The following is a 56,709-nucleotide window of genomic DNA, read 5'->3' as shown; positions in this document are numbered from 1 at the left end:
ACGAGGACTGGCCTGCCTATGTCCAGCACCATCCCCGCTACCAGGCAGCCACGCCGGCGGCGCAGGAACTCGCGGACGCCCTCGGCGTCCCGGGACCGCAGCAGGAGCCTGAAGTGGCGGTCCAATGGGAGGAAACGCACGACGGCGTCACCACCTCCCAGCTCAGCTGGCAGTTGGGCTTCGGCCCCCGGACTACCGGCTGGCTGATCCGTCCGGCCGGCAGTTCCGGGCCGCTGCCCGGCATCCTGGCACTCCACTGCCACGGCGGAAACAAGTTCGGCGGGGCGGACCGGCTGGTGGAACTGCCGGAGCAGCACCCGTCGGCGGAGGCTGCCAAAGCCGGCCATTACGACGGCCGCGCCCTTGCCACGGACGTGGCACGGCGGGGCTTCGCAGTCCTGGCCCATGACGCCTTCGCCTGGGGCAGCCGCCGCTTCGATCTCTCCGTCCCGCCGTGGCGGACGGCCTCGGCGCTGGAGGCGAGGCAGGCACAGTGGCGGGAGGACGGCGTCGTGCCTTCCGATGCCGACGTGTACAACGCCGCCGCAGGCTTCCACGAGGACACCGTGGCCAAGACCGCCGGCCTGCTGGGCACGAGCCTTGCCGGCATGGTGGCCCACGACGACCTGGCCGCACTCGAGATCCTCGCCGGGCTGCCGGACGTGGACCAGGACAGGCTGGGCTGCATCGGATTCTCCGGCGGCGGGGGCCGTTCCCTTGCCCTCGCTGCGCTGAGTCCCCGCATCAAAAGCTATGTGGTGACCTGCATGATGACCACCTTCCAGTCGCTGCTGCCCTCCTACCTGGACGCGCACTCGTGGCTGCTGCAGACCCCCGGCCTCTGGAAGCTGGGTGACTGGCCGGACCTCACAGCCAGGTCCGGAGCGGACAGGCTGCTGGTGCAGTATGCCCTGGCGGACCAGCTCTTCCCCGAGGCCGGGATGCGTGACGCCCACCAGGTGCTGGAGTCGCTCCACAGCCCCGGGACCTACACCGGAAGCTTCTGGCCGGGCGGCCACGTGTTCACCGTCGGCATGCAGGAGGAAGCACTCGGCTTCCTGTCCGCCTCGCTCGGTGCCAATGATCCCAAAAGCCTCCCCCTCAGCTACCAAGGACCTTCCTGATGATTGATCAATCCGCCACCGCGGAACGCGAAAGCCACTCCGGGGGAAGCGCCGTCCCGGCAGCCATGCCGCGCATCGCCCTGGTGGGCGTGCACGGCTTCGGTGAACGGCACCTCGCCAACCTCGCCAGGCTCGAAGCAGCCGGCACCCTTGAACTCGCCGCCGTGGCGGATCCCAATCCCCCGGCTCCGGGACGCCTGCCGGAATCGGTAGCCGTCTTCGGCGATCTCGCCCAACTGCTGGCAGCGGACCCGGGCGTCGACGTCGTCATCCTCGCCACGCCCATCCAAACGCACGCTCCGCTGGCCCTCGCGGCGCTGGCAGCGGGCAAGGACGTGTACGTAGAGAAACCGCCGGTGGCCTCGCTGGGCCAGTTCCGGGAGGTCCTGGCCGCCGCCGAAGCCGCAGGCCGGCTGGTCCAGGTGGGATTCCAAAGCCTGGGCTCGCACGCGCTGCCGGCTATCCGGGAGCTTGTGGAATCCGGCGGGATCGGCGACGTCCTTGGCCTGAGCGCCACCGGGCAGTGGGTGCGGAACAGGGCCTACTTCAAGCGCTCACGCTGGGCCGGAAAGCGCAGCCTCGACGGCATCGACGTGGTGGACGGCGTGGCAACCAACGCCCTTGCCCATGCGGTGGCCACGGGCCTCCACCTGGCCGGCGCCCACACGATGGCCGACGTCGAATCAGTGGAGACGGACCTGTACCGGGCCCACGACACCGAAAGCGACGACACCTCCATCATCCGCGTCCGCACCAAACGCGGCCCCACCCTGCTGTGCGGGCTGACGCTGTGCGCGCCCGGGCAGCAGCGGCCTTCGGTCACGGTGCACGGCACCCGCGGCGAGGTCACGCTCTTCTACACGGAGGACGAGGTGGTCATTAGCACCCCCGACGGCGAGCGCCGCGAGACGTTCGGCCGGACCGACTTGTTGGAGAACCTGCTGGACGCCCGCTCCACGGGGGCGCCGCTGCTGTGCGCCCTGCCGGACACCGGCGCCTTCACCACGGTGCTGGAAGCTATCCGGACAGCGCCCGCGCCGCAACCCATCGACCCCGGCAACACCACGTGGGAGGGCGAGGGCGACGACGCCCATCCGGTTGTCCAGGACATCGCGGCCGTGATCGCAAGGGCAGTCAAAGCCCAGGCCACCTTTGCGGAACTTGGGGTGATGTGGGCCCGCAAACTCCCGCCCGTGCGCATTCTCACCCTGGACGGCAAGGCGGTTGCGGAGTACCAGGACGGCAGCCGGATCCGTGCAGTGTCCTCGCCGCGCCCCTACCTGCACCCCGTCCGCACCCTCGCAGGCACGGTGGTAACGGACCACCAGCCGCTGGACCACGTGTGGCACCTCGGTGCCGGCGTGGCCCTGCAGGACGTTGACGGCATCAACTTCTGGGGCGGCCGGACCTACACGCGCGAAGCCGGCCAGTATGTCTGGCGCCCGGACCACGGCAGCATCACGCTCACGGACAGCCACTTTGAAGACACGGCTGCACAATCGAACGGCCCTGAAGGCCGGCTGCAGGAAAAGTTGAGCTGGAACGGGCCCGACGGCGGCCCGGTCCTCCGCGAGGACCGCACCTGGGCCTGGTCCGGGCTCAGCTCCTCCGCCTGGCGGCTGTCCCTGGACTTCGCCCTCTCCCCCGCCGGCAGCCGACCAGTCAGCCTGGGAAGCCCCGGTTCCAACGGCCGGTTTGAAGGCGGCTACGGCGGCTTCTTCTGGCGCCTGCCCGCCTGTGCGGACGCCACCGTGTGGACGCCGTCCGGTGCCGGCGAACCGGAGGTGCACGGTTCAGTCACGCCGTGGCTGGCCTGGGCAGGAACGTTCGACGGCGGCAGTGCCACCCTCGTGTTCGTGGCCGCGGAACGGTCCACGGACCCCTGGTTCGTCCGGGTGGACGGCTACCCGGGAGTGGGCCAGTCCCTGGCCTGGGACTCCCCAGTCATCGCCGAACCGGGAACCCCCGTTCAGCGCAGCATCACCGTTTTTGTGGCCGACGGCATCCTGGGCACAACCGACATCGAAGCGCTCATCAACCAGCAGGGGAACCGTTCATGACCCAGACAACAGCCGACGCTTCCTTGCTTCCGGGCAGGGCGGCCCCCGCCTCCGTGGAGGACCGCGCCATCAAACGTCAGAGGGTGCTGGACATCCTCGACGCAAAGGCCCGGGAGTCCCTGCTGCTGACCACCCATACCGCCCTGACCTGGTACCTGGACGGCAGCCGGGTGCACATCAGCCTGGCCGGTGACCCCATTGCTGCTCTCCTGGTGGACCGCGGGGGCGACCACCTGGTCACGTTCAACAACGAGGCCGGGCGCATCGAGGCCGAGGAGTTGCCGTCCGGCGTCACCCTGCACTCCGTGCCCTGGTACGGCAACCTGCATGAAGCCGCCGCCGCCGTCGGCCTTCCCGGGACGAACGCCGTGCCGCTGGCCGAGGCGGACGTCGCCGCTGAGCTGCGCGCGGCCCGCCAGCAGCTGCTCCCCAACGAGAGCACCCGGTACGCCAGCCTCAGCGCCGAGGTTGCAGCGCTGATGACGGACGTGCTGTCCACCGCCCGGCCGGAAACCACCGAGTTTGAGCTCGTGTCCGCCCTGGCTGCCCGGGTGGTTGCAGCCGGTGCGGAGCCGCTGGTCCTGCTGTGCAACGGCAGCAGCCGGAGCGGGTTCCGGCACCCGCTGGCCACCCACTCGCCCCTGGGACGCCGCGCCATGGCAGTGGTGTGCGCCCGCAGGGACGGCATGGTTGCCAACATCACCCGCTGGGTAAGGTTCGACGCCGGCACTGCGGAAGAGCGCGACGCCGAGGCGCGCATCGCCGCGGTGGAGGCGGACATCTTCGACGCCACCGTCCCGGGCGCCCGGCTGGACCGGATCTTTGCCGAGATCAAGGCTGCCTACGCCCGCCATGGCTTCGGCGCAGACCAGTGGGAACAGCACCACCAGGGCGGGCCGGCCGGCTACGCGGGCCGGGATCCCCGCGTCACTGCCGCCGCCACCGACACCGTGGTCCTGGGCCAGGCCTTCACCTGGAATCCGTCCGGTCCCGGCGTCAAGATCGAGGACACCGTCAAGCTCACCGCGTCCGGCCTGCAGGTCCTCACCGTCGATCCCCGCTGGCCTTCCACCACCGTGAACGGCCTTGAACGGCCGGACACGCTCCAGCTCTAGGCCAGACGCTCTATCAGATCCTGCAGCTTTTCCGGCGATCCTCTCTCACCTGTCGCCCCGGTCGGGCTTCAAGTGAGGGAGCGTCCAGGCTGGACGCACGACAGCGTCACGCCAGGCAGCCTTTTGGACCTCCGCAGATGCCGCTCCCCCGCCAAACCAGGCCCGCGACGCGAAAACGCTCCACCAGTTCCGGCCAAATATCGGCAGGAGCTGAAGGAGCGTTTCGTTTAAAGCGACATCAAGTGAGAGAGCGTGTTAGGGGAGGCGGAGTTCGCCGTCCACCCGGCGCGGGATGCCCAAGGGGTTGCTTTCGTGCAGGGCCGGGTGCAGGACCGTCTCCGGCGCATCCTGGTAGGCAACCGGACGCTGGAAGCGGCGGACCGCCGTCGCGCCCACCGAGGTGAACAGCGACGTGGTGGCCGGGTACGGACCGCCGTGCTGCTGGGCCCAGTTGACGGCAACTCCGGTGGGCCAGCCGTCAAAGAGGACGCGGCCGGCGAGCTCTGACAGCTGCTCCACCAGGGCAGAGATGTCCTCGCCCGGCTGGGCGTGGACGGTGGCGGTGAGGCTGCCCGGCACCTTGGCCAGGACCTCGGCCAGCTCCTCCTGGCCCGAGTACTCGATCAGCATGGTGGTGGGGCCAAAGCATTCTTCCAGCAGTTCCTCAGGGCGCTCCAGGACCTTTGCGGCGGAAGTGGAGAAGACCACCGGCGCGGCGCCGTCGGACACCGCGTCCTGGTCCACCGTGCCGCTGACTACATCCACGCCGTCCACGGACGCGAAGCTGCGCAGGCCGTCCGGGTAGGCCTCGGCAATCCGGCTGGTGAGCATGCCCAGGGCAGGCTTGTCCTTGCTGGCAGCCGCCACTTTTGCGGCAAAGTCGGTTCCGGCCGGGATAAACACAAGGCCGGGCTTGGTGCAGAACTGGCCGGCGCCCAGGGTAAAGGACCCTGCCAGGCCCTCCGCAAGCTGCCCGGAACGCTCTGCCAGCGCGGCCCCGGTAACCACTACCGGGTTCAGGCTGCCCAGCTCCCCGTAGAACGGGATGGGATCCGGGCGGGACGTGGCCAGGTCAAATAGGGCACGGCCGCCGGGGATGGAGCCGGTGAAGCCCACCGCCTTGATGGCCGGATCCTGGACCAGCGCCGTTCCCACCTCGCGGCCGCTCACCAGCGCGAACAGGCCTTCCGGAGCACCGGCTGCGTGCAGGGCTTCGGCGACGATTTCCGCCGTCCGCTCGGAGAGGCGGAGGTGGCCCGAGTGGGCTTTGACAATGACGGAGCAACCCACGGCCAGGGCCGAGGCAGTGTCGCCGCCGGCAACCGAGAAAGCAAAGGGGAAGTTGGAGGCGGAGAACACCGCCACCGGTCCGATGGGCCGGAGGATGCGCCGCAGGTCCGGCTTGGGCGGAGTGGAGGCGGGGTCGGCGTGGTCGATCACGGCTTCGAGGTAGGAGCCCTCGGTGATGACGCGCGCGAACAGGCGCAGCTGGCCGGTTGTCCGGGCTACTTCACCGGTCAGGCGGGCTGCGCCAAGGCTGGTCTCGGAATCGGCGATCTCAACCAGCTCGGCGGCGTTCGCGTCAAGGGCGTCTGCCACGGCCGTGAGCCAGGCGGCGCGTTCAGCATCGGAAGCTGCCGCGGAAATCTTGGCTGCCTCCGTTGCGGCGGCCGTGAGCTCGGACAGGGAAAGGGTTGCAGTTCTCACGTGGATTACCTGTTCTGTGGGTATGGATTCATCGTGTCTGGATAGCTCTGCTTAGCCTGCGTCGGTGAAACGGAAGCCAAGTCCGGGCTGGTTGGTGAGCGTCACCCGGCTGTTGCTGAACCGGACCGGCGACGGCCCTGCCAGGATCCCCAGCTGCTCAAAGGATGCCTCCTCCACGTCCTCCACCAGGGTGGGCTCCGCGAGGGTCAGTGCCAACTGGCCGGAGAGTTCCGGGAGCAGGTGCGGCATGACCTTGATGCTGTTGGTCCGGGCAAGTTCCACGATGCGCCGGAAGGGGGTGATGCCGCCCACCCGGATGATGTTCGGCTGGATGATGTCCACTGCTTCCGCCTCTATGAAATCCCGGAAGCGGTAGATGGTGTGCAGGTTTTCACCGAGGGCGATCGGCACCGGTGAGTGCTTGCGGAGCCTGCGGTAGGCCCACAGGTCGTCCGCGCGGATGGGTTCTTCCAGCCATTCCAGCCCGTAGCCGGACAGCACGTCCAAAGCTTTGAGCGTGGTGGGCAGGTCCCAGCGCTGGTTGGCATCGATCATCAGTTTCCGGTCCGGTCCCAGGACGGAGCGGACAGCGGCCACCCGTTCGGCGTCCTCGCGGATGTCCGGCTTGCCCACCTTGATCTTGACCGCGTGGTGTCCGGCTGCAACCCAGCGCTCGGTCTGCGCTACAAGCTCCTCAAGGGTGTAGTGCAGGTTCACACCGGAACCGTAGACTTCGGCGGATTCCTGGCGCTGCCCCAAAAGTCCGGTGACGGAGGTCTGGACGCGCGATGCCTGGAGGTCCCACAGGGCAAGGTCCACGCCGGCCATCGCGATGGTGGTCAGTCCTCCGCCGCCGGCCTCATGCAGCCGTTTCCACACGGCGTCCCACACCGTCTCCGGGTTGGCGGGCAGCCCGGTGATAAAGGGTGCGATGTCGTAATCCAGCAAAGCCTTAACCGCCTGCGGGCCAATGGTGGGGGTCCAGGAGAAACCATGCCCCGCGCCGCCGTCGTCCGTGTGGATTTCCGTGGTGATCACATGGTTTTCCGGTGCCTCCACGCCCCAGCTGCGCCGCAGCGGAACCGTGATGAGCCGGGTGCTAAGGCCGGTGATGCGTGGTTCCGTGCGGACGGCAACAGCCGCGGGGGCGCTCATCAGCGGCCAGCCAGCTCGTAGCCCTTGGCGAGGATGGCCTTCAGCTGCACCAGCTGCTCCTCGGTGGGGTCCACCAGCGGCGGGCGCACGGAACCGACGGGGAGTCCGCCCAGCCGCAATCCGGCCTTGATCAGCGAAACGCCGAAACCGGGCGTTTGGTCGCGGAGGCGGACCAGCGGTGCGTAGAAGCCTTCCAGCAGGGCGTTGCGGCGGTCCTCGTCGCCGGCCTCGTAGGCGTCGTAGTAGGCCTTGGCGATCTCGGGGGCCATGGCGAACGCCGCCGACGAGTACAGCGGGATCCCCAGTCCGCGGTAGGCGCCCTGGGTCAGTTCGGCGGTCAGCAGGCCGTTGAAGAAGGCGAAGCCCTCCCGCCCGGTGGCACGCACCGCGGAGACGATTTCCTGGGCCAGCCCGACATCTCCCAGCCCGTCCTTGAAGCCGATGACCTTCGGGTTGGCAGCCAGCGTGGCCATTGAAGCGGCAGTGAACTTGGCGTTGCCGCGGTGATAAACGATCACCGGCAGGCTGCTGGCATTGGCCACGGCTTCGATATAGGCAACGAGGCCGTCGGTGGGGCCGGTGACCAGGTACGGCGGGAGGACCAGGAGGGCGTCGGCCCCGGCTTCCTCCGCGGCGCGGGCGGCGGCAATCGCGTGGCCCAGCGGCCCGCCGGCGCCGGCGACTACCGGGACTTTTCCGGCAACAACTTCGACGGCGGCCGCCACCACGGTGCGGACCTCCTCAATGCTGAGGGCGTGGAATTCGCCGGTGCCGCAGGCGGGGAAAACGCCGCCCGGCCCGAACGGAAGCCGGGAGCTGATGTGTTCCTTCAGCAGATCTACGTCAACAGTGCCTTCGGCCGTGAACGGGGTGACGGGAAAGAACAGTACGCCGTCGAATTTCATGGTGTCTCCTTGGCTCCGCTGCCGGCAGTGACCAGCGCGGAGTTCTCGTGGTTGAGGGGTGTGGTGGACTTGAGCTCGGTGCGCCAGCTTCGCGTGGGCTGCCAGCCCAGGAGTTCCTGGGCCTTGGCGATGGAGAAGGCGGGGCTGGTGCCGGTGAGTCCTGCGCTGAGGGCCTCGCTTCCAGGGAGGAATCCCGGCATGAGCTCCGCCAGGGGCGCGGTGGCCAGGGCGTCTGCGGCTCCCACAAAGAAGGTTTCCCCGTTGGGGATGGACGGCATTTTCTCCAGGAGCAGGTCCAGGAAGTCCGCTACGTCCCGGGCATCAACGTAGTTGAACAGGGCCGGCGCGGACAGGGCGGGATCGGCCAGCCGCTCGGCCAGGGTGTGGCCCTGCTGCGTCGGGGCGCCTTCCCATTCCTCCGGAGAAATGACGAAGCAGGGCCGGAACGCCGCGTAGCGGATCTTCTCGCCCTGGGCGGCAGCGAACGTCTGCACTGTCTGCTCTGCGATGAGTTTGGACAGCGCGTAGGCGTTCCACGGCCGCGGCGGCGTCCGCTCATCCAGCGGGAACGACGGCGGCAGCCAGCCCGCCGGCGAACCGTAGCCCAGCACCGTGGGGCTGCTGGCCGTGACGATCTTCGGCACTCCTACTTCGGTTGCCGCGCTGATCACCGCGAAGGCGAGCCGCGTGTTCGTGGCGAAAATGACGTCCTCGGGGGCACTGAACGGTACCGCTATCGCTGCAAGGTGGATGACGGCGTCGGGCGTTGTGGCCCGGATGAGGCGCAGCGCCTCGCCCGGGGCCAGGAGGTCGGCCGTTTCCTGAACGACGCCGGCGGGCAGCTGGTCCGCCGGAACGGCGTCGCGGTCCACCGAGATGACGTGATGGCCCTTTTCGGCGAGCCCCGCCACAACGCTGCGGCCCAGGCGGCCGGAGCCGCCCGTGACAAAGATCCTGCTCATGGTTATTCCTTCGGTTGGTTTCCTGGGCAGGAGTCAGTTGCCGCGGCGGAGGTCGACGCCGAGGTCCAGGTCCTCGATGCGTACGGGCAGGGATGACTCGAGGGAGCGGTTGCCGGCGATGCCCACCGAGACGGAGCGAAGCCCGTCCAGGTAGCCCGAGGGGCGGCCCAGCGGGTCCTCGCCCGGGCCGTTGAAGAGGTCGGAGAGCAGGAGCTCGTCGCCGCCGCCGTGGCCGCCTTCGCCGTTGACGATCGGCACTTCGTAGGCAGCTTCCCAGTGGCGCTGGACCACCAGGCGTTCGCCGTTGCGCCGGATGGCGTCGTCTTCCTCGATGGGGGTGGCGCTGGGGTCCACCACGGTCTTCTTGTCCGTGCTGGACGTGACGGCGGCGCGTTCCACCACCTCGAGCTCGGCGCGGCCTTCGGTGCCGTTGACCGCTACCCGGTAGCCCTCCCAGGGGCTGTGGGCGTTCAGCGAGTAGCTCAGCCGGGGCCCGCCCTGGTACTCCACCACGAGTGCGAGGTTGTCCTCGATAGTGATGCCGCCGGTGAAGACGTCCTGGTCGCGGCGGTAGCCGTCGTAGTGCTCGTTGTCCAGGAAGAGGGCCTTGAGGCGCTCGTCCTCCCGAAGGTCAAGGGTGAACGGATCTTTTTCAGCGGTGGCGGGCGCATCGGCATCTGGCGTGCCGCGCTCGGGACGGGGACCCAGGCCGCGCTCGGCGGCGTTCTTGTCTCCGTAGAACTTCAGGCCGCCGGAGGCGAAGACGCGCTCCGGGACGTCGTCAATCCACCAGTTGACCAGGTCGAAGTGGTGCGAGGCCTTGTGGATCAGCAGCCCGCCGGAATTCTTCTTTTCCCGGTGCCAGCGGCGGAAGTAGTCGGCGCCATGGACGGTGTCCAGGACCCAGCTGAAGTCGATCGAGGTGACCTTGCCGATTACGCCGCTCTGGATAATCTCCTTGAGCGCGCTGTTGCGCGGCGAGTAGCGGTAGTTGAAGGTGACCACCACGTTGCGTCCGGTCTCGTGCACGGCCTGGGTGATGCGGCGGCAGCCTTCGGCATCAATGGTGAGGGGTTTTTCGACGACGACGTCGGCACCTGCGCGCAATGCCTCCACGATGTAGTCGGCGTGGGTGTAGTCAGGGGTGGTCACCACGACGCGGTCGATGGTGTTCGCCTGGATGAAGGCGGTGAGGTCGGCGGGATCGAACGATGCGACCGGACCCGCCGCACCCAGTTCCTGGATGAGCTTCTGGTAGAACTCCACACGTCCGGGGTTCACGTCCGAGAATGCCACCAGCTCGGCGGTGTCCGCATGCTTGCCGAAAATGGCGCGGATGTACATCTCGGAACGCCCGCCGGTGCCGATCAGGGCAATGCGGGCTTTGCCGCCGTGGCGGGCGGGTGCACCTGCGACGGCTGCAGCCTCGGTGCTCGGCGCGACCTCGGACCGGGCCTCTGGGGCGGAAGTCGACTCGGCTGTGTTGACCATGAGGGGTCCCTTTCGAAGACTCAAATCCGGCCGGTATGGGCCGCTGTTCGGTGAAGATCTGGTGCTTTTTGTGCCTAGTCTGAGAAAGCGTTTTCTCAGGCTTCTATATGAGTTGTATCAATCCCATCGCTCATCCGTCAAGCATTGGCAGTGCAGGAAGAAAGCGTTTTCTGTCCATGGCAGTCCCGCGAGCGGGAAAGAACGGGAAAATTGGCCGGGAAAAGTGGGAAAAGAAGAGAAATCGCTTTCCCGTCCCGTTGTATGCTTTCACTCACTACATGCATTGACTAGTACGCCGCCAGCCGGTTCGGATCCTGCCCTGCAATGGAACGGCGCCACCACCTGCAGCAGCGGCGCGAAGGAAGGGACCACGCATGGTCAGGAAATCGGCATCGGGCCGGATCGGCATCGCGGATGTTGCCGTGAAGGCGGGCGTCTCCCACGCAACGGTTTCGCGCGTCATGAACGGCAACTTCACGGTTGACCCCGAGATTGCAGCCCGGGTCCGGGCTGCCGCGGTCGAGCTGAAGTACCAGCCCAATCCCGTGGGCCGAAGCCTGGCGCTGGGCAAAACAGACACCATCGGCATTGTTGTTCCGGACCTGGCCAACCCCACCTTCCAGGCCATTCTCCGGGGCTTGAGCCGGGCTGCCGCCCAGGACGGGTACCGCGTGCTCATCGCCGATTCCTTCGAGGTCTCCAGCGAGGAAACCATCCTGGCGGGCGAGGCACGCCGGCGGTGCGACGGTCTTGTCCTCTGCGCGCCCCGCATGAGCGACGCCGAACTGGAGGAGATTGCGCCGTCCCTCCGGCCGCTGGTCCTGATCAACCGCACCACGGCAGCCGCAGGGGTCCCCAGCCTGGTGGTCGACTATGGCCAGGGCGTGCAGGATATCGCCGAACACCTGGTGGAACTGGGCCATACCCGTCTCGCCTTCCTGGCAGGCCCTCCCCGCAGCGCCTCCAACAACCTGCGGCTGCAGGGCCTGGAGGCCTTCAAGGCGGCCCATCCGCAGGTGGAAGTCACCATGCTTGAAGGCGGCTCGGACTTCGATACCGGCCACGGCGCAGTGGACGCGGTGCTGGAAAGCGGCGCCACGGGAATCCTTGCCTTCAACGACCTGGTGGCGATGGGACTGATGAGCGGACTGCATGAACGGGGCCTGGACGTCCCGGGCGACATCTCCGTTACCGGGTTCGACGACATCCCCTTTGCCAGATACACGACGCCGACGCTCACCACGGCGGCCGTTCCCATCACCGAGCTGGGCGAGCAGGCCTGGCACCAGTTGCGGGCCCTCATCCGCAACGAGGAAAGCGATGCTCCCGGGAGCCGCTACCAGCCGAAGCTCGAGGTGCGCGCCAGCACCGGTCCCGCCAAGGCTGCCCGTACGGCAGTCCACGGCTGACCGCCAGCTTCGTTCAGGAGCTCACGGGCAGGCCCAGCCCCGCTTCCCGGTAGTACCCCTCGATGTGCGCTGCCACCAGCTTTGCTGCGCGGTCGCCGTCGTCATTCCTGATGGCGGCAAGGATCTCGCGGTGTTCCGCCTTCAGGCGCGAAGCTGTTGCCTCCCAGTCCGGAAGGTTGGACGTCAGCTGCGCGGCGTACCGCTGGATGGACTCGCGCAGGGAGCCCATCATCGCACTGACCACGGCATTCCCCGCGGCATCAGCCAGCGCCAGGTGGAACCGGACGTCCAGCGCCAGGAATTCATCAACATTCAATCCCCCGGCGGCCATCTCCTCCAGCAGCCTGCCGGCCGCCTCCAGCTCCGGAGCCCGCGGACTTGCCTTCGATGCCGCCCAGGACTCCAGCAGGACCCTGGTTTCCACGATGTCCGCCACCGGAAGGTGCTGCGTGGCAACGTGCAGGCGCAACGCTGAGCCAAGGGCCGCCGTCGGATCCGAGATGACCACCGTCCCGGCCTCCGGGCCCGAGCCCACCCCAGCCCGGACCACGCCCATGGCCTCAAGGATCCGGATGGCTTCACGAACCGATGTGCGAGAGACCTTCAGCTGTTCGGCTAGCGTCCTCTCGGCGGGCAGCCGGCCGCCTACGGTCAGCCGGCCCTCGGAAAGCTCAGCCTCGATCCAGGACAAAACAAGCTGGTGCGTACGCATAGGGCCATGGTACTTGATGTGGTCCAACCACATGGCCTACAGTGTGGTTAGACCACAGGAGGTCCCGGACGCGGACCTGCCGCCCAATGGAGGACGCCATGACCCACACCATCCAGCCCAATAATCCGGAGACAACGCGTGCCCCGGATGCCACCGATATCCCGGCAGCCGCACCCGGACCAGCCGCCGCTTCCGCAGTGCCGGCAGCCCTGAAGCGCCGGATCCCCAAGTACTCGGACCTGGCGCCGCTGATGCAGTTCAAGAAGCCCGAGTTCAGCAAGGAAGCCCGGCTCAAGCGGGCCAGCACCGTCTGGGAACTCCGCGACATCGCCAAGCGCCGCACCCCGCAGGCACCCTTTGATTACACCGACGGCGCTGCCGAAGGGGAGATCACCCTCCGCCGCGCAAGGGAGGCGTTCCTGGACATCGAGTTCCGGCCCGGCATCCTGCGCAACGTCTCGAAAATCGATCTGAGCACCGAAATCCTGGGCAAGCCCTCCCGGCTGCCCGTGGGCATCGCCCCCACTGGCTTCACCCGGATGATGCAGTCCGAAGGTGAATACGCCGGTTCCCAGGCCGCTGAAGCCGCCGGAATCCCCTACACCCTTTCCACCATGGGCACCGCGTCCATCGAGGATGTGGCGGCTGCGGCACCGAACGGCCGCAACTGGTTCCAGCTGTACCTCTGGACGGACCGCGACCGCTCGCTGGAGCTGATTGAGCGGGCCGCCAAGGCCGGCAACGACACCCTCATGGTCACCGTGGACACCGCCGTGGCCGGCGCCCGCCTCCGCGATGTCCGCAACGGCATGACCATCCCGCCGGCGCTGACCGTCAAGACCGTCCTGGACGCCTCCTACCGGCCCGCCTGGTGGTTCAACTTCCTCACGCACGAGCCGCTCACGTTCGCGTCGCTGTCCCGCTACACCGGAACCGTGGCCGACCTCATCAACTCCATGTTCGATCCCACACTGACCTTCGAGGACCTGGACTGGCTGCGCGAAACCTGGAAGGGCAAGCTGGTGGTCAAGGGCATCCAGACCGTGGAAGATGCCCGCCGCGTCGTGGACCATGGCGCCGACGGCGTGGTCCTCTCCAACCACGGCGGCCGCCAGCTGGACCGGGCACCCATCCCGTTCCACCTCCTCCCCGAGGTCAAGCAGGCCTTCACCGCGGACAACAGCGGCGCAGCTATCATGCTGGACACTGGCATCATGAGCGGCGCGGACATCGTGGCTGCCCTCGCGCTGGGGGCCGACTTCACGCTGATCGGTCGCGCCTACCTGTACGGCCTGATGGCCGGGGGCCGGGCAGGCGTTGACCGCACGCTGCAGATCCTGGAGAAGGACATGGCCCGCACCATGGCCCTGCTGGGTGTCAGCAAGGTCTCCGAGCTGACCCCGGACCACGTCCGCCTGCTCAACAAGTAAACCCCCAACCAGGTAGCAGTAAGTGTCGTTTTGAGCGCTCAGAACGACACTTGCTGCTACTTACTTTTTGCGGCCGAACTTCGGCAGGGTGGGGAGGTTCGCCAGGAGGTCGGCGGCCTTGGTGGCGGCCCGGCCCACGGTCCTGCCGATCTGCTGGGGAACGGTGTCGTCGCTCAGGGGCGCCGTGGTTCCGCCGGGAATGACGACGGCGGGACTCAGCTCGGCGCCGTCGCGTGCCAGGACGCCGGCGGACACAGCCTCCGCCGCCACTGCTCCGGCCGTGGCGGCTTCCTGGTCCGGAGCCGCCTTGCCGGCGGTGCGGGAAGCCTGTTCCTGGCTTCTGCCGGCAACGGCGGGAACGGGTGCCGAGGCAGTGGTTTCGACCGCCGGGGCCGCTGCTCCCACGTCCAGGGTTTCAAGCCAGGTGGCGATGCCCTCCAGCGGCTTGCGGTTGAGTGCGTAGTAGCGCTTCTGGCCCTGTGCCCTCATGCTCACTAGCTGGGCTTCGCGAAGGACTTTGAGGTGCTTGGAAATGGTGGGCTGGCTCGCCGCCAGTTCCTCCACCAGTTCGCCCACGGCCTTGTCTCCTGCACGGAGGGAAACCAAAATGTCACGCCGGGTCGATTCCGCTATGACGGCAAATACGTCGTCTGTCACCATGCCTCCCACCCTAGCGACATATACGCCGAAAGGCATCAACTATTTCGGCCGTACCGGACGCCATTGCCCGGGCTCTCCAGCAGTGCTAGAACGGTTCCAGGGTTGCCCCGGGTTCCCGGGAAGCGGCCGCGCGACCTGAGGAGTGGGTGGTATGGATTTCCTCCGCCAGCAACTGTTCAACATCATCGCGTTCGTTTTCCTGGGCCTCTTCGTCGCCGTCTGGGGCTCCGTGCTGCTGCGCGTGGGGTTCTGGGTGCCTGACGGCAGGACTGTGGCGCCGCCCCTCAATGGAGCCCTGGTCACCGCCGCCGGCGTCCTGGCCACCTCATTGAGTTCCCTTACCGCATCTGCCTTGGGGTTTACCATCGCCGAGGTCCGCCGTGACGAGTCAGAGCAGGACGCCCGCCGGCCATCGGGTCCCGCTGGGCAGGGAAGCTCCACGGTCATCAACCCGTCCGACGTCACCGCGAGGCTATCGGGGCGGATCGTCGCCGCCATCATCGTCTACCTCGCAGTTGGCCTGGCCGTCCTGCTGCTCTGGCTCGCCAAGGGAACCGCGTCCACGGACCTGATCGGGGCCTTCGCCCTGTCGCTGCTGGGCTGGCTGATCGGCGCAGCGGGAGTGGTCTTCCAGACGGAGAAGCGGAGTACCTGACCGGCACGGCGTCAGTCGAACCAGGGGTCCAGCCCGTGCAGCGGGAAGACGGATTTTCGCGTTGCCATCACCGTACGGTCCACGGCGTCGTTGGGGTCGAAACCGACCTCCCACGACCGCCACCACAGCTCCACGTCGTCACTCATCAGCGCCGGCGCCGAGGAGCCGAACTTGTCCTCCACATAGTCACGCCAGTCCTGCGGGACCGGCGTACGCAGCGGCACGGGCCGTCCCGCCGCGATGGCAATCAGGTGGCTCCAGGACCGCGGAACCACCTGGAGGACGTTGTAGCCGCCGCCTCCCGTGGCAATCCAGCGGTTGTCGCAGTGGCGGGCTGCAAGGTTCCCGACGGCGGACGCGGCCTCCCGCTGCCCGTCAACGCTGAGGTTGAGGTGGGTGAGGGGATCCAGCCGGTGGGAGTCGCACCCGTGCTGGCTGACAATCACCTCCGGCTGGAAGGCGGCCACCAATTGCGGGACCACCGCGTAGAAGGCGCGCAGCCAGCCGGCGTCCCCAGTCCCCGAGGGCAGCGCAACGTTCACCGCTGTCCCCTCGGCCTGCGGGCCGCCGATCTCATTCGCGAACCCGGTGCCCGGGAACAGCGTCAGGCCGCTCTCGTGCAGCGAGACCGTGAGCACGCGGGGGTCGTCCCAGAAAATGCTTTCCGTTCCGTCACCATGGTGCGCATCGACGTCGATATACGCCACCCTGCGGATGCCGCCGTCGAGCAGCTTCTGCACCGCAAGTGCGGCGTCGTTATAGATACAAAAGCCGCTGGCCCGCTCGCGCGAGGCGTGGTGCATGCCGCCGCCGAAGTTGATGGCGCGCAGGGCTGAACCGTCCAGGATCCGGGAAGCGGACAGCAGCGAGGCTCCTGCAAGGCGGGCCGCCGCCTCATGCATCCCGGCAAAAGCGGGGTCGTCCTCGGTACCCAGTCCGCGGGACTCATCAGGCTGGCCGGGATCGGCGCTGACCTTTTTGACTGCGGCAACAAACTCGGGCGAATGCACGGACTCAAGGGCGGCGTCATCCGCCACGTCCGGGGCTTCCACCGCAACATGGTCCAGGTCGAACAGTCCCAGGCTGGACGCCAACCGGGCTGTGAGGTCCATCCGCTCCGGCGCCATGGGATGGCCGGGGCCGAAGTTGTACGCGGTCATGTCAGAACTCCACGCCACCACCGTTGGGGGCGCGGGCAAGCTGAGGCCCGGCAGGTATGTCATCAATCACAGGCTACCTGAGCGCGGCACCCCTCCCGCCCGGTCATGACGCATGCATTAGTGGTTTACTACTGAGGGAAACAGTTTCTACCGAGGAAAAGCCACACATGACGCAAAGCCAGTCGAGGCCCCGTACCCCGGCCAACTGGCATCCCGCAGCGCAGGAGCGGGAAGGCCTCTGGATCCTTACGCGGCTGCGGGACTTCGTCGACGACATTGCGAACACTTCGCCGGCCCGGCTTGCCCTGACAGTGTTCGCCGCCGTCTGCCTTGTATTTGCGCTCCTGCTGTCCCTTCCCGTCTCCTCCGCCGCCGGCACCGTCACCCCGGTCCACCAGGCACTGTTCACCGCGGTCTCCGCCGTGTGCGTCACCGGACTGACGGTGGTGTCCACGGCTGTCCACTGGTCCTTCTTCGGCCAGCTGGTGATCCTGGTGGGCGTGTTCATCGGCGGCCTCGGCACCTTGACCTTGGCCTCGCTGCTGGCGCTGATGGTTGGCAAGAGACTGGGAGTGCGCGGCAAGATCATTGCCGCCGAATCCATGAACAACGCAGGGCGCCTGGGCGAGGTGGGCACCCTGCTTCGGATTGTTATCACCACGTCAGTAGTGATTGAAAGCATCCTCGCACTGGCCCTGATCCCCCGGTTCCTGACCCTGGGTGAGCCGTTCTGGCAGGCTGTCTGGCACGGGATTTTCTATGCCATCTCCTCCTTCAACAATGCAGGTTTCACTCCGCACTCTGACGGCATCGTGCCCTACGAAACAGACCTGTGGATCCTGGTTCCTCTGATGCTCGGCGTCTTCCTGGGCAGCCTCGGTTTTCCTGTGGTGATGGTCCTGCAGCAGAACGGGCTGAACTGGAAAAAGTGGAACCTGCACACCAAACTCACCATCCAGGTCTCCTTCATCCTCCTGGTGGCGGGCACCGTCCTGTGGGCTTTGATGGAGTGGGACAACCTGCGGACGATCGGGACAATGGACCTGGGCGACAAGGTCACCCATTCCCTGTTCGCGTCCGTCATGATGCGGTCCGGGGGCTTCAACCTGGTGGACCAGAACCAGATGGAATCCACCACCATGCTGCTGACAGATGCGCTGATGTTCGCCGGCGGCGGTTCAGCCTCCACTGCAGGCGGCATCAAGGTCACCACCATCGCCGTCATGTTCCTGGCAATCGTGGCTGAAGGCCGCGGCGACACCGACGTCAAGGTGTACGGCAGGACCATCCCGGAGGGAACCATGCGGGTGGCCATCTCGGTGATCGTCGCCGGTGCCACGCTGGTCTCCGTATCCGCGTTCCTCCTGCTCCACATCAGCGGTGCCTCGCTTGACCGGGTGCTGTTCGAAACGATCTCCGCGTTCGCAACCGTGGGTTTGAGCACCAACCTCAGCGCTGAAGTGGCGCCGGCGGGCGTTTACGTCCTCACCGCGCTCATGTTCGCCGGCCGTGTTGGCACCGTCACCCTCGCCGCCGCCCTGGCCCTTCGCCAGCGCAGCCAGCTCTACCACTATCCCGAAGAGAGGCCCATCATTGGCTAGTTCACCCGACGCCCCGCGGCGTCCCGCCCATAACGCCCCCGTGCTGGTCATCGGGCTGGGACGCTTTGGCTCCTCCACGGCAGAGCAGCTGGTCAAGCAGGGCCGCGAAGTCCTCGCCATCGAACGGGACCGGAGCCTGGTGCAGAAGTGGGCGCCGCTGCTGACGCACGTGGTGGAGGCCGACGCCACGAATATCGATGCCCTTCGCCAATTGGGAGCGCAGGAGTTCAGCTCCGCCGTTGTGGGCGTGGGCACGTCCATCGAGTCCTCGGTGCTGATCACAGTCAACCTGGTGGACCTTGGCATCGAGCACCTCTGGGTCAAGGCGATCACGCCCTCCCACGGCAAGATCCTCACCCGGATCGGCGCCAACCACGTAATTTATCCTGAGGCCGACGCCGGAGTCCGCGCCGCGCACCTGGTCTCCGGGCGGATGCTGGACTTCATCGAGTTCGACGACGACTTCGCCATCGTGAAGATGTATCCCCCGCGTGAAACGGTGGGATTCACGCTGGACGAGTCCAAGGTCCGGTCCAAGTACGGCGTGACGATCGTCGGTGTGAAGTCGCCGGGCGAGGACTTCACCTACGCCCGGCCGGAGACCAAGGTCTCCTCCCGGGACATGCTGATCGTCTCCGGCCACGTGGACCTGCTGGAGCGCTTCGCCGCCCGGCCGTAGTCCCCAACCGCCCCCTCACCTCGCAAGCTCGGCCAGGGAAACCCTGCGGTCGTGGGCCCACGCTATTTCCACGCTAGCCGAGCTGTTTGGTGATTTCGGCTGCCCGCTCGGCAGCCGCGCGGGCTCCGGCAGCGATGATGGCGGGCATCCCGCGCTCGTCGAACGTGGCGATGGCCCTCTCGGTGGTGCCGTTCGGGCTGGTCACGGCCTTGCGCAGGGCGGTGGGATCGGCGCCGGGCTCAGCCAGCATGAAGCCGGCTCCCGCCACTGTTTCCCGGGCCAGGAGCAATGACAGTTCCGCGTCCAGGCCCAGTTCCCGGCCTGCTGCGGCCATTGCTTCGGCAAGGTAGAACGCGTAGGCCGGTCCGGAGCCGCTGATCGCCGAGAGCGCGTCCACCTGTTCCTCTGGGACCTCCACCACCGTTCCTGCGCCGTGCAGGACGTCCTTGACCCTCTGGAGCTGCTCCGGGGTGCAGTTGGTGCCCGGCGAGACGGACACCACGCCCCGGCCGAGCTTGGAAGGAGTATTGGGCATGGACCGGATGACCGGCTGGCCTGCCGGCAGTGCTGCCTCAAGCTGGGCGATGGACACCGCCGCAGCCACGCTCACCACCACCGTCGTGGGTGAGAGCGAGCTGCTGATTTCCCGAGCAAGTTCGGTAATCCCAACGGGCTTGACGCCCAGGATCACGACGCCGGATCCCTTGGTTGCCTGCTTGTTGTTGTCCGGTTCCTCTTCCCCGGCGATTGCGGTCACCCCGTGGTGCCGCTCTGCCAGTTCGGCGGCGCGTTCAGCCCTCCGGACGGTTGCGACGACGTCCGCCGGATCCGTTCCGGCTTCCAGCAGGCCACTCAGAATTGCTTCGTTCATGGATCCACAGCCAAGGAATGCGATTCGGTTGCTCATGGCTCCATCATTACAGTTAGGCCCGGCCGGCGCCGAAATACATGACCGGGGGCGGACACGAAAAAGGCGGGAACTCCCTGAAACCCATTCACAGCTGGCTCACATGTTGGGTGCAGGTCCCTCACAACTTGCAGCCCTAACGTAGTCAGTACCTCATTGAGGGTGCGAGTGATGCGGCAGGGATGGGGATCCCTGCCAGGGTACCGGCGTCCGGCAACAGGTTTTCCCCCATTTTCCTGTTGCCGGCGCCGGTATTTCCGTTTAACGGGTTTTCTAGACGGCGGCTTCGACGGCCTGCGGCGGCGCCAGGTGGGGTGCCAGCTCCAGTGGCCCGGAAAACACCAGCTGGTCCAGCCGGCGGAGGATCAGGCCTTCCCGCAGAGCCCAGGGGCAGATCCTCAGCTTCTTGAATTTGAAGAGTTCCAGCGCGGCCTCCGCCACGAGCGCTCCGGCCAGCAACTGGTGGGCGCGGGCTTCGGAGACGCCCGGCAGGTGCAGCCGGTCCTCGGCCTTCATGGCCGAGATGCGCTGCGCCCAGACGCCCAGGTCCGAAGCCTGCAGCTCGCGTTTGACGTAGGGGCCTGCCGCACTGGGAGCGGCACCGGCGATCCGCGCCAGGGAACGGAAGGTCTTGGACGTTCCCGCCACCACGTTGGCCCGACCCAGCCCGTCGAACTCCCGGACTGCCGGTTTGAGGGTGGCCCGGATGTACCGCCTGAGCTCCTTGACGCTTTTGGCAGACGGCGGGTCTTCTGACAGCCAGTCCCGCGTCAGCCGGCTGGCGCCCAGCGGTACGGAGGTGGCCACTTCAGGAAGCTCATCCTGGCCGAAGGCCATCTCGAAGGATCCGCCGCCGATGTCCAGGTTCAGGATGGGTCCGGCGCCCCAGCCGTGCCAGCGCCTGACGGCGAAGAAGGTCATGGATGCTTCTTCGCTGCCGGTGAGTTCCTGCAGGGTGACGGTGGTTTCGTGCTTGACGCGGGCCAGGACCTCGGGGCCGTTGGTGGCCTCCCGGATCGCTGACGTGCAGAAGGCCAGGAGGTCCTCGGCCTTGTGCCTGGCGGCAAATTCCCAGGCCTCAAGGACGAACTCGGTGAGCTCGTGCTGGCCGGCGTCGTTGATGCTGCCGTCCGGCTCCAGGTACTGGACCAGGGACAGCGGCCGTTTATGCGAGGCAAAGGGCACCGGGCGCGCGCCGGGGTGGGCATCCACCAGGAGGAGATGGACAGTATTGGACCCGATATCGAGGACGCCTAGCCGCATGGTGCCATTATTCCTCGTCAGCGCGCTTGAAGTCGCGCTTGATGTTGGCCACGCCTTCCGGGTTGATCTCGAAACCGTAGGCTGCGCCCGGGTTAATGACCATTCCCAGCTCTTCGCCGATGTTGGCGATGATGGCCGCACCCTGTGTTCCCAGCACGTTGGGCGCAGCTTCAAGGTACTGCTGGTCCACCCGGCTGGGGTGCGAGAAGACGGCCAGGACGGGGTCGCCGTCGGCATTGCCCAGGACCAGGGGCTCCACCTGGGAGTCCTCGCCCTCGATGCCGTCCGAACTGATGATGTAGACCTCGCTGTTCAGGAAGGACAGGATGACGTCTACCGGGCTGACATCGGGCTGGCCGCCCTTGGCGAGCTTCTCCTCGAGGTCGTTGAGCGGAGTGGTGTCGTCAATTGCGGGCTGTTCAGTCATCCCTCTACCCGATCACGATCCAGTGCCCCATGCAAACCCCGTAACTACCGCTACTTCTTGGCGGTTGCCTTCTTCTTGGCCGGAGCCTTGCGGGTGGCCGTACGCTTCACCGGGCCCTTGGCACGCTTCTCCGCCAGCAGTTCCACCGCCTGCTCGCGGGTGAGCTCCTCCAGGGACGTTGCCCGCGGAACGGTGATGTTGGTGATCCCGTCCGTAATGTAGGGGCCGAAGCGGCCTTCCTTCACCACGATGTTCTTTTCAGACACCGGGTCCGGGCCGAACTCCGCCAGCGGCGGGACGGCGGCCCGGGCGCCGCGCTGCTTCGGCTGGGAGTAGATCTCGAGCGCCTGGTCCAGGGTGATGGTGAAGATCTCTTCCTCGGAGCCGATGGACCGGGAGTCGGTCCCCTTCTTGAGGTACGGACCAAACCGGCCGTTCTGCACCGTGATGAGGTTGCCTTCGGCGTCCTCACCCAGCGCGCGGGGCAGGCTCATGAGCTGCAGCGCCTCGTCCAGGGTGACCGAGTCCACGGTCATGGACTTGAACAGCGAGCCGGTGCGGGGCTTGGCCTTCACCGGTTTCTTCGGCGGCTTGGGCTTGCCGTTCTTGTAGTACTCCACGGGCTGGGCAGCAATCTGTTCCTCGGTCATCTCGGGGATGACCTCGGTGACGTACGCGCCGTAGCGGCCGTTCTTGGCAACCACCGTGTGCCCGGTGTGCGGGTCGGTGCCCAGCACGCGTTCCTCGGGAGCAGCGGTTTCCATCAGCTCAATGGCCTTGGCGGCGGTCAGCTCGTCAGGAGCCAGGTCCTCGGGCACGTTGGCGCGTGCCGACTCCACGATCTCCCCGGTCTTCGGGTCAACAGTGGCAGCCGAGCTTTCCAGGTACGGGCCGAACTTGCCAACCCGGAGCGTAATCTCATCGGTGATCGGGATGGAGTTGATCTCGCGGGCGTCGATCTCGCCCAGGTTGTTCACGATGCTCAGCAGGCCGGGATCGGACTCTTCGCCGAAGTAGAAGTGCCGCAGCCAGGAAGCGCCCACGGCCTGGCCGTTGGCAATCTTGTCCAGGTCGCCTTCCATGTCGGCGGTGAACTCGTAGTCCACGTAGTCGCTGAAGTGCTGCTCCAGCAGGCGGATCACCGAGAACGCAATCCAGCTGGGAACCAGGGCCGAACCCTGTTTCCGGACATACCCGCGGTCCTGGATGGTGGAAATGGTGGAGGCGTACGTGGACGGGCGGCCGATGCCCCTCTTCTCAAGCTCCGCCGTCAGTGACGCTTCGGTGTAGCGCGGCGGCGGCGAGGTCTCGTGGCCCACTGCCAGGATCTCGGACGCCTTGAGCGCATCACCCTTGGCAACGTTGGGCAGCCGGCGGGCTTCGTCGGATTCGTCGTCCCCGCGGGTCTCGTCCTTGCCTTCCTCGTACGCGGCGAGGAAGCCGGGGAAGGTGATGACGGTGCCGGAGGCCGAGAACTCGGCATCGCGCCCGTCCGCAGCGACGGCACCCAGCCGGATGGTCGCCGTCGAGCCTTTGGCATCGGCCATCTGTGACGCGACCGTGCGCTTCCAGATGAGTTCGTACAGGCGGAACTCGTCGCCGGAGAGCTGTTTGGCCACCTGCGCCGGGGTGCGGAACGAGTCACCGGCGGGACGGATGGCCTCGTGTGCCTCCTGCGCGTTGGCTGCCTTGCCGGTGTACACCCGCGGTGACTGCGGGATGTACTCAGGACCGTACAGTTCGGAAGCCTGCCGCCGGGCCGCGGTGACGGCCTCGTCACTCAGGGCTGAGGAGTCCGTACGCATGTAGGTGATGTAGCCGTTTTCGTACAGCCGCTGGGCCACCTGCATGGTGCTCTTGGAGGAGAAGCGCAGCTTGCGGCCCGCCTCCTGCTGCAGCGTGGAGGTGGTGAACGGCGCAGCCGGACGGCGGGTGTACGGCTTGGTGTCCACGGACCGGACAGTGAACGAGGCCTCCTGCAGCCCTGCCGCCAGGGACGTGGCCAGCTCTTCGTTCAGGTGCGCGACGTTTTTCGAGGTGAGGACGCCGTCGTCGTTAAAGTCACGGCCGCTGGCCACCTTGGAGCCGTCCACGGCGGCGAGCTTGGCTTTGAAGGATCCGGCGTCTGCGCCGAACTGGCCGGTGAGGTCCCAGTAGGAGGCAGCCTTGAACGCCATCCGTTCGCGTTCGCGGTCCACCACCATGCGGGTCACCACGGACTGCACGCGGCCGGCGGACAGGCCGCGGGCCACTTTGCGCCACAGCACCGGGGAGATTTCGTAGCCGTACAGGCGGTCCAGGACGCGGCGGGTTTCCTGGGCGTCCACCAATGCCGTGTCCACATCGCGCAGGTTTCCCATGGCGCGCTGGATGGCTTCCTTGGTAATTTCGCCGAACGTCATCCGGTACACGGGGACCTTGGGCTTGAGCACTTCCAGCAGGTGCCACGCGATGGCCTCGCCCTCGCGGTCCCCATCGGTTGCGAGATAGAGTTCGTCGGCGTCCTTGAGCGCAGCCTTGAGCTCGGTCACCTTTTTCTTCTTGTCCGCGGACACCACGTAGTAGGGCTTGAAGTCGTGATCGATGTCGACGGCGAACTTGCCCACCGACGTTTTCTTCAGCTCAGCGGGCAGTTCGGACGGCTGCGGCAGGTCGCGGATGTGACCAATGGAGGCCTCTACGATGAAGCCCTCGCCGAGGTACTTGGCGATGGTCTTGCTCTTGGCCGGAGACTCCACAATCACGAGTTTCTTGCCGGTTTTGGCCTTGCTTGGCACGGTGCTCCTACAGAAAAAGGTTGCTCGGGCAGATGCGCCCATACTGGCCTAGTTCACCATATTTTGCAGAAATGTGCGCATCCATGTGGAAAAGAAGGGGGTTCTGGAGGCGCCGTCCCCGCCTCAGTCCCTGCCCGGCTCCAGGGCAGGGATCAGGAAGCCGTCGCGCACCAGGTTGGCCACATCGGTGAGCAGTCCGCCCCGGAAGGAACCGGTGTCGAACCCGTCCTCCGGCCCGGTTCCCGAAGAGGTCACGCCGCCGCCGAGCAGCGCCTCCAGCGCGCCCGCAATCTGCCCGGCCGTCAGGTCGCCGTCGCACGCCGAAACGAAGCCTGCCAGCTCGGTGCTCAGCAGGTTGGTCCGGCGCAGGCCCGCCCCCTGCCGGAGCAGGATCACGCCGGGGTGCTCCGCGCCCGGCCGCTGGTGGCGCTCCTCCGTGACGTCCTCCGCCACCAGCAGGTGCGTGTCCTCCACGCTGTGCGCGGCCAGCCAGTCGATGCGTTCGACGGCGGCGCCCAGGTGGGGGCCGATGGGCTGCTCTATGGGGTAGGTGATTTCCTCGAACCGGGTGAACGGTGCCTGCCCGGGTGCCGCCGGCCGCCGGAGCCAGACCATGCCGAAGCCGATGCCCTCCACGTTCCTCGATTCAAAGTCCGCCAGATAAGCGGCGTAGGCGTCCCGGTAGTGCTGCCGGTCCCGGCCCTCGGAGGCGTCCTGCAGCCATGTTTCCGCGTACTGCTCCGGCCCCACCTGCTCGCGCTGGATGAACCACGCATCAATGTCCGAACCGGCCCAGCTTTGAGGCCGTTCCTGCCATGACATTCCCGCCATGACTTCCCAGTTGCCTAAAAGCTGGGCTGTTCCGGCAGGAGCTAGGACGGACGGCAATGTCCTCACAAGGGAAGAGACGATCTCATCGCCCGGAAGTCCGCCGTCGCGGTAGGTGAACTGGTCCGCGGCGTCCTCCCCTGCGCTTCGCGGCGTGATCACGAACGGCGGGTTGGACACCACCAGCCCGAACTCCTCACCGGCCACAGGCTCCAGCAGCGACCCCAGACGCAGGCTGACCCTGTCCTCGAGCCGGTCCGGGTCAACGGAGAGGGCCCCGGCATTGAGCAGGATGTTGAAGCGCGTGTAGGCAAGCGCCCGTTCGGAGATGTCCGTTGCGGTGACGTGCTCGCAATGGTGCAGCAGGTGGAAGCTCTGGATGCCGCAGCCCGTGCCGAGGTCCAGGGCGCGTTCGGTGTGGCGGCGGACGGTGGTCTGCACCAGGGTGGTGGACGCCTGCCCGATGCCGAGCACATGGTCGTGACGCAGCACGCCCGCCTGCTGGTGTGCGGCCAGATCACTGGCCACCCACAGCTCCGCACCCCCGCTGCCGTCCTCATTAGGTTCCCACCCGTAGGGCCGCAGGTCCGCCTTCGCCGTCAAAAGCCCTGAGGCGGGAACGGGCTCCACCAGCCCCAGCTCAAGGAGGCCTTTGGCGCCAATGCCCGGAAGGGCGGCGTCGAGCGTCTCCTTCGCCTGCGGCTCGGCCAGGAGCCAAAGGCGGACGACGGCGGCGAGCGCCGCGTTCCCTTCGTCCTGCCACGCAGCCCGGTCCACTGCCAGCAGGGCCGGAATGATCTGGTCCCGGTTCAGGGCCGCGGAGGCGGCAGCGCCCAGGAAGCGGGCGACGCCGTCGGGTGTGTAGTCCAGGCGCCTCAGGTCAGCGGCGAGGGCTGTGAGCAGGTCCGGGAGGTCGCTGCGGGGTGCGTCCGGGGTGTTGCCGGCGGTGAACTCGTATGGGGATTTAGGCACTGCCCAAGTTTAGTCCGGGCCGGCGCCGGAGCCCGGGGCCGGCTGCACCGGGTAGCGTGGAGGCATGCCTTCGCGTTCTTCCGTCCTTCTGCGTGCCCGGCTCCGGCCGTCGCGGCACGCCCGCCTGCTGCCGTGGTCCGCTGCAATTGCGGGCACGGCCCTTGCCCTGGCCGGCTGCTCCCCTGTTGTTTCCGTCGAGAACGCGGACGTCCCGCAGTGGCAGGCCACCGCGCTGCCCCCGGCTCCGGGGGCGGTCCTCGAGGACGCGGGCAAGATCCTCAACCGGGACCGCATCATCAGGGAAGCCGCTGATGTTCCGGCGGGCCGCTATATCCTCACCGCCACGTGCGAGGGCGGCGGAAAGGCCTTCTTCGCCGTATCCCTGAACGGGAAGATGCTGGCGGACGCCGGGGCAGCCTGCAACGGCAGCCGGGAAACCACAAGAATCACCCTTCCGGATGCCGGCAGACTGGACATCAGCACGTACAGCGTGGACGCACCCCTCATTTACGCCTACCGGCTGGCGCCCGAGGAATAGCCCTCCTCCATGCTCTGGCCCGCCGGGGCCGGCGGGCATACAGTCTGACTATGCCCAGTGTGCGGATAGCCTCCGCGCCATCCACCGTCCATACGGACCCCCGGCAGGAAGCCCGGGTGCCGCCGGCGCGGAAGCCGGCCGCCGCCGTCGTCATCGCTGCGGTGGCCGCCGCGATGCTGCTGGGCGGGTGTGAATATACGTACGACGACGGGCGGAACCTGCCCGGGCCCGTTGAGGCGGAAGGGACGCGCCTCCCAGGGCCGGTGTTCACCCGCGACCCCCTGCAGAACGATCCCGTGGCGGCGGAAGACGTAGGAGCATGGGCGGCCCGGACGCTTCCCGACACCGGGCAGCCGGTGGCCTCCGCCGGGGCAGGACTCCTGGCCGCGGGGAACGTCCGGACCGAATCCACGCCGGTGCTGGGAACGGGAACCTACGCGCTGGCCCTGGCGTGCCGCAGCCAGCGCCGCGTGACCTTCACGGTCCGCAGCGACTCACTGACGCTGGTGGACCTGGGGCTCCGGTGCGGGATCAACCGGGAGAATGTCATTTATCTTTCGTCGGAAACAGCCCTCAGCATCAGGGTGGAGGCCAGGACGGGAGCCAACTATGCCTACCGGCTGAGGCTGCTCTGACGCGTTTGCCTGTCAGGCGGCGCAGCCCTCGGGGCAGCGCAGGGTATCCGGGCTGGAGGCGCACTCCGCGCAGTACAGGGTGAGGGTGCGGCAGCTGGGGTTGGAACAGTTCTCGAACTTGCTGGTGGGCGCGGCGCAGCGGGCGCACTGCCCGATGGTCTTGGCGTCGTTGCTGAACTCGAGGTGCATGCGCTTGTCGAAGACGTAGAGCGAGCCCTCCCACAGGCCCTGGTCCTTGAAGGTTTCGCCGTAGCGGACAATGCCGCCATCGAGCTGGTACACCTCCTTGAAGCCCCGGTTCACCATGAGGCTGGACAGCACCTCGCAGCGGATGCCGCCGGTGCAGTAGGTGACCACCGGTTTGTCCTTGAGGTCGTCATACTTCCCGGATTCCAGCTCCTGGATGAAGTCATGGGTGGTGGCGACGTCCGGGACGATGGCGTCCTTGAACCTGCCGATCTGCGCTTCGAAGGCGTTCCGGCCGTCAAAGAAGACCACGTCCTCCCCGCTTTGCTTCTTGGCGTCGACGAGCTGGTGCAGTTCTTCGGGCTTGAGGTGGGTTCCCCCGCCCACCACACCGTTCGCATCGACCTTGAGTTCTCCGGGAGCTCCGAAGGAGACAATCTCGTCGCGCACTTTGACGCTGAGGCGCGGGAAGTCCTCGGCGCCGCCGTCGGACCACTTCACGTCGATGTCCCTGAAGCCCTTGTACTCGCGCGTTGTCTTCACGTACTGCTTTACGGCGCCGATCTCACCGCCCACGGTGGCGTTGATGCCGTCCCTGGAGATCAGGATGCGGCCCGTCAGTCCGAGCTTCTCGCAGAGCGCACGCTGCCAGAGCCGTACCGCCTCCGGGTCGGCAAGGGGGGTAAAGCCATAAAAGAGCACAATTCGGTTTAAAGCCACGCATTTAAGGGTACCGGCATGGTGCATCCGTGTTTTCGCAGCATCACAATTGCATAAGCTCTCGGCCGCCCCCTGTTGCTGGCGACCGGGCTGGAATAGTCTCATGCCATGAGCCCGGAAACCATGGTTGAAGACATCACTGGCCTTCTTGAGGTGTGGGTGGCGGGCTGGGCCGGTTGTCGCGGCTACAGGACATCCACCGAGGGCCGCTTCCCCGCCGTGCTCCGCGCCGACACCAGCGGCGACTGGGAATTCTTCGCCTCCGAGCCCACCGACGACGAGTTCGCGGCTCTGGCCGCAAAGACGGCGGAGGCACCCGCGAGGGTCTTCACCATCCTCACCAACGACATCGCCCGGTACTCCACCCTGGCGGCGCGGCACGGCCTGAACGTGACCTCCAGCTCGCAGGCGATGATGATCGTGGACATGGAAACCCAGGACGCCGAGGATCCCTGGCTCTCCGACGACGACCTCACGCACTCAACCTGGGAGCAGGACGGCGTGCATTACGCAGAGGTCCGCTCCGGTGACGCTTTGGCGGCAAGCGGACGCGTGTTCGTGGTGGGGGAAACCGCGGTGTTCGACAAGATCATCACCGAACCGGCTTTCCAGCGCCGCGGCCTGGGCAGTTTCATCATGCGGGCCCTGGCAGCCCAGGCCTTCGAGCACGACGTGCAGGAGGGCCTGCTCCTGGCCTCCGCTGATGGCCGGAAACTGTATTCCCATCTCGGCTGGACCACCGTTTCCAGTGTGCTGATGCTCTCCGCGTCCCATGACGGTTCGGACCTTTCCCTGAGCTGACCCTTCCTGTTACCCCCATGGCGAACCGGGGCCGGCAAGGCCCCGCCGGGTGAAACAATGTGGGGGTGAACCCCCATGACTCCCTGATTCCCCTGCTGGGCCGCGGCCCGGACCCGGAACAGCTTCGTCATGTGCGGACCATCCCGGCCCGCGAGGCCGAGCATGAGCCGTGGCCCGCGTGGGTGCACCCGGACCTGGTTGCGGCGTACGGATCACTGGGTATCCAGGAGCCCTACCGGCACCAGGTGGAAGCAGCCGGCATTGCGCACGGCGGGGAACACGTTGTGGTGGCCACCGGAACCGCGTCAGGGAAGTCCCTGGCGTATCAGCTGCCGGCACTCGACGCCATCCACCGCTCCGAACTGCGCGTTCTGGCTGACCCGGGGAAAATCCACGACGACGGCGCCGTCACCTTGTACCTCTCCCCCACCAAAGCCCTGGCCGCGGACCAGCTCAACGCCATCCGTGCGCTGAAACTGCCCACCGTACGGGCGGAAACCTACGACGGCGACACCGACCCCGCGTCCCGGCGCTGGATCAGGGACCATGCCAACTTCATCCTGGCCAACCCGGACATGCTCCACTTCGGGATCCTTCCCAACCATGCCTGGTGGGCAGGATTCTTCCGCCGCCTGCGCTACGTGGTCATTGACGAGGCCCACAGCTACCGGGGCGTGTTCGGCTCCCACGTGGCCAACCTGATGCGCCGGCTGCGCCGGATCTGCGCCTACTACGGAGCCGGCACGGCGCACCCGGGGCCGGTGTTCATCGCGGCCTCCGCCACGGCCTCGGAGCCTGAGATCTCCTTTGCCCGGCTCATCGGCGCCCCGGTCCGGGCGGTGTCCCGTGACGGCTCTCCACACGGCGCCACCACCGTCGCGTTCTGGGAACCCGCCCTGACCGAGGTACGGGGCGAGAACGGCGCCAGGGAGCGGCGGACCGCGGTGGCTGAAACCGCGGACCTGCTGGCGAACCTGGTGTCGGCCCGGACCCGCACCATAGCGTTCATCAAATCCCGGCGCGGGGCGGAAACCATCTCCTCGATCACGAAACGCCTCCTGGATGAGGTGGATCCCAGCCTGCCCCAGCGGGTGGCCGCCTACCGTTCCGGATACCTGCCCGAGGAACGCCGTGCGGTGGAACGGGCCCTGCGCTCCGGCGAGCTCCTGGGCGTTTCGAGTACGTCAGCGCTGGAGCTGGGAATCGATATCTCCGGCCTCGATGCGGTCCTGGTGGCAGGATGGCCCGGCACCCGGGCTTCCCTGTTCCAGCAGATCGGACGGGCCGGAAGGGCGGGCCAGGATGCCATCGCGGCCTTTGTTGCCAGCGATGATCCGCTGGACACCTTCCTGGTGAACCATCCGGAAGCGATCTTCGACGTGTCCGTGGAAGCAACAGTCTTCGACCCCTCCAACCCCTACGTCCTGGGACCGCACCTGTGTGCCGCGGCTGCGGAACTTCCCCTCGGCCCCGCAGAAATCGGCCTGTTCGGCCCCACCGCGGAGTCCCTCCTGGACAGGCTGGTGGCGCAGGGCTACCTCCGGCGGCGGCCCGCGGGCTGGTTCTGGACACACTCCCAGAGCGCGGCGGCCATGGTGAACCTGCGGGCAGACGGAGGCGGGCCGGTGAGCATCGTGGACTCGGAGACCGGGTCCCTCCTTGGCACGATGGATTCCCCGCAAACCCACTACCAGGCCCACACCGGCGCCGTCTATATCCACCAGGGTGACAGCTATGTGGTGGAGGACCTGAACGAGGATGACCACTGCGTGATGGTGCGCCGGGCCAATCCCGACTACTACACCACCGCCCGGGACGTGACCCAGATTGAGGTGCTGGAGACCCAGCGGACGGTGGCGTGGGGTGACGTATCGGTTCACTTCGGCGACGTCAAAGTGACTACCCAGGTTGTCTCCTTCCAGCGCAAGGCCCTGATCTCCAACGAAATCCTTGGGGAGGAGCCACTGGAACTGGGTGCCCGCGAGCTCTTTACCAAGGCTGTCTGGTTTGTGGTGGACAACCGCTCCCTCACGGGCGCGGGCCTGCTCGAAGCCCAGTTCCCCGGAGCCCTGCACGCGGCGGAGCACGCAGCCATTGGGCTGTTGCCCCTGGTGGCGTCCAGCGACCGGTGGGACATCGGCGGGGTCTCCACCGCCCTGCACGCCGACACCGGGGTGCCCACCATCTTTGTGTACGACGGGCACCCCGGCGGCGCGGGTTTTGCTGAGCGCGGTTTCGACAAGGCGAAGGTCTGGCTAACAGCCACCCGTGACGCCATCAAGGCCTGCGAATGTGATTCCGGGTGCCCTTCCTGCGTCCAGTCACCCAAATGCGGGAACAAAAACAACCCGCTGGACAAGGCGGCCGCCGTCTCCCTCCTGGACGTCCTGCTCAAGAACGCCACCGAAGCCGGCTCCCTGGGCCTGGAAGTGCAGCACTGACCCGAACTGGCTACGGTGGAGGACCCGCCCGGGAGCGCCCGTGGGCAGCCCCGAACAGCGTCCTTTCCACCAGCTCGGTCCTCACCTCGACAGTCTGGCCCGCGCCTTCCGTGCATCCCATAACAGCGGCCCCATGCCGGGCAGCCACCTCCGCCGCGACGGTGCACGGTTCCCCGGCAGCAAGGCCCCGAAGGGCGTCAGCAGCCGCCAGTGCCGCAAGGTCCGCAGCGGATGCGGCCCTGCTGGCCAGGACGGCCGACTGCGCCAGCAACAGCATCAGCGCCATGGCCATCATCACCACCAGGGCCAGTCCGGCCGCCAGGACTGTCCCCGAACCGCGTTCCCGGCTGGTGCCAGCTGCGCCGTTCGTCTGGTCCGGAGCATGACGCCTGCTGAGGACCGTCCGATCCCTGCTGCCCGTTCTACGTTCCTTGCCGCGCGTCATCCGGCAGTCTCGCTCCGGGTGGAGGCCTGCGCCGTCAGGAGCCACGGGATGGATGCACCGAGGGGACCGCCCACCCGGTCGGTGACGGTGACATGCAGCCACTCGCCGTCAGCCGAAACCGTCGCGGATGCCGACCCTCCCGACAGGGTACGGACGATCCTTTCCACGGTGGCGGAATCGTCACCGCGGGCAAGCGCCCGGGCGCCGGCACGCGCTCCCTCCTCCAGCCGCAACTGGGTGACCCCGGCGGAGGAACCTGCCAGCAGCATGGCCAGCAGCAGCAGGACCGCAGGCAGGGTGACGGCAAACTCCGCCGTTACGGCGCCGCACGAACCCGCCACGGCGCCGCACGAACCCGTCCAGCCACGCGGACCCGCCGCGGGGCCGCACAAATCTGCCACGGCGCCACGCGGGCCGTAGGCCACGTGGCCTCCGGAGCAGCTGCAGGCCCGCGGATTCCGCCGCTGCGTACGCATCACGGCGGACGGTGCGGTGACGGACGGGCCTGTGGCGGACGAGCACGTGGCGGACGGACCCGTGTCGGAGAAACCCGGCGCCAGGAGCGCTGCCAGCGCCCCTGTCACGGCAGAGCCAACGCGGTGCGGATCAGGGTAAGCAGGAAGCCGCGGACCTCCTCGCTGCGGAGGATGAAGACCAGGAGCCCGGCAAAGCCTACGGCGGCGAGGGTGGCTATGGCGTATTCGGCCGTTGCCATCCCTGCCTCGGACCCGAGGAGCCGGACCCGGCCTTTGCTGGTTCCTGGCGAGCCCGCGCCCGGATACAGTTCCACGGCATTGGCGGGCAACGGGCGGCCGCCCCCGGAGCTGATGGCGTGGCGGGAGGAGCTGCGGTGTTCCCGGGAGGCGGGACGGGCAGCCGCGGGCGCCGCAGCTCCGCCAGCGTAGTGGCGGCGGTAATGAGTGGACATGTGGTTTTTCCTTCCTTTGGGCCGGTGGTGTTCCCGGCTGTTCTGACTCTTCCGGGCCCGGCCTGGAGCGGTAAGCCCTGGGGGTTCGTAAGTGGAAAAGCTCAACGGTTCACCCCTGTGGAGGAGGAGACACGGGTGCCTAGGACCCGTAGGGCACCAGGGCCAGCAGCACGGGGACCACTCCCAGGCAAATAAAGGCGGGAAGGGAACAGAGGCCCAACGGGACCACCAGCTTCACGCCCAGCGACGCAGCGCGCTTCTCTGCTGCGCGGAACCTCTCCCGGCGGAGCCGCGCCGCCTGCGCATAGAGAATCGCCGAGGACGGGGCGCCGGTCAGCGCCGCGAACCCCAGGGCGTCCCGGAGTTCCAGGACCTCGGGGAGGCGGACCGCACTGCTGCGCCATGCGGTTTCCCAGTCGGCCCCGATTGCCAGAGCCGCGACAACCGGCCGAAGGGCGCCGCTGTACTTCCCGGAAGCCGAGGCGGCCACCAGCTCAAGTGACCGGCCTATGCCCGATCCGGCGTCCAGCATGGCGGCCACAAGTTCCAGCATCATGGCGGTGTCCCCGAGTCCTTCGGGCGCAGGTCCGGGCAGGTGCCCTCCGTTGCCGGCGGGGACCCCCGCGCCGCGGCCAGTTGCCCCGGAAGACAAGCTGAGCAGCCGCTTCCGTGGCCTGCCCCGCCCGCTGCCTGCAAGGGCTGCTGCCGCGGCGAGTGCAAGGAAGAGCGCGAGCGCTGCGGCGGAAGGCTGGGTCATGGCACTCCAGCCCCTGCTGCCGCGGCCACCAGCCTTGCGGACCACAACCGTCCGGCCACTGTCAGGCCTGCTCCGGCTGCGAGGGCAGCGAGCCCCCACGGAGTTCCAAGCAGGATGGCGAGTGGGTCCACGCCCAGGGCGATCCCCAGTCCCAGGCCCATCAGCGGCAGCCAGGTGAGGAGGCTGACGGTGGCCTTTGGTCCGGCCAGGGCGGTCTGGCGGGCGGCATCGGCGTCATCCTCCACTTCAAGCTGCGCGGCGAACCTGGTCAGTACGTCTGCGAGCGGGCAGCCGCTTGCTTCAGCGATATCGAAGCAGGCCGCGAGCTCCGCCCAGATGCGGGACTCCCTGTCCCGCCGGGGGAAGGCGGACGGCGACGCCCGGCGAATGGCTTCCGAGACGGGTACGCCGCGGGATGCCGCAGCGCGAGCCGCGGCCAGCATGGCGTTGGATCCTGAGGACAGGCCAGGCGCCCGGGAGCCGGACGAACCATAGACATCCCAGATCTCCTCCCAAAGCCGCGCAGGCGTGCGGCCACCTTTGAGCAGTGCGGCGACTTGCTGCACAACAAGGGTCATGCGTGCCGCAGGCTGTTCTGTTCCTTTCCCGGCACCCCGCAGCCGCCACGAAAAGACGCTTCGCCTGGACGTTTTTGGGCCCGGAACCGGGCGGGAGGCGCCGGCTCGGCGCAACCTGGCAGGGGCACCCAGCGGCGGCGCAGCCAGCAACACCGCAGCCATTCCCAGGCAAACGACAAGAAGGAGTATCATTCGGGCAGTCCCGGGCGAAGCCCCAAGCGTGCCGCAAGGGCCGTCCAACCCGGGCCGGCGGCCACTTCACCGTCAACACCTACCAGGGCAGGCTCGACACTGAGTCCGCCGGGCCCGTCCCCGATCAGGCCCACGCACGCCACAGCCCGGCCCCGGGGCGTCCTGTCAACGTGGATGACAACATCCAGCGCGCTCGCTGCCTGAAGCCTTACGCCGTCGGGGTTCATCCCCGCGAGCGCACCCAGCGCCGTTAGCCGGGCCGGAACGGCAGCGGCGGTATTCGCGTGGATGGTTCCGCCCCCTCCGCTGTGTCCGGTGTTCATGGCAGTGAGCAGCTCCCGGACTTCGGCGCCGCGGCATTCACCCACCACCAGCCTGTCCGGCCGCATGCGCAACGCCTGCCGAACGAGATCCCCCAGATCCACTTCGCCGCCGCCTTCCAGGTTTCCGTGGCGTGACTCGAGGGACACGGCATGCGGATGGACAGGGTTCAGTTCCGATGCATCCTCAATGAGGACCAGCCGCTCTGCGGGGCTGCACAGGCCGAGCAGCGTGGAGAGCAGGGTGGTCTTGCCGGACCCGGTGGCCCCGCTGATGAGGAAACTCAGCCTGCGCTCCACCACCTGTTCCAGGACGGTCTGCAGTCCGGAGTTGAACATGCCGGCCTCCCGCAGCTCATCCATCGTGAAAACACGTTCGCGCCGGAGCCTGATGCTAAGCAGCGTCCCTGCCGTGGAGACGGGCGGCAGCACGGCGTGGACGCGGTAACCTCCGGCCAGCCGCACGTCCACGCACGGTGAACCGTCATCAAGGCGCCTGCCGCCGGCCGCCACGAGCCTGCAGGCCAGGGCCCGGAGCTGGGCCTCGTTGTCGAAGGCCACGGGCACACGCTCGATGCCGCGGCCCCTGTCCACCCATACGGACCCGGGAGCATTCACAAAAATGTCCGTAACGGCAGGGTCCCGGGTGAGGGCCTGCAGCGGCCCCAGTCCGTTCAACTCTGCGCTGATCCGCTCCACGGCGGCCAGTGACCCCGCCGTACCCAAGAGCTTCCCCGTGGCCTGCACTGCCGCCGCCACCCGCGAGGGCGTCACCGCGGCTGCGTCCGCCATCATGGACTCCCGCACAGACTCAAGGAGTCCCAGGTCCACAGCCTGCCGTCCACCTGTGCGGCGCTCGCGCCGGCGCCATTCACCGCTGCCGGGCTCACCCGGGCGCCCGCCCTCCTGCCGGGGACCGTCATGCCGAATGCCGTCGTGCAGAAGACTGTCTTGGCGCGGGCTCTCCTGCCGGGGACTGTCCGGGCGCGTCTCCAGGATCCGCGCCCGCCGCCGCATCCCCGCCTCAGATCCCGGTCCCCCGGCGCTGGCCTGGCTCCTCATTCAGGTTCTCCGGAGGCCAGCCCGTCGCCAAGGAGGTCCAGCACGGAAGCAGCAAAATGCCGGACGGCCCGCCGCTTTCCCAGCTCAAGGAGGCGGCCCGACTCCATGGCCGCAGCGACTCCGCGCAGCTCAGGCACCCGCGCCTGGACCGGAAGGCCGATGGCCTCGGAAATCAGGGGACCGTCCAGGGCTGCGCCGGGACGGCCACGGACCAGGAGTGACGCCTCCACCGGGGGAAATTCCTGAAGCAACCGCACAGCGGCTACGGCAGCCTTAAGCTGGGCCGGAACCACCATGGCGATCCGGTCACAGTCCCAGGCGAACGTATGGATGGGGTCGGATCTCCGGCCAATGTCCACCACCACCAGCTCATATCCGCGGTGGCGGCGGCGCCCACGGGCACCGGCTGCTCCCTGCTGGCAGGCCACGACAGGAACGAGAAACCGCCCGCAACAGGCAGGGAGTCGGCCAGTTGGATGGGATCGATGCTTCCCCGGGCTTCGGAAAGGTCGGGCCAGCGAAGGCCGGGGTCCTCCTCGGCCGCGAGCGCAAGTTCCAGCCCGCCGCCCCAGGGATCGCCGTCCACGAGCAGCACCCGGGCTCCAAGCCCGGCCGCCGCCTGCGCGATCCAGATCGCTGCAGTGGTGGCCCCGGCTCCGCCACAGCCGCCGGTCACGCCCAGGATCACCCCGCCTGGACCGGGTGACCGCGAGCGGCTGAGATGGTCGGCAAGCCAGGTTGCAGCATCGGGAAGGACAGCCACCCGTTCTGCTCCGAGGACAGCCGCGAGATGCCACAGGCTGTCGCCTTCACCGTCAAGCCCCACCAGCACAGCTGGCGCCCTGCGGCGCGGCGGAAGCTCCCGGATGTCGCTTCCCACCAGCACGGCTGCCGCCCCGTCCCAATACCTGCCTCCCTCTGCTGCAGTGGCTGCAACACGCAGCTGGGCCCCTGCAGCCGCCACGATCCGCTCCACCTCTGCACGAAGGACGGCGGAAGACGTCACCAGCAGGATGTCGTCACCGCCTTCCGGCAGCCATGCGTCCCCGTCACCGTCCACAGCGCCCACCGGCCCCGCGACACCATACCGGGAGCGTCCCGGCGGGCCTGCCTCGGCCGGGCTGCCGGCGGCATCCGTCGGGGATGTGCCAGGGTAAACCGGGCCGGGGTGGGACGGGCCGGGGTTGGCCGGAATCAACTGGTGCCTGCTCATACAGCCACTCTCCGCCCCCGGAAGAAAGCGGGTAAAGGTTCCAGGCCCGTATGTGGAAAACCAGGTTGAGCCAGGCGGGCAAGCCGAGGCATCCCGGCAGGCACAACCCCGGAAACAGGGCAGAATGGGACCATGTACCTGCTGCTCGCCGCCCACCCCCACGGCGCGGCACTGCAGGAACTCACGCAGGCTGGACACCCCGTCCCGGCCACGCCGGAACCGCGGCTGATCAGCAGCGGCGAGCTCGCCGCCGTCGTGCGTGACCTCGAAAACCGCCGGCCAAACGGGCAGCGGCCCCGTTGGATCTGGCACCGCACCCAGGACTGGTACCCGGCCCTGCTGGCGGCCGGCGTCGAGCTGGAGCGGTGCTACGACCTCAGCCTCTGCGGCAACATCCTGGCCGTTTCCACCTTCACCGCCCATACGGACTATGCCAGGAACGCGGAACGGGTGGTGGTTGAGGATCCGCTCCTGCCGCCCAGAACACTGCAGCCGCCGCCTCCCCCGGCAGACCAGGGTGCCCTGTTCGATGCCCCCGGATCCCGGCAGGAAATCCTCCGCAGCCCGGAAGAGCTTCGTGCTGAATATGCTGCCCAGCAGGTGGCCCTGGCCTCGGTCAGTCCGGAGGAGAACCGGCGCAGCCGCCTGCAGCTGCTCTTGGCAGCCGAGTCCGCTGCTGCCATGATCGCCGCCGAGATGCAGCACGCCGGCGTCCCCTGGCGCGAAGACCTGCACGGGCAGATCCTCGCAGACCACCTCGGCCCGCGCCCGCCCATAGGCCACCGCCCCGCCAAGCTTGAAGCACTCAACCAGGAATTGCGTGAACTCCTGAACTCACCCACGCTGAATCCGGACTCCCCGCAGGACCTGATGCGCGCCCTGCACCGCAACGGGATCGAGGTCAAGACCACCAGGAAGTGGGAGCTGAGGGAATCCACCCACCCCGCGATCGGGCCGCTGCTCGCCTACAAGCAGCTATCCCGCCTGCACGCAGCCAACGGCTGGGCCTGGCTTGATGCGTGGGTGCACGGCGGCCGTTTCCGGCCCGAGTATGTGGTGGGTGGCGTGGTTTCGGGCCGCTGGGCTTCACGCGGCGGCGGCGCCCTGCAGATTCCGCGCCAGATCCGCGGGGCAGTCCATGCCGACCCCGGCCACAAGCTCATCGTGGCGGATGCCTCCCAACTGGAACCGCGCGTCCTGGTGGCCCTCGCGCGTGACCCTTCCATGGCCGAGGCTGCAAGGAACCAGGACCTGTACGCGGGCATTGCAGCAAAGGGATTCGGCGGAGACCGGGCCAAAGCGAAGATGGCATTGCTGGGGGCCATGTACGGCGCCACCTCCGGCGAAGCCGGCCGCCTCATGCCGCAGCTTGCAAAGACTTTTCCCAGGGCAGTGGACTTCGTTGAGCAGGCGGCACGCGCCGGCGAAGCCGGAGGGACGGTAACCACCCGGCTGGGCCGGAGCAGCCCGCCGCCATCGGAGCGGTGGTTCCAGAGCCAGCGGTCCGCTTCTGCCGAAGAGCAGCGGAGGGCGGAATCGATCGCCCGTTCGCGCGGCCGCTTCACCCGCAATTTCGTTGTCCAGGGTTCGGCTGCGGACTGGGCGGCGTGCTGGCTGGCGGAATTACGACGGCGGCTGCGCACCCTCCGCAGCGACGGCCACATCAACGCTGAGCTCGTCTTTTTCCTGCACGACGAGGTGATGGTGCATGCGCCGGCGGAGGCGGTGGACGCCTGCATCGCAGCCATTGAAGAGGCGGCCAGCGCGGCCAAGGAACTGCTGTTCGGGCCCATCCCGGTGGAGTTTCCCGTCAGCGTGGCCGTCGTTGATTCCTACGACAACGCGAAATAGCCGCTGGCCGCGAAAGCCCGCCTGCCGCGGCCGTACCCCCTGCACCGACCCCCGAGGTAACCTACCCGGGAGTAGCTCGCCAGAGGCTCGTGACGCAGGCTACAGTCTGTGTGACGACTGAGGCAGATCGGTCACAAGCTGATGCAACGAAGCATTCCAGGGGAGGTCCCGGCTTATGGCGGGAAGGTTTGAAATTCACCGAGTAGGCGACGAGTCCTACAGGTTGCGGCTCACTGACGCAGAGGGCAATACCGTTGCCGTCTCACCCAAGTTCAAGTCCGTCAATACATTGCTTGAGGGTATTAAGGCAGTCCGGGAGAACGCAGCCACCGGCGTTGTGGTTGATCTCCGCCAGCAGCAGGCCTGAGGCTAGACGCCCATCGGGTGGAGCCGGCTCCGGTCCCACGGAACGGCCCACCCAAGCTGTTCGAACAGCCCGTTCAGGACAATCCCGGTAAAACCCCACACCACCACGCCGTTCACTGTGAAGGCAGGGCTGTCGAAGCTGCGCCCGGCACGGTGGACGGTTGCCATCACGCGGTTGTCCGGGTCCAGCAGGTCACGGACGGGCACCCGGAACACTTGTGCTGATTCGGCGTAGTCCACCACCCGGACAGGGGACGGCGAGCGCCACCAGCCCAGCACCGGGGTGACCAAAAAGTTGCTGTGGGCGAGGCCCAGATCCTGCAGGGTGCCAAGGACCTCCACACCCCCTGAATCGAGGCCGGTTTCCTCTTCGGCCTCGCGCAAAGCTGCCTGAACCGGCGTTTCCCGGGCGTCAATGGCGCCGCCCGGGAACGCCACCTGCCCCGGATGGGAACCCAGGGTGTGGGCGCGCTCCAGCAGGAGCACATCAAGGTCGGCCGGCGCCAGCGGTTTGCCCGAGACGGCAGGGACGTCGTCAAGGGTGCCGAAGAGCATCAGCACCGCCGCCCTCCTGGCCTGGTGGGCGTCCACAGTCAGGGCTGCCCAGAGGGGATCCGGTGCGGCAGCCGTCCCGGACTCCGCCCGGCGGGCCAGCTCCAGCAGGTCCTCGCGCGCACTCACGGGGCCGTCCCCTGCTGGGAGGCCATCCGGATTTCGGCTGCCCTGTGGGTCTCGGCCAGCAGCTGCTCCAGGAGTGCTTCGCGGCCGGGCGCAAGCTCGTACTTCAGCAGCTTCACAGCCTTGGCCGGATCCGTTTCGCCCAGCCCGAAGCTGGGGCACCAGGTGGCCACGGGGCAGGCTCCGCAGGCTGGCTTCCGTGCGTGGCACACCCGCCGTCCGTGGAAAATCACCCGGTGGGACAACATGGTCCAGTCCTTCCGGTCGAACAGCTCGGCAACGTCCTGCTCGATCTGGACGGGGTCCTCGGACTGCGTCCAGCCAAAACGGTTGGCCAGCCGTGCGAAGTGGGTGTCCACCGAGATGCCGGGGATGCCGAAACCGTTGCCGAGCACCACGTTGGCGGTCTTGCGTCCCACGCCGGGCAGCGTGACCAGGTCCTCCAACCGTCCCGGCACCACCCCGTTGTATTCGTCCACCAGGCGTGTGCAGAGGGCAATGACGTTCCTGGATTTTGCCCGGAAGAACCCGGTGGGCTTGAGGATTGTCTCAAGGTCCACGGGATCCGCCTCCGCCAGGGACCGCGCGTCCGGGTAGCGGGCAAACAACACCCTGGTGACCTGGTTAACGGTGACGTCCGTGGTCTGGGCCGAAAGGACCGTAGCCACGAGCAGTTCGAACGGGTTGCGGAAATCAAGCTCCGCGTGGGCGTAGGGGTATTTCTCCGCCAGGGCCCTGTTGATCCGCCGCGCCCGCCTTTTCAAGGCCAGCACGGACTCGGAGGACACCACCGGCATGCCGGCAGACTGGCCGGCGGGTGCCTTGGCTCCGCCGGCCCTGGGCGCCCGGGCCTCGGCCATGGACGTCAGCCGCGCTCGATGTTGCTGAGGTCCCGCAGGACACCCAGCCGCCCGTCAGTGTGCTGCACCAGGAACTCTTGCCCCCGGTCTTCGAGGGCAAGGACCCAGCCGCCGGGTTCGATAACGAACGCCGGGGCCCCGGAGCGCGGGTCATAGGCGGTCCGGTGCTGCGCGACCGCAAACCAGAAAGCCTCATGGATGGGCTGTTCTTCCGATTCATCCGGACGGGTTGAGGGATCCACCGTGGCGCCGATGGGCTCCTCCGTGCGGACCTGCTGGTGCACCGCGGTGGCAGGCGTCGGCTCCCAGCCGCTGCGCGCGCCCTGCCCTGGGGCGGCAGCGCCCTGGCCGAACATGGCAGCCGGATGCGTGCCGCCGTCGTTGTTTGGCGTGCCGTTGTGATGCGGGGCGGAAGCGGCGCCCGCGGCTACTGGCACATCCCCCAGTCGGGTTTCCTCCGCAGCAGGCGTGGAGGAAGGGCGTACGACGTCGGCCGCCTGGGTTGCGGGACCCGCGTCGCCTGCAGGAGTCCATTCGGATACCTCGGGAGCGGTGGAGACAGGCGCAGCAGCAGTGGGGACGGCTGCCGTGGCAGGGGCATGGGCTGCCGCGGCCTGTCCGCCAGGACGCGGTGAAGCCTGCTGCACCACCGGATCCTGATGGCTCTGTGATGCCGGCTTGTCAGCTGATCCGGGCTGGACCGCCGAGGATCCTGCGCCTGCGCCGCCGAACAGCCCTGCTCCGGACAGGATCTTCGAGCCGGGTTTGGAGTCTTTCGACCCCGGAGCGGCCTCTGCCTTCGGCTTCTTGGGGGCGCGGGGCTTCTGCGTGGGAACAGCGGCCTCACGGGCCACCACGTGGGCGGGTACTTCGGCCCGGTCCTGGAAATCACCGGACAGGTACGGCAGGAAACGGCCAAGCACTGTTGCCGCGAAGAGGACCAGTGAGCCGATCAGTCCCACTAGGAGGCTGGGCACGTAGGCCCCCGCCACGGAGACAAAGAAGAAGGCCACGGCAAAGGACGCAACCACTGATGCGAACTGGTCGATGGACAGTGAACCGATCCGGATCTTCGTGGCCGGGGACAACCTGCGGGCTGCAAAAAGCGCGCTGACGATCAGGGGCAGGACGATGCCCAGCCCCAGGAAGAACTGGTTGTTGAGGTTCCACAGGTTGTACCGTGCGCCGAAGATCGGCAGCAGGGAGGCAACAAAAAGGATCAGCGTCCCGCCGAAGACTGTGAGGTCCCGGACGGTAAACGGGCCCAGCACTGCCTCGTTGGCGCTGGAGGCCTTGCCTCCGGCGGGGGCCTTGCCCGCGGCGGCCTGGGAGCCTGGCCCTTCAGCGGTTCCGGCACCGTGGCCGGGACCTGCCGTGTCGGGGCCGGTCTTCTGGCCGAAGCTTTGCTGGTTCATTCTGCTCTCCTTAGCGTGGCGGCACCGGGCCCTGTGTGGTCCCGACATCGTGCCGTCTTTACAGCGGTTCCGGGCAGGCCAGGCCCTTGAGGTGCCTGGCCAAAACGGTCCGAAGTGAAGTCACAATTCCATCCCAGCCTAGTCAAGGGCCACGCTGATCACTAGCTGGGCACGCGCCGCAGGGCAGGCACCAGCAAGCCGTGGAAAACCATTCACCGCTTAATAAATGCCGTTCACGGGCTGCCATGTGACACCGCCCACATCGCCGCCAGCCAAAGCATTAGTCTTGATTCCGGAACAGCTCTTTGCGGAATGTCCGTGACCAGCCGGGGCCCGGCGTCGTGCAGGCGGCGGAGCCCGGCCGGCGGTGGACATCCCGCCCAGCAAAGATCGATGAATGATGAGGTTCACATGTCCCAGGACACTACAAGCGCCGTCGTAGACGCTTCCGCAAGCGCAGGGCAGCCCGGTTCAGCCACGGGAGCTGAGAAGGGCGATGCCTTCGAAAACCTGCTGCATGAGACCCGCAAGTTTGCGCCTTCGCCCGAGTTCGCCGCTGACGCCGTTGTAACCGCAGCGGAGTACGAGGAGGCCAACGCCGACCGTCCCGCGTTCTGGGCGAAGAAGGCCCGTGAGCTCCTGACTTGGAACAAGGACTTCGACCAGGCGCTGGACTGGTCCAACCCGCCGTTCGCGAAGTGGTTTGTGGGCGGGGAGGTCAACGCCGCCTACAACGCGCTGGACCGGCACGTGGAGAACGGGCTCGGCGACCGGGTGGCCATCTATTTCGAAGGTGAACCCGGGGACACGAGCATCTACACCTATGCGCAGCTGACCGAAGAGGTGAAGAAGGCCGCCAACGCCTTCGAGTCCCTGGGCGTGGCCAAGGGCGACCGCGTTGCGGTGTACCTGCCCATGATCCCCGAGGCCGTCATCACCCTCCTGGCCTGCGCCCGGATCGGTGCCGTGCACTCCGTGGTGTTCGGCGGCTTCTCCTCCGAGGCCCTGCGCTCACGGATCGACGACGCCGAAGCCAAGCTGGTGGTCACCGCGGACGGCACCTACCGGCGCGGCAAGCCCAGCGCCCTGAAGCCCGCCGTCGATGAAGCGCTGGCCCACACGGGAGATGGAAACGGCCACACGGTCCAGAACGTGGTGGTGGTCAAGCGCAACGGCCAGAACGTGGACTGGCACGAGGGCCGGGACCACTGGTGGGCCGACACCGTGGGCGCCGCATCCGCCGAGCACACCGCCGTGGGCCACGACTCCGAGCACCCGCTGTTCATCCTCTACACCTCCGGCACCACCGGAAAGCCCAAGGGCATCCTGCACACCACCGGCGGCTACCTCACCCAGACCGCCTACACCCACAAGGCAGTGTTCGACCTGCACCCCGAGACTGACGTGTACTGGTGCACGGCCGACGTCGGATGGGTCACCGGCCACTCCTACGTCGCCTACGCGCCCCTGGTCAACGGCGCCACCCAGGTAATGTACGAGGGCACCCCGGATTCCCCGCACCAGGGCCGCTGGTGGGAGATCATCGAAAAGTACAAGGTCTCCATCCTCTACACCGCCCCCACCGCAATCCGGACGTTCATGAAATGGGGCAGGGAGATCCCGGACAAGTACGATCTGTCCTCCCTGCGCGTCCTCGGCTCCGTGGGCGAATCCATTAATCCCGAAGCCTGGATGTGGTACCGGAAGGTCATTGGCGGGGACAAGACTCCCATCGTGGACACCTGGTGGCAGACCGAGACCGGCGCGCAGATGATCGCGCCGCTCCCCGGAGTCACCGCTACCAAGCCGGGCTCCGCCCAGGTCCCGCTGCCCGGCATCGCCGTGGACGTCGTGGACGAAATGGGCGAATCCGTGCCCAACGGCCACGGCGGCTTCCTGGTGATCCGGGAGCCCTGGCCGGCGATGCTCCGCGGCATCTGGGGCGATCCCGAACGCTTCAAGGACACCTACTGGTCCCGCTTCGAGACCATGTATTTCGCCGGGGACGGTGCAAAGAAGGACGAGGACGGTGACATCTGGCTCCTGGGCCGTGTGGACGACGTCATGAACGTCTCCGGGCACCGGCTTTCCACCACCGAAATCGAGTCCGCGCTGGTGTCCCACCCCGCCGTGGCCGAGGCCGCCGTCGTCGGCGCCGCGGACGAAACCACCGGCCAGGCCGTCGTCGCGTTCGTCATCCTCCGCGGTGACGCCGTGGATTCCGGGGACGCCATCGTCCAGGAACTCCGTAACCACGTGGGCAAGGAAATCGGGCCCATCGCCAAGCCGAAGGCCATCCTGGTGGTCCCGGAACTGCCGAAGACCCGCTCCGGCAAAATCATGCGCCGGCTGCTCAAGGACGTCGCCGAAGGCCGCGACCCCGGCGACGCCACCACCCTGTCCGATCCCACCATCATGCAGCAGATCGCCATATCCCTCAGGAAATAAGGGCTCAGGAGGACTTCACGACGGCGGCGCCTGGCTCACAGCCGGGCGCCGCCGTCGTCGTATGCTGGGAGCAGACCCGCCCCCTGCCCTAAAGGATCGCCCTGATGCTCGCCGTCGCACGCCACCTGGCCATTTTGGACGCTCTTCAGCGCGAAAGGGTTGTCCGCGTCTCCGACCTGGCCCAGCAGCTGGGGGTTTCCCTGATGACTGTCCGCCGCGACATCGAGGCGCTGGAGGAAGGCGGCCGCCTGGAGCGCATCCACGGCGGCGCCAAGATCCCGGGGGACACCAGCACGCACGAGCCCGGCTTCGACCTGAAATCGACGCAGCTGACGGCGGAAAAGCGGGCCATCGCTGTGGAGGCGGCCTCGCTGGTGCAAGAAGGCATGGCCGTGGGGCTCAGTGCGGGAACCACCACTTGGGCCCTGGCCAAGGAACTGGTAAACGGCCCGCAGATCACGGTGGTTACCAACTCGGTCCGCATCGCAGACCTCTTCCATCACTCGGCATCGGCGGCCTCCGCCCGGTACGCCTCCACGGTGATCCTCATCGGCGGCGAGCGAACGCCCTCTGATGCCCTGGTGGGCCCCATTGCCACCGGCGCGCTCAAGCAACTGCACCTGGACGTGCTGTTCCTTGGCGTCCACGGGATGGACGCAGACGCCGGTTTCACCACGCCCAACCTGCTGGAGGCGGAAACGGACCGGGCCTTTGTGGCCGCTGCGCGCAAGACTGTGGTTCTCGCGGACCATTCGAAGTGGGGCATGCTGGGCATCAGTTCCATCGCGTCGCTGGACGAGGTGGATGAGGTCATCAGCGATTCCGGCCTCGGTCCCGAAGCGCAGCGCGTCCTGCAGGAACAGGTGGGCCGGTTGCGGCTCGCAGCCGTTTAGGAGGCGACCCTAGGGGCAGCCGCAGGACTGGCGGATGTGCAGCGTGGTGGGGAAGATGCGGTGCCGGGGCTTCTCGCCGCGGCTGGCTCCCACCAGCGCCGCTACCGCAGCTTCGGCCATGGCAGCCACGGGCTGCTCGACCGTTGTGAGCGGAGGCCAGGAATACTCGGACTCGGCAGATCCGTCAAAGGAAGCCACCGCCATCTGGCCAGGGACGGACAGTCCGGCTTCGTGCACCGCCCGGAGCAGACCGATGGCCTGCATGTCGGAGGTGGCAAAGATGGCCGTGGGCCGGTTGACGGACGCCAGGAGGCGTTGCCCGGCGGTGTAGCCGCCCGGACGGGTGAAGGCGCTGTACACGATCGGCCCCTCCGGGAGGCCCGCTTCCTGCAGGGCCTCCCGCCAGCCCACTTCACGCCCGTCAGTGGCGCCGGAGACGTTGGTACCCATGGCGAGGCCGATGTTGGTGTGGCCGTGGCCGATGAGGTGTTCCACCGCGATCCTCGCGCCGGCTGCGAGGTCAACGCCGATGCTGTTGAACCCGGGGGCATCCTGTTCCTGATTGAGCAGGACCGAGGGGATCTCGGCCGTTTCCAGGACTTCCAGGTCGGGTTCGAAAAGGACACTGGCCAGCAGCACGCCATCTACCTGCCGGGCGGCGAGGTTGCGGATATTGCGCCGCTCTTTGGCCAGGTTTCCGTCCGAGTTGCCCAGCACCAGCGCGTATCCCAAGGCGGCGGCTGCGTCCTCCACGGCGTGGGAGAACAGTGCGAAGAACGGGTTGGAGATATCCGGGACCACGAGTCCAAGCGTCTCGCTGGAGCCCAGCTTGAGTGCCCGGGCCGCAGCGTTGGGGCGGTAGCCCAGGATCCGGATGGCATCCTGCACCTTGGCTTCGGTGGCAGGTGCCACCTTCTTGGGCCCGCCGTTGACAACATAACTGACGACGGCGGTGCTGACGCCGGCATAGCGCGCAACGTCCTTGCGGGTCACGGGGCCGGATCGCGTCGGATGCACTGCCGGGGTAGTCATGCTGTTCATGTTACGTACTGGCACCCGGTGCATCGCCGAAGTCACGGATGGGAAGCCGTTCACCGTTTCGGAGTGCGGACTGGTGCGCCACAATGCCGGGGAGGGTAAACCGGGCGGCCAGCCAAGCGTTCACGGGCGGAAGGCTGCCGTTGTTCACGGCTGTCACGAAGTCGTCCACCAGGAAATGGTGGCTGCCCTCATGCCCGTTCGGCGCGCCCCGGAACTCCTCCGGCAGCCGCCCGGGATCGTGGACCGGTGCCAGGCCGGAGACGAAGGCGTCCCGCAGGTCGGGCGCAACGTGGGCCAGGGACGGGTCATCCAGCGGGATGCTGGGCCGGGTTTCCATCTGCTCGGAGACGTCATGGACGTTCTGCTTGTCCTGCCAGACGGAGACCTTTGCCAGCTGTTCAAAGCTGGCCTCCGTTCCAAAGAACCGGAACCGCGATTCGCGGATATGGGAGGGGTAGCCAACCCGGCGCATCTCGTTGGTGCGCATCACGCCGCCGTCGTTCAGTTCAAAGAGGGCGGTGGCGTTGGAAAAATCGTTGCCGAACATGCTGACGTCCTTGTCAAAGACCCCGTCATCGCGGTCATCCTTGACGCCGACGCAGCTGACGCTCACAGCGTGGGCGGGCACGGCACCGAGCACCCCGCCAACGGCGTGGGTGGGGTACAGCATGGGCGGGTAGCTGGCAGTTTGCTTCCAGCGCTCCCCGCCGCTGTACTGGTAGGCCTCGTAGAAGCCAAGGTCCATGTCATGGACGTAGTCGCCTTCGGCGTAGAAGATGCGGCCGAACTTCCCGTCGGCAAGCTGCTTGCGCGCATAGACGGTGGCGGGGTTGTAGTAGCTGGTCTCCCCCATCATGTACACCAGTCCGGTGTCACGGACGGCCTGGATGATCGCGGCGATCTCTTCTTCCGAAACGGCCATGGGGACGGCTGAATAGACGTGCTTGCCAGCGCGGAGGGCCCGCTCCACCAGGGGACCGTGCGTCCAGCGCTGGGTGAAAATGGCCACGGCGTCAACGTCCGAGGCCAGGAGCTCTTCGAAGCTGCCCTTGACGCCGGCAAGGCCGTAACGGGCCACTGCCTCTGCTGCCCGCTCCGGAAGCTCGTCGGCCACATACACGGCGCTGGTGCCGGGGTGGAGGTTGAACAGGTGGGCGAACTGGCTGCCGAACTGGCCGGCTCCTACTACGCCGAGTGAAAACGTCATTGTTTGCCTTCCATGGGGGCTGAAAAGAGGACGCCTGGCAAGCGCTGTCCTCCAGAAACTCCAGTGTTCCAGTTGCATCTACTCGAGTCAACAACCCAGCGAGTGGAGGAACTAGCTGCCGTGGCAAGTCAACGTAACCTCTTGCCCTTCAGAATCTACTCGTGTAGATTACAGCTCAGTTGTTACCCCCATCACAGTCAGGAAAGGGTCGAAGATGACCACCCTTGCCAAACACTCCAGGTCCGCCTCAACGGCTCCAGCTTCCCCGAAGCCGCAGGGAAGCCACCGCCGCTTCGGGGACCTCAAGATCGCACTGCTGTTCATCGCGCCGGCAATGATCGGATTCATTGCCTTCTACGTCGTCCCCACCATCCGGGGCATCTACCTCAGCTTTACGGAATACAACATCCTCGGCGACCCTGAATGGATCGGGCTGGATAACTACACAGCAATTGCCAAGGATCCGCTGTTCTGGAACTCGCTGGCCGTCACCGGGCAGTATGTGTTCCTCAACATCCTTCTCCAGACGGCCCTTGCCCTGGGCCTGGCCCTCCTGATGCACAATGTGGCCAAATCCACCATCATCCGTGGCACCCTGCTCCTGCCCTATCTGATGTCCAATGTCATCGCCGCCCTGCTGTGGTTCTGGATGCTGGACTACCAGATCGGCGTGGTAAACCAGTTCATCGAGTGGAGCGGGCTGCCCCGCGTCGCGTTCTTCGGCAGCGAGGCGTGGGCCATTCCCACCCAGGCACTGATCAACACCTGGCGCCACATGGGCTACACCGCCCTGCTGATCTTCGCCGGTCTCCAGGCCATCCCCAGCCACGTCTACGAAGTGGCCAAACTGGACGGTGCCTCAGCGTTCCAGACCTTCCGGAAAATCACCATTCCGCTGCTGCGCCCGGTCCTTGTCCTGGTCCTCGTGGTAACCGTCATCGGCTCCTTCCAGGTATTCGACACCGTTGCCGTGACCACCGCGGGCGGCCCGGTCAACGCCACCCGCGTCATCCAGTACTACATCTACCAGCGGGCGTTCACCGAGTCTGACTTCGGCTACGGATCCGCCATCGCCGTCATTCTCTTCCTCATCCTCGCCCTGGTGGCCTTCATCCAGATGAAGTTCCTCAAGGGCAACGAATCGGACCTGGACTAAGGAGTCCCGCATGAGCACCACCGCAAGCCGCGCACCGCTGCCGGCCGCAACCCGCCGCCGTCGTCCTTTCAATGCCCGCCACGCCGGCGCCTGGGCACTCCTGGTCCTGGCCATCGCCGTCTCCGTCCTTCCCTTCCTGTGGGTGCTGCGCACGGCGCTGTCAACCAACAATGCGCTGGCCGCCAACGCCACCAGCCTGCTGCCGGCGGAGTTCACCCTGGGGGCCTTCAAACGGGTCTTCGGGCTGCAGTCCCCGGCGGAAGCCGTGGCCGAGGGCGGATCCGGCGCCGCCATCGATTTCTGGCTTTACCTGCGCAACTCGGTCATCTTCTCCTCCATCACCACCGCCGGCGCCGTGTTCTTCAGCGCCATGGCCGCCTACGCCTTCTCCCGCCTGCGCTGGAAGGGCCGCAACGCTGTCTTCAGCCTGTTCCTCGGCACCATGCTGGTCCCGCCGATCTTCACGGCCCTGCCCAACTTCCTGCTCATCAAGAACCTGGACCTGCTCAACACCATGCTCGGCCTGGTCCTGCCGTACGTGTTCATGACGCCCTTCGCAATCTTCTTCCTCCGGCAGTTCTTCCTGAACATGTCACGGGAGGTGGAGGAGGCTGCCATGCTCGACGGCGCCAAGCACCTGAGGATCTTCTTCCAGATTGTGCTGCCCAACGCCGCAGCCCCCATCGCCACGCTGGCGCTCCTCACCTTCATCGGCCAGTGGAACGAATACTTCTGGCCCCTGCTGGTGGCGTCGCAGGACGACGTCCGAGTCCTGCAGGTAGGCCTCGGCGTCTTCAAGTCCCAGTCCCCGCAGGGGGCGCCGGACTGGTCCGGCCTGATGGCCGCAACCCTCATCTCAGCCCTGCCGGTCCTGATCCTCTTCGCCGCGTTCGGCAAGAAGATCGTCAACTCCATTGGCTTCTCCGGCATCAAATAAGCAATCCCCCACCCATCGCATCCCAGCGAACTCCACCACGAACGGAAAGTAGAACCATGAAGAAATCCCTCGGCGCCGTCGCCGTCGCCGCAGCTATGGCACTCTCCCTCTCTGCCTGCAGCGGATCCTCCTCCTCCGAAAAAAGCGCCACGGGCGAGATCAGCTACTGGCTGTGGGACGCCAACCAGCTGCCCGCCTACCAGCAGTGCGCCGACGGCTTCACAAAGGCGAACCCGGACATCACGGTCAAGATCACCCAGCGCGGCTGGGACGACTACTGGTCCACCCTCACCAACGGCTTTGTTGGCGGCACCGCACCGGACGTCTTCACCAACCACCTGGGACGCTACGGCGAACTGGCCGAAAACAAGCAGCTCCTGGCCATCGACGACGCCGTCGAAAAGGACAACATCGATCTCTCCGCCTACAACGAGGGCCTCGCGGACCTCTGGGTGGGCCAGGACGGCAAGCGCTACGGCCTGCCCAAGGACTGGGACACCATCGGCCTGTTCTACAACAAGGCAATGCTCAGCGCCGCCGGCATCACCGAGGACCAGATGAAGGACCTCACCTGGAACCCCGAGGACGGCGGCAGCTACGAGAAGGTCATCGCCCACCTGACCGTGGACAAGAACGGCAAGCGCGGCGATGAGCCAGGCTTCGACAAGAACAACGTGGACGTCTACGGCCTGGGCCTGAACGGCGGCGGTGACTCCTCCGGCCAGACCGAATGGAGCTACCTCACCAACACCACCGGCTGGTCCCACACGGACAAGAACCCGTGGGGCACCAAGTACAACTACGACGATCCCAAGTTCCAGGAAAGCATGGACTGGTTCGCCGGGCTGGCGGACAAGGGCTACATGCCCAAGCTTGAGACCACCGTCGGCGCGAGCATGGCGGACACCTTTGCTGCCGGCAAGTCCGCCATCAACGCGCACGGCTCCTGGATGATCGGCCAGTACACCGGCTACAAGGGCATCGAGGTGGGCATCGCCCCGACCCCGGTGGGTCCCGAGGGTGAGCGCGCCTCCATGTTCAACGGCCTGGCGGATTCCATCTGGGCAGGAACCGAGAAAAAGGACGCCGCCCTCAAGTGGGTTGAGTACCTCGCCTCGGCCGAATGCCAGGACGTCGTAGCCTCCCAGGCCGTGGTGTTCCCCGCGCTCAAGGCGTCCTCGGACAAGGCAGCGGAAGCGTTCCAGGCCAAGGGTGTTGACGTCACCGCATTCACCGAGCACGTCAAGAACAAGACCACGTTCCTGTACCCCATTACGGACAACACCGCCAAGGTCAAGGGCATCATGGAGCCGGCTATGGACGCGGTCGTCTCTGGCAAGGCACCCGCCAGCTCACTGACCCAGGCCAACGAACAGGTCAACGCCCTCTTCAAGTAGGCACTGGCCCCCAAACCGTGGCTGCGTTTGTGGTCGCAGCCACTGGGCTGGACGCCGCCGTCCCCTCCTCGCGACGGCGGCATCCAGCCCTCCTTTCCCCTCCCCTGGCTTGAAGCGTAGGACGCTCCAGCGCCTCCAGATGTACAGCACGATGACGAAAGAGATCCTATGGACCCCCTCCACCTCCGTTCCGCCGGTACCAGCCTGGTGATCAGCTTCGACAGCGGAGAGGCCGAGGTGGTCCATTGGGGCGCAGACCTGGGCCCGGCCCTGCCGGACCTGGCCATCCTGACCGCTCCGGTCCCCCACTCCGCTATCGACGCACGAGTCCCCGCAGCCCTCCTCCCCCAGGCGTCATCCTCCTGGCGCGGCCGTGCCGCCCTGCGGGGTTCCCGGACTGCCGACGGCGTCTCCGGCCTTGATTTCTCGGCCCGCCTCCGCGTTGTCACAGCAGGCTCCGACGGCGGCTCCGCAGTCATCGTCCAATCGGACCCGGACGCCGGTCTTACGGTCGAGTCCACCCTCAAACTTCACGACGGCGGGTTGCTGGAAATGCGGCACACCGTCACCAACGACGGCACCACGCCGTACCAGCTCGACGAACTGGCGACCGTCCTCCCGGTGGCGCCGGACGCCGTCGAACTCCTTGACCTCACCGGCCGCTGGTGCCGGGAACGGCACCCGCAGCGCCGCGCCATCCAGCAGGGCACCTGGGTGCGGACCGGCCGGCACGGGCGCACCGGACACGATTCCTCCCTCCTGTTCGCCGCCGGCACCGCCGGTTTCGGCAACCGGCACGGCAAGGTCTGGGCCACCCACCTGGCGTGGAGCGGCAACCACGAACAGTTCGCGGACACCATCGGCGACGGCCGGACCATGATCGGCGGCTCCGAGCTCCTGGGCCCCGCCGAGGTCATCCTCGAGCCTGGTGGCAGCTACACCGCCCCGGCACTGTTCGCCGCCTACTCCGACCACGGCCTGGACGGGATCACCGACGCCTTCTACAGCTGGTTCCGGTCCCGCCCGCACCACGTGCTGCCTGCTGCCTCCACCGGCCTGCCCGCCGGGAAGCCGCGCCCCGTTGTGCTCAACACCTGGGAGGCGGTGTACTTCGACCACAACCTGGACACGCTGATCGAACTGGCTGAGTCCGCGGCCGATCTTGGCGTGGAGCGCTTCGTGCTCGACGACGGATGGTTCCGCGGCCGCCGGGACGACCACGCCGGCCTCGGCGACTGGTACGTCGACGAGACCCTGTGGCCCAACGGGCTGACCCCGCTCATCGATGCCGTGACCTCCCGCGGCATGGAGTTCGGGCTGTGGGTGGAGCCGGAAATGGTCAACCTGGATTCCGACATCGCGCGGGCGCACCCGGACTGGATCGTCGGCCCGTCCGCCGTCCAGCACAAGGACGGCGGCCGCCTGCCCCTGGAGTGGCGGAACCAGCACATCATCGACCTGGTCAACCCTGAGGCGTGGCAGTACATCTACAGCCGCATCGACGCGCTCCTGAGCGAGAACAACATCAGCTACCTCAAGTGGGACCAGAACCGGGACCTGCTGGAGCACGGCCACGCCGGCCGCTCCTCCGTCCACGAACAGACCCTTGCCGCGTACAGGCTGTTCGACGAACTCCGCAAGGCCCATCCCGGCGTCGAGATTGAATCCTGCTCATCCGGCGGCGCGCGCGTGGACCTGGGCATCCTCGAACGCACAGACCGCATCTGGGGCTCGGACTGCAACGATGCGCTGGAGCGGCAGACCATCCAGCGCTGGACCGGCGCCGTGGTCCCGCCGGAGCTGGTGGGCAGCCACATCGGGCCCACCACTTCGCACACCACCGCCCGCACCCACGACCTGTCCTTCCGTGCCATCACCGCGCTGTTCGGCCACTTCGGCATGGAATGGGACATCCGCGGCGTCCAGGGCGAGGACCGGGACGAACTCAAGCGCTTCATCAACCTGTTCAAGGAACACCGCGGCCTCCTCCACAGCGGACGCCGCGTCCACGCGGACGTTGCGGGCGATGCCCTGCTGCTGCACGGCGTCGTCACCGATGCGGCGGAAGGCACGCCTGTGGCGGCAGGCACGACGGCGGCCCTGTTCGCCCTGGTCAGCACCCGCACCTCCGCAGCGGAGGAGCCGGGCAGGATCGTCATTCCCGGGCTGGAGGCAGGGCGAGGGTACCGGGTCGAGGCGGTCTTCCCCACTCCGGAAGACGCCGATTACGGCCACAACTACACCCAGGTGCAGCCGCCGGCGTGGCTGGCTGACGGCGCGGTGGCCACCGGGCGCTTCCTGGCCGAGGTGGGCCTGCCCATGCCCAACCTCAACCCCGAGCACGCACTGCTGCTGAAGTTCACGGCCCTCTAGGCCGCCCGGCCCGGAGTCCAGGCAGGGTGCCGCGCATTGCGTAAGAATGCGCGGCACCCGGGCGCCAGCCGATAGATTGGCATCCATGACTGAAGCCTCCACAGACTCTGCTGCCGGCCGCACCATCCTGGTGATCAACGGGCCAAACCTGAACCTGCTGGGAACCCGTGAACCGGAAAAATACGGCACCTCCACGTTGGCCGACGTGGAGCAGCTGGCCGCCGCAGCCGCTGAGGCTCGCGGCTTCAGCGTCGAATGCGTGCAGTCCAACCACGAAGGCGTCCTGCTCGACGTCATCCACGCAGCCCGGAACAACGCCGCGGGCATCGTCATCAACGCCGGCGCTTTCACCCACACTTCCGTGGCCCTCCGGGACGCCCTCGCCGCCGTGCAGCTTCCCGCCGTCGAGGTTCACATCACCAACGTGCACCAGCGCGAAGAATTCCGGCACCATTCCTACCTCTCCCCCGTGTGCTCAGCCGTCATAGTGGGCGCAGGCGTTCTGGGGTACCGGCTGGCCATCGACTACCTCGCAGAGGTCCTCTAGCCGCTGAAGCTGCTACTTCTGGATGCACTGGCCGGAGGACACTGGCGCTGACAGGGACGCCGCCTGCGAGGCCACGGGAGTGAGGTCATCCATGGTGATGGCAAATCCCATCTCCGTGTCCGCCGTCGCCTTGGCGAAAATCACTCCTGCCACCTGGCCGTCCATGGTCAGCAGCGGCCCGCCAGAATTTCCGGGCTGCACGTCCCCGGCGAGCCGGTAGATCTCCTCGGGCGAGGCGTTGTTGCCGTAGATGTCCGGCACCAGCACCGTGGTGATGTCCTGCACTGTGGCTGGCTTGGACTGGAAGGGGCCGCCGTGGGGATAGCCGGCGAAGGCGGCAGGACTGCCGCCAGGAAGGTCCTGGCTCAACGGCAGCGCGCTTGCCTGCAGGCCGTCCACAGCCAGCACGGCAAGGTCGTGTTTCGTGTCGAAGTAGACAACCCGCCCTGGCATCGCTCCGCCGTCGGGCATTTCCACCACCGGCTGCGACACGCCCGCCACAACATGCGCGTTGGTGACCACCCGGTCCTCGGACACCACAAACCCCGTACCCGTCTGGTTCTGGCCGCACTGGTACGCGGTCCCGGCGATCCTAAGCACCGATTCCGCGGCCCGGTTCAGCGCGGGAGTGTCCGTGCTCGCGTTCGGCACGGGCACTGCAGGCCCCTGTTCCAGGCCCTCCAGCAGCGTGGGGATGCCGTTTCCGATCACGGTGGAGCGCAGCTGCGCCATGGTCGCTTTGACGGGAACGGGCGTCAGTCCATCGATGAAGCGGATGACCTTGGACTCGGCCAGCTGCTGCGACACGAACGGCACACCCAGGGAGCTGACGCTGAAGGCCAGCATGGACATCACCAGCGCGGACACCACCACGTTCACGGCCCCGCCCACCAGCCGGTCCACCGCCCGGAGGGGCCTGATCCGCACGGCGCCGCGGATTTGCCGCCCTGCCATGGTCCCCAAACCGTGCCCCAGGACCACCAGCACGACGGCGGCCGCCACGATGGCGGTCAGCCTCCATCCGGAGTCCTCAACGAAGCCGCTCACCAGGGGGACCGCGAAGAAGGCTGCCACGGCCCCGGCCGCAAACCCTGCGATGCCGCCCGCCGTCACCAGGAATCCGTTGCGCAGGCCGTAAACCAGGTATGACAGCAGCGCCAGGATCAGGATCAGGTCCAGGACAGTCAAGCCGACCACTAAGGCTCCTTATTAACAGTTGAATCCCCATTCTAGTGGGGGTCACTGACAGTTCTCTGGACAGCCCGCCCCTTGTGGCAGGCCCGCTTGGGGCGGCTCCCTCCCCACCTCCCGGCCGCCCCTGCGACGTCCTGTGACGCCGCCGGTGGTGGCGTTGCCGCCCCGTATCAGGGCGTTTTGACTGCCAAGTTCGTCACAGAACCTTGAAAATTCTGAAACAATGGCACAAGCGCCACAGCCGACACTTTTATTCAGGAGATTTCATGGACATCGAGGTACTGCGCCGAGCACCCCTTTTCGCCACGCTCGACGACGACGCATTCCGTCTGCTGACGGACGAGCTCACCGAGGTGGACCTGTCCCGCGGCGCTTCGGTATTCCGCGAGGGCGACCAAGGTGACCAGCTCTACTTCATCGTCTCCGGCAAGGTGAAGCTCGGCCGGACGTCTCCTGACGGACGCGAATCCCTTCTGGCGATCCTGGGCCCGGGCGAACTCTTCGGCGAAATGGCCCTCTTCGATCCGAGCCCCCGCACCGCCACCGCAACCGCAGTGTCGGAAACCCGGCTGGCCGGCCTCAAGAACGAGAGCCTGAACACGCTGCTCCGCACCCGCCCCGAGGTTTCTGCGCAGCTCCTGCAGGCCCTGGCCCGCCGGCTCCGCCGCACCAACGATTCGCTGTCCGACCTCGTCTTTTCCGACGTCCCGGGCCGCGTAGCCAAGGCGCTCCTAGACCTTGCCGACCGCTTCGGCCGCCCGGCAACGGACGGCGTCCTGGTCGCCCACGAGCTCACCCAGGAAGAGCTGGCCCAGCTGGTTGGCGCCTCCCGCGAAACCGTCAACAAGGCCCTCGCAGAGTTCGTCCAGCGCGGCTGGCTGCGGCTGGAAGCCCGCGCCGTCGTCATCCTGGACATGCAGCGCCTCCGCCAGCGCTCCCGCTAATTCCACACCGCGAAAGGCCGGCCCCCGAGCAGTTCACAAGGGGCCGGCCTTTTGCGTCCCTACTGAAACCCTCTCTCCCTTAATGCGGGCTTCCCCGAAACGCTCTCTCGTGCATCCTGCGGAAAGTGCGCGAGCGGCCGCGCAGAACCGGCATCAAGTGAAAGAGCGGCCGCGCAGAACCGGCATCAAGTGAGAGAGCGTCTGGGCAGAACCCCCATCAAATGGAAGAGCGTCCGGGCAGAACCGGCATCAAGTGCGAGAGCGTCGGGGCCGGGAAGCCGCCCGGTAACCGGAATCTAGCGTTCGCGCTGGGGGTCGTCCGCCGTGGTCTTTGCGGCCTCAACCTCCAGCATGAGGTTGCCGGCTTCTTCAACCAGGACCGGCTGGTACACGTGGGCCTTGCGCTTGTAGCTGAGGTAGGCGATGCAGCCGTTGGCTGCGGCCATCTTCTCGAGCATGATCTCGGAGCCGGGGACCAGGAGCTCCCCCAGCGTCCGGCCAACAGTGTTCTCCTGGCCAACTTCGTCGCCCAGGGCTGTGGTGTGGCGTTCGGCGATGACGTCGGCGGCATTGACCCACCGGCCCCA

The 56,709-nt window shown here is 67.1% G+C and carries 51 protein-coding genes (2 of these 51 running past the window's edge); 22 read left to right on the top strand and 29 right to left on the bottom strand.

Annotation, left to right across the window (positions count from 1 at the left end; translation table 11 throughout):
• The 3 genes in view from WHH00_RS02840 to WHH00_RS02830 are tightly spaced (each overlapping or abutting the next) and all read left to right on the top strand, a layout consistent with a single transcriptional unit that may run on beyond the window.
• On the top strand, positions 1–1,124 hold the 3' portion of the coding sequence (locus WHH00_RS02840) for an acetylxylan esterase (RefSeq protein ID WP_406636352.1). It extends 46 nt beyond the left edge of the window; 1,124 of the gene's 1,170 nt are visible here — the last part of the coding sequence; its start codon lies beyond the left edge, outside the window; its stop codon occupies positions 1,122–1,124.
• Positions 1,124–3,184, top strand: a complete 2,061-nt coding sequence (locus WHH00_RS02835) for a DUF6807 family protein (protein WP_406636350.1) — start codon at positions 1,124–1,126, stop codon at positions 3,182–3,184. The genes WHH00_RS02840 and WHH00_RS02835 overlap by 1 nt, the downstream gene beginning before the upstream one ends.
• Positions 3,181–4,299 (top strand): M24 family metallopeptidase, encoded by a 1,119-nt coding sequence (locus WHH00_RS02830; RefSeq protein WP_406636348.1) that lies wholly within the window; start codon positions 3,181–3,183, stop codon positions 4,297–4,299. Before WHH00_RS02835 ends, WHH00_RS02830 begins: the two co-directional genes overlap by 4 nt.
• 255 nt (positions 4,300–4,554) lie before the next feature.
• On the opposite strand, the gene WHH00_RS02825 is transcribed toward WHH00_RS02830, so the two are convergent.
• From WHH00_RS02825 to WHH00_RS02805, 5 genes are read right to left on the bottom strand one after another with little or no spacing between them, the layout of a single operon-like run.
• Positions 4,555–6,006, bottom strand: a complete 1,452-nt coding sequence (locus WHH00_RS02825; RefSeq protein ID WP_406636346.1) for an aldehyde dehydrogenase (NADP(+)) — start codon at positions 6,004–6,006, stop codon at positions 4,555–4,557.
• Between the two features lie 51 nt (positions 6,007–6,057).
• On the bottom strand, positions 6,058–7,161 hold the full coding sequence (locus WHH00_RS02820; RefSeq protein WP_406636344.1) for a mandelate racemase/muconate lactonizing enzyme family protein: 1,104 nt from the start codon (positions 7,159–7,161) through the stop codon (positions 6,058–6,060).
• Positions 7,161–8,066 carry a 5-dehydro-4-deoxyglucarate dehydratase gene (locus WHH00_RS02815; protein WP_406636342.1) on the bottom strand — a complete coding sequence of 302 codons (906 nt, stop codon included), beginning with the start codon at positions 8,064–8,066 and terminating at the stop codon, positions 7,161–7,163. Before WHH00_RS02815 ends, WHH00_RS02820 begins: the two co-directional genes overlap by 1 nt.
• The gene (locus WHH00_RS02810; protein WP_406636340.1) at positions 8,063–9,028 is read right to left on the bottom strand and encodes an NAD-dependent epimerase/dehydratase family protein; all 966 of its coding nucleotides are present in this window, start codon (positions 9,026–9,028) and stop codon (positions 8,063–8,065) included. The genes WHH00_RS02815 and WHH00_RS02810 overlap by 4 nt, the downstream gene beginning before the upstream one ends.
• Positions 9,029–9,061: 33 nt before the next feature.
• Complete coding sequence (locus WHH00_RS02805; protein ID WP_406636338.1) at positions 9,062–10,519, bottom strand: Gfo/Idh/MocA family oxidoreductase; 1,458 nt, start codon at positions 10,517–10,519, stop codon at positions 9,062–9,064.
• Between the two features lie 374 nt (positions 10,520–10,893).
• Here WHH00_RS02805 and WHH00_RS02800 point away from each other — a divergent pair, with 374 nt between their 5' ends.
• Positions 10,894–11,928, top strand: coding sequence for a LacI family DNA-binding transcriptional regulator (locus tag WHH00_RS02800; protein WP_406636336.1), 1,035 nt, complete (start codon positions 10,894–10,896; stop codon positions 11,926–11,928).
• A 13-nt stretch (positions 11,929–11,941) separates the two neighbouring features.
• On the opposite strand, the gene WHH00_RS02795 is transcribed toward WHH00_RS02800, so the two are convergent.
• The gene (locus tag WHH00_RS02795; protein ID WP_406636334.1) at positions 11,942–12,640 is read right to left on the bottom strand and encodes a FadR/GntR family transcriptional regulator; all 699 of its coding nucleotides are present in this window, start codon (positions 12,638–12,640) and stop codon (positions 11,942–11,944) included.
• Between the two features lie 98 nt (positions 12,641–12,738).
• On the opposite strand from WHH00_RS02795, the gene WHH00_RS02790 reads away from it, so the two are divergent.
• Positions 12,739–14,070, top strand: a complete 1,332-nt coding sequence (locus tag WHH00_RS02790) for an alpha-hydroxy-acid oxidizing protein (RefSeq protein ID WP_406636332.1) — start codon at positions 12,739–12,741, stop codon at positions 14,068–14,070.
• A 60-nt stretch (positions 14,071–14,130) separates the two neighbouring features.
• On the opposite strand, the gene WHH00_RS02785 is transcribed toward WHH00_RS02790, so the two are convergent.
• Positions 14,131–14,730 (bottom strand): ArsR/SmtB family transcription factor, encoded by a 600-nt coding sequence (locus WHH00_RS02785; protein WP_406636330.1) that lies wholly within the window; start codon positions 14,728–14,730, stop codon positions 14,131–14,133.
• A 151-nt stretch (positions 14,731–14,881) separates the two neighbouring features.
• Between WHH00_RS02785 and WHH00_RS02780 the strand changes: the two genes are divergently transcribed.
• Entirely contained in the window at positions 14,882–15,385 is a 504-nt protein-coding gene (locus tag WHH00_RS02780; RefSeq protein WP_231453970.1) for a hypothetical protein, read from the top strand.
• 11 nt (positions 15,386–15,396) lie between these two features.
• On the opposite strand, the gene WHH00_RS02775 is transcribed toward WHH00_RS02780, so the two are convergent.
• Positions 15,397–16,608, bottom strand: coding sequence for an acetoin utilization protein AcuC (locus WHH00_RS02775; RefSeq protein ID WP_406636328.1), 1,212 nt, complete (start codon positions 16,606–16,608; stop codon positions 15,397–15,399).
• A 104-nt stretch (positions 16,609–16,712) separates the two neighbouring features.
• Here WHH00_RS02775 and WHH00_RS02770 point away from each other — a divergent pair, with 104 nt between their 5' ends.
• Together WHH00_RS02770 and WHH00_RS02765 are read left to right on the top strand one after the other, a co-directional pair.
• A complete protein-coding gene (locus WHH00_RS02770; protein WP_406636326.1) occupies positions 16,713–18,146 on the top strand; it encodes a TrkH family potassium uptake protein in 1,434 nt (477 codons plus the stop codon).
• A 40-nt stretch (positions 18,147–18,186) separates the two neighbouring features.
• Positions 18,187–18,825, top strand: coding sequence for a TrkA family potassium uptake protein (locus WHH00_RS02765; RefSeq protein ID WP_171059109.1), 639 nt, complete (start codon positions 18,187–18,189; stop codon positions 18,823–18,825).
• Between the two features lie 73 nt (positions 18,826–18,898).
• Here WHH00_RS02765 and proC read toward each other — a convergent pair whose 3' ends face one another.
• From proC to WHH00_RS02740, 5 genes are all read right to left on the bottom strand, one after another.
• Positions 18,899–19,732: a pyrroline-5-carboxylate reductase gene (proC, locus tag WHH00_RS02760; RefSeq protein WP_406636324.1), complete on the bottom strand. Its 834-nt coding sequence runs from the start codon at positions 19,730–19,732 to the stop codon at positions 18,899–18,901.
• A gap of 273 nt (positions 19,733–20,005) precedes the next feature.
• The gene (locus WHH00_RS02755) at positions 20,006–20,995 is read right to left on the bottom strand and encodes a Ppx/GppA phosphatase family protein (protein WP_406636322.1); all 990 of its coding nucleotides are present in this window, start codon (positions 20,993–20,995) and stop codon (positions 20,006–20,008) included.
• Positions 20,996–21,002: 7 nt separating this feature from the next.
• Positions 21,003–21,422, bottom strand: a complete 420-nt coding sequence (locus WHH00_RS02750; protein WP_406636320.1) for an SseB family protein — start codon at positions 21,420–21,422, stop codon at positions 21,003–21,005.
• A gap of 50 nt (positions 21,423–21,472) precedes the next feature.
• Entirely contained in the window at positions 21,473–24,199 is a 2,727-nt protein-coding gene (gene topA / locus WHH00_RS02745) for a type I DNA topoisomerase (RefSeq protein ID WP_406636318.1), read from the bottom strand.
• A gap of 123 nt (positions 24,200–24,322) precedes the next feature.
• Positions 24,323–25,999, bottom strand: a complete 1,677-nt coding sequence (locus WHH00_RS02740; RefSeq protein ID WP_406636316.1) for a methyltransferase — start codon at positions 25,997–25,999, stop codon at positions 24,323–24,325.
• Between the two features lie 64 nt (positions 26,000–26,063).
• Between WHH00_RS02740 and WHH00_RS02735 the strand changes: the two genes are divergently transcribed.
• Together WHH00_RS02735 and WHH00_RS02730 are read left to right on the top strand one after the other, a co-directional pair.
• Positions 26,064–26,537 carry a hypothetical protein gene (locus WHH00_RS02735; protein ID WP_406636314.1) on the top strand — a complete coding sequence of 158 codons (474 nt, stop codon included), beginning with the start codon at positions 26,064–26,066 and terminating at the stop codon, positions 26,535–26,537.
• Positions 26,538–26,587: 50 nt separating this feature from the next.
• A complete protein-coding gene (locus tag WHH00_RS02730) occupies positions 26,588–27,172 on the top strand; it encodes a hypothetical protein (protein ID WP_406636312.1) in 585 nt (194 codons plus the stop codon).
• Positions 27,173–27,184: 12 nt separating this feature from the next.
• On the opposite strand, the gene WHH00_RS02725 is transcribed toward WHH00_RS02730, so the two are convergent.
• A complete protein-coding gene (locus tag WHH00_RS02725; protein WP_406636310.1) occupies positions 27,185–28,078 on the bottom strand; it encodes a rhodanese-related sulfurtransferase in 894 nt (297 codons plus the stop codon).
• Between the two features lie 108 nt (positions 28,079–28,186).
• Here WHH00_RS02725 and WHH00_RS02720 point away from each other — a divergent pair, with 108 nt between their 5' ends.
• Both WHH00_RS02720 and WHH00_RS02715 read left to right on the top strand, forming a co-directional pair.
• Entirely contained in the window at positions 28,187–28,879 is a 693-nt protein-coding gene (locus WHH00_RS02720) for a GNAT family N-acetyltransferase (protein WP_406636308.1), read from the top strand.
• Positions 28,880–28,944: 65 nt separating this feature from the next.
• Complete coding sequence (locus WHH00_RS02715; protein ID WP_406636306.1) at positions 28,945–31,320, top strand: DEAD/DEAH box helicase; 2,376 nt, start codon at positions 28,945–28,947, stop codon at positions 31,318–31,320.
• Positions 31,321–31,330: 10 nt separating this feature from the next.
• On the opposite strand, the gene WHH00_RS02710 is transcribed toward WHH00_RS02715, so the two are convergent.
• From WHH00_RS02710 to ssd, 8 genes are all read right to left on the bottom strand, one after another.
• Positions 31,331–31,765, bottom strand: a complete 435-nt coding sequence (locus WHH00_RS02710) for an Rv3654c family TadE-like protein (protein ID WP_406636304.1) — start codon at positions 31,763–31,765, stop codon at positions 31,331–31,333.
• Positions 31,762–32,349, bottom strand: a complete 588-nt coding sequence (locus tag WHH00_RS02705; RefSeq protein ID WP_406636302.1) for a TadE family type IV pilus minor pilin — start codon at positions 32,347–32,349, stop codon at positions 31,762–31,764. The genes WHH00_RS02710 and WHH00_RS02705 overlap by 4 nt, the downstream gene beginning before the upstream one ends.
• Positions 32,346–32,693: a DUF4244 domain-containing protein gene (locus WHH00_RS02700; protein ID WP_406636300.1), complete on the bottom strand. Its 348-nt coding sequence runs from the start codon at positions 32,691–32,693 to the stop codon at positions 32,346–32,348. Before WHH00_RS02700 ends, WHH00_RS02705 begins: the two co-directional genes overlap by 4 nt.
• A 139-nt stretch (positions 32,694–32,832) precedes the next feature.
• Positions 32,833–33,450, bottom strand: a complete 618-nt coding sequence (locus tag WHH00_RS02695; protein WP_406636298.1) for a type II secretion system F family protein — start codon at positions 33,448–33,450, stop codon at positions 32,833–32,835.
• Complete coding sequence (locus WHH00_RS02690; protein WP_406636296.1) at positions 33,447–34,220, bottom strand: hypothetical protein; 774 nt, start codon at positions 34,218–34,220, stop codon at positions 33,447–33,449. The genes WHH00_RS02695 and WHH00_RS02690 overlap by 4 nt, the downstream gene beginning before the upstream one ends.
• Positions 34,217–35,602, bottom strand: a complete 1,386-nt coding sequence (locus WHH00_RS02685; RefSeq protein ID WP_406636294.1) for a TadA family conjugal transfer-associated ATPase — start codon at positions 35,600–35,602, stop codon at positions 34,217–34,219. The genes WHH00_RS02690 and WHH00_RS02685 overlap by 4 nt, the downstream gene beginning before the upstream one ends.
• Positions 35,599–35,832, bottom strand: coding sequence for a hypothetical protein (locus WHH00_RS02680; RefSeq protein WP_406636292.1), 234 nt, complete (start codon positions 35,830–35,832; stop codon positions 35,599–35,601). Before WHH00_RS02680 ends, WHH00_RS02685 begins: the two co-directional genes overlap by 4 nt.
• A gap of 32 nt (positions 35,833–35,864) precedes the next feature.
• A complete protein-coding gene (gene ssd, locus WHH00_RS02675; RefSeq protein ID WP_406636290.1) occupies positions 35,865–36,815 on the bottom strand; it encodes a septum site-determining protein Ssd in 951 nt (316 codons plus the stop codon).
• Between the two features lie 132 nt (positions 36,816–36,947).
• Here ssd and WHH00_RS02670 point away from each other — a divergent pair, with 132 nt between their 5' ends.
• Both WHH00_RS02670 and WHH00_RS02665 read left to right on the top strand, forming a co-directional pair.
• The gene (locus tag WHH00_RS02670; protein WP_406636288.1) at positions 36,948–38,666 is read left to right on the top strand and encodes a bifunctional 3'-5' exonuclease/DNA polymerase; all 1,719 of its coding nucleotides are present in this window, start codon (positions 36,948–36,950) and stop codon (positions 38,664–38,666) included.
• Positions 38,667–38,841: 175 nt separating this feature from the next.
• Positions 38,842–39,033 carry a DUF1508 domain-containing protein gene (locus WHH00_RS02665; RefSeq protein ID WP_231453991.1) on the top strand — a complete coding sequence of 64 codons (192 nt, stop codon included), beginning with the start codon at positions 38,842–38,844 and terminating at the stop codon, positions 39,031–39,033.
• 2 nt (positions 39,034–39,035) lie between these two features.
• On the opposite strand, the gene WHH00_RS02660 is transcribed toward WHH00_RS02665, so the two are convergent.
• The 3 genes from WHH00_RS02660 to WHH00_RS02650 all read right to left on the bottom strand — a co-directional run bounded on the left by WHH00_RS02660 (position 39,036) and on the right by WHH00_RS02650 (position 41,985).
• Positions 39,036–39,713, bottom strand: coding sequence for an NUDIX hydrolase (locus WHH00_RS02660; protein ID WP_406636286.1), 678 nt, complete (start codon positions 39,711–39,713; stop codon positions 39,036–39,038).
• Complete coding sequence (gene nth, locus WHH00_RS02655; RefSeq protein ID WP_406638476.1) at positions 39,710–40,507, bottom strand: endonuclease III; 798 nt, start codon at positions 40,505–40,507, stop codon at positions 39,710–39,712. Before nth ends, WHH00_RS02660 begins: the two co-directional genes overlap by 4 nt.
• 68 nt (positions 40,508–40,575) lie before the next feature.
• Positions 40,576–41,985, bottom strand: coding sequence for a hypothetical protein (locus WHH00_RS02650; RefSeq protein WP_406636284.1), 1,410 nt, complete (start codon positions 41,983–41,985; stop codon positions 40,576–40,578).
• A 411-nt stretch (positions 41,986–42,396) separates the two neighbouring features.
• On the opposite strand from WHH00_RS02650, the gene acs reads away from it, so the two are divergent.
• Both acs and WHH00_RS02640 read left to right on the top strand, forming a co-directional pair.
• Entirely contained in the window at positions 42,397–44,433 is a 2,037-nt protein-coding gene (gene acs, locus WHH00_RS02645; RefSeq protein ID WP_406636282.1) for an acetate--CoA ligase, read from the top strand.
• A 104-nt stretch (positions 44,434–44,537) separates the two neighbouring features.
• Positions 44,538–45,326, top strand: coding sequence for a DeoR/GlpR family DNA-binding transcription regulator (locus WHH00_RS02640; protein WP_406636280.1), 789 nt, complete (start codon positions 44,538–44,540; stop codon positions 45,324–45,326).
• Between the two features lie 9 nt (positions 45,327–45,335).
• Here the strand turns inward: WHH00_RS02640 and WHH00_RS02635 are convergent, their stop codons facing one another.
• Positions 45,336–46,367: a LacI family DNA-binding transcriptional regulator gene (locus tag WHH00_RS02635; protein WP_374200887.1), complete on the bottom strand. Its 1,032-nt coding sequence runs from the start codon at positions 46,365–46,367 to the stop codon at positions 45,336–45,338.
• Between the two features lies 1 nt (position 46,368).
• The gene (locus WHH00_RS02630; RefSeq protein WP_406636278.1) at positions 46,369–47,574 is read right to left on the bottom strand and encodes a Gfo/Idh/MocA family protein; all 1,206 of its coding nucleotides are present in this window, start codon (positions 47,572–47,574) and stop codon (positions 46,369–46,371) included.
• 214 nt (positions 47,575–47,788) lie between these two features.
• Between WHH00_RS02630 and WHH00_RS02625 the strand changes: the two genes are divergently transcribed.
• The 5 genes from WHH00_RS02625 to aroQ all read left to right on the top strand — a co-directional run bounded on the left by WHH00_RS02625 (position 47,789) and on the right by aroQ (position 53,984).
• Positions 47,789–48,730 carry a carbohydrate ABC transporter permease gene (locus WHH00_RS02625; RefSeq protein WP_406636276.1) on the top strand — a complete coding sequence of 314 codons (942 nt, stop codon included), beginning with the start codon at positions 47,789–47,791 and terminating at the stop codon, positions 48,728–48,730.
• A gap of 10 nt (positions 48,731–48,740) precedes the next feature.
• Entirely contained in the window at positions 48,741–49,667 is a 927-nt protein-coding gene (locus WHH00_RS02620) for a carbohydrate ABC transporter permease (protein WP_406636274.1), read from the top strand.
• A gap of 56 nt (positions 49,668–49,723) precedes the next feature.
• Positions 49,724–51,064, top strand: coding sequence for an ABC transporter substrate-binding protein (locus WHH00_RS02615; RefSeq protein WP_406636272.1), 1,341 nt, complete (start codon positions 49,724–49,726; stop codon positions 51,062–51,064).
• 168 nt (positions 51,065–51,232) lie between these two features.
• On the top strand, positions 51,233–53,437 hold the full coding sequence (locus tag WHH00_RS02610) for an alpha-galactosidase (RefSeq protein WP_406636269.1): 2,205 nt from the start codon (positions 51,233–51,235) through the stop codon (positions 53,435–53,437).
• Positions 53,438–53,522: 85 nt separating this feature from the next.
• Complete coding sequence (aroQ, locus tag WHH00_RS02605) at positions 53,523–53,984, top strand: type II 3-dehydroquinate dehydratase (RefSeq protein WP_406636268.1); 462 nt, start codon at positions 53,523–53,525, stop codon at positions 53,982–53,984.
• A 12-nt stretch (positions 53,985–53,996) separates the two neighbouring features.
• Here aroQ and WHH00_RS02600 read toward each other — a convergent pair whose 3' ends face one another.
• A complete protein-coding gene (locus WHH00_RS02600; protein WP_350002993.1) occupies positions 53,997–55,181 on the bottom strand; it encodes a MarP family serine protease in 1,185 nt (394 codons plus the stop codon).
• Between the two features lie 263 nt (positions 55,182–55,444).
• Between WHH00_RS02600 and WHH00_RS02595 the strand changes: the two genes are divergently transcribed.
• A complete protein-coding gene (locus WHH00_RS02595) occupies positions 55,445–56,122 on the top strand; it encodes a Crp/Fnr family transcriptional regulator (RefSeq protein WP_013602309.1) in 678 nt (225 codons plus the stop codon).
• A gap of 296 nt (positions 56,123–56,418) precedes the next feature.
• On the opposite strand, the gene WHH00_RS02590 is transcribed toward WHH00_RS02595, so the two are convergent.
• Positions 56,419–56,709, bottom strand: partial view of an NUDIX hydrolase gene (locus WHH00_RS02590; protein WP_406636265.1) — the 3' portion only. 621 nt of this gene lie beyond the right edge of the window; the window shows 291 of its 912 coding nt (coding positions 622–912); the start codon falls outside the window, past its right edge; the stop codon is at positions 56,419–56,421.

Origin of the sequence: Pseudarthrobacter quantipunctorum, assembly GCF_045291495.1 — a bacterium.
Taxonomy (GTDB): Bacteria; Actinomycetota; Actinomycetes; order Actinomycetales; family Micrococcaceae; genus Arthrobacter; species Arthrobacter quantipunctorum.
Note: the sequence above shows the minus strand (reverse complement) of the source record. Positions and strands in the feature narration are given on the sequence as shown.

Bases quoted from the DNA above. Each gene is read 5' to 3' on its own strand.
- WHH00_RS02835 (WP_406636350.1), top strand. From the start codon at position 1,124: ATGATTGATCAATCCGCCACCGCGGAACGCGAAAGCCACTCCGGGGGA.
- WHH00_RS02830 (WP_406636348.1), top strand. From the start codon at position 3,181: ATGACCCAGACAACAGCCGACGCTTCCTTGCTTCCGGGCAGGGCGGCC.
- WHH00_RS02820 (WP_406636344.1), bottom strand. From the start codon at position 7,161: ATGAGCGCCCCCGCGGCTGTTGCCGTCCGCACGGAACCACGCATCACC.
- WHH00_RS02815 (WP_406636342.1), bottom strand. From the start codon at position 8,066: ATGAAATTCGACGGCGTACTGTTCTTTCCCGTCACCCCGTTCACGGCC.
- WHH00_RS02810 (WP_406636340.1), bottom strand. From the start codon at position 9,028: ATGAGCAGGATCTTTGTCACGGGCGGCTCCGGCCGCCTGGGCCGCAGC.
- WHH00_RS02805 (WP_406636338.1), bottom strand. From the start codon at position 10,519: ATGGTCAACACAGCCGAGTCGACTTCCGCCCCAGAGGCCCGGTCCGAG.
- WHH00_RS02800 (WP_406636336.1), top strand. From the start codon at position 10,894: ATGGTCAGGAAATCGGCATCGGGCCGGATCGGCATCGCGGATGTTGCC.
- WHH00_RS02795 (WP_406636334.1), bottom strand. From the start codon at position 12,640: ATGCGTACGCACCAGCTTGTTTTGTCCTGGATCGAGGCTGAGCTTTCC.
- WHH00_RS02790 (WP_406636332.1), top strand. From the start codon at position 12,739: ATGACCCACACCATCCAGCCCAATAATCCGGAGACAACGCGTGCCCCG.
- WHH00_RS02785 (WP_406636330.1), bottom strand. From the start codon at position 14,730: ATGGTGACAGACGACGTATTTGCCGTCATAGCGGAATCGACCCGGCGT.
- WHH00_RS02780 (WP_231453970.1), top strand. From the start codon at position 14,882: ATGGATTTCCTCCGCCAGCAACTGTTCAACATCATCGCGTTCGTTTTC.
- WHH00_RS02775 (WP_406636328.1), bottom strand. From the start codon at position 16,608: ATGACATACCTGCCGGGCCTCAGCTTGCCCGCGCCCCCAACGGTGGTG.
- WHH00_RS02770 (WP_406636326.1), top strand. From the start codon at position 16,713: ATGACGCAAAGCCAGTCGAGGCCCCGTACCCCGGCCAACTGGCATCCC.
- proC (WP_406636324.1), bottom strand. From the start codon at position 19,732: ATGAGCAACCGAATCGCATTCCTTGGCTGTGGATCCATGAACGAAGCA.
- WHH00_RS02755 (WP_406636322.1), bottom strand. From the start codon at position 20,995: ATGCGGCTAGGCGTCCTCGATATCGGGTCCAATACTGTCCATCTCCTC.
- WHH00_RS02750 (WP_406636320.1), bottom strand. From the start codon at position 21,422: ATGACTGAACAGCCCGCAATTGACGACACCACTCCGCTCAACGACCTC.
- WHH00_RS02735 (WP_406636314.1), top strand. From the start codon at position 26,064: ATGCCTTCGCGTTCTTCCGTCCTTCTGCGTGCCCGGCTCCGGCCGTCG.
- WHH00_RS02730 (WP_406636312.1), top strand. From the start codon at position 26,588: ATGCCCAGTGTGCGGATAGCCTCCGCGCCATCCACCGTCCATACGGAC.
- WHH00_RS02720 (WP_406636308.1), top strand. From the start codon at position 28,187: ATGAGCCCGGAAACCATGGTTGAAGACATCACTGGCCTTCTTGAGGTG.
- WHH00_RS02710 (WP_406636304.1), bottom strand. From the start codon at position 31,765: ATGACGCGCGGCAAGGAACGTAGAACGGGCAGCAGGGATCGGACGGTC.
- WHH00_RS02700 (WP_406636300.1), bottom strand. From the start codon at position 32,693: ATGTCCACTCATTACCGCCGCCACTACGCTGGCGGAGCTGCGGCGCCC.
- WHH00_RS02695 (WP_406636298.1), bottom strand. From the start codon at position 33,450: ATGACCCAGCCTTCCGCCGCAGCGCTCGCGCTCTTCCTTGCACTCGCC.
- WHH00_RS02690 (WP_406636296.1), bottom strand. From the start codon at position 34,220: ATGATACTCCTTCTTGTCGTTTGCCTGGGAATGGCTGCGGTGTTGCTG.
- WHH00_RS02685 (WP_406636294.1), bottom strand. From the start codon at position 35,602: ATGAGGAGCCAGGCCAGCGCCGGGGGACCGGGATCTGAGGCGGGGATG.
- ssd (WP_406636290.1), bottom strand. From the start codon at position 36,815: ATGAGCAGGCACCAGTTGATTCCGGCCAACCCCGGCCCGTCCCACCCC.
- WHH00_RS02670 (WP_406636288.1), top strand. From the start codon at position 36,948: ATGTACCTGCTGCTCGCCGCCCACCCCCACGGCGCGGCACTGCAGGAA.
- WHH00_RS02665 (WP_231453991.1), top strand. From the start codon at position 38,842: ATGGCGGGAAGGTTTGAAATTCACCGAGTAGGCGACGAGTCCTACAGG.
- nth (WP_406638476.1), bottom strand. From the start codon at position 40,507: ATGCCGGTGGTGTCCTCCGAGTCCGTGCTGGCCTTGAAAAGGCGGGCG.
- WHH00_RS02650 (WP_406636284.1), bottom strand. From the start codon at position 41,985: ATGAACCAGCAAAGCTTCGGCCAGAAGACCGGCCCCGACACGGCAGGT.
- acs (WP_406636282.1), top strand. From the start codon at position 42,397: ATGTCCCAGGACACTACAAGCGCCGTCGTAGACGCTTCCGCAAGCGCA.
- WHH00_RS02640 (WP_406636280.1), top strand. From the start codon at position 44,538: ATGCTCGCCGTCGCACGCCACCTGGCCATTTTGGACGCTCTTCAGCGC.
- WHH00_RS02635 (WP_374200887.1), bottom strand. From the start codon at position 46,367: ATGAACAGCATGACTACCCCGGCAGTGCATCCGACGCGATCCGGCCCC.
- WHH00_RS02630 (WP_406636278.1), bottom strand. From the start codon at position 47,574: ATGACGTTTTCACTCGGCGTAGTAGGAGCCGGCCAGTTCGGCAGCCAG.
- WHH00_RS02625 (WP_406636276.1), top strand. From the start codon at position 47,789: ATGACCACCCTTGCCAAACACTCCAGGTCCGCCTCAACGGCTCCAGCT.
- WHH00_RS02620 (WP_406636274.1), top strand. From the start codon at position 48,741: ATGAGCACCACCGCAAGCCGCGCACCGCTGCCGGCCGCAACCCGCCGC.
- WHH00_RS02615 (WP_406636272.1), top strand. From the start codon at position 49,724: ATGAAGAAATCCCTCGGCGCCGTCGCCGTCGCCGCAGCTATGGCACTC.
- WHH00_RS02610 (WP_406636269.1), top strand. From the start codon at position 51,233: ATGGACCCCCTCCACCTCCGTTCCGCCGGTACCAGCCTGGTGATCAGC.
- aroQ (WP_406636268.1), top strand. From the start codon at position 53,523: ATGACTGAAGCCTCCACAGACTCTGCTGCCGGCCGCACCATCCTGGTG.
- WHH00_RS02595 (WP_013602309.1), top strand. From the start codon at position 55,445: ATGGACATCGAGGTACTGCGCCGAGCACCCCTTTTCGCCACGCTCGAC.